This window comes from Methylobacterium longum, assembly GCF_022179385.1.
In the GTDB taxonomy this organism is placed as follows: Bacteria; Pseudomonadota; Alphaproteobacteria; order Rhizobiales; family Beijerinckiaceae; genus Methylobacterium; species Methylobacterium longum.
Genome location: NZ_BPQS01000019.1, coordinates 54,201 through 105,554 on the forward strand (window position 1 = coordinate 54,201; position 51,354 = coordinate 105,554).

Consider the following 51,354-nt stretch of genomic DNA (forward strand, 5'->3'; position numbering starts at 1 on the left):
TAGCGCGCGAAGTCGCGGTCGCCGTAATTGGTCAGGCCCCGGTCGAGCCCGTGCGGCTCCCCGTGTCCGGCGTCTTCGCTCATGACATCGATCCCTGAAACGTCTGCGCCACATGCGGTCAGCGCAGGTGGAAGGCGATCCACGCGACCCCGGCCAGCACTACGGCGGTCAGCAACCCCCGAGCGAGTACGCGATAGCGGATTCTCACGCGCGGAACAGCTCCGGATGGCGCGCCCGCAGTGCAAGGACGAGGGTGAGCGTCTTCAGGTCGGTGATCGCCGCCTCGTCGGCCCGGGCGGCGAGTTCCGCAAGCGGCATCTCGACAACGCGGATGTTCTCGTGCTCGCCCGCAGCGCCGCCGCCGTCCTCGATCCGGTCCGCCTGGCCGTAGGAGCCGAGGTAGAGGTGCAGCTTCTCGGTGGTCACGCCTGCGCAGGAATAGGTGGCACCGACGAATTCGAGATCGGTCAGGCGGAGGCCGACCTCCTCCAGCACCTCCCGGCGGGCATTCTGCTCCGGGCTCCCATCATCGATCAGGCCTGCCGGGGCCTCGAGCTGGACCTGCTCGCCGGCCGCGAACAGGGGCGGTACCCGAAGCTCGCGCACGAGCGCGGCGACCTTGCGCACGGGATCGTAGGGCAGGATCCCCACCGCGTTGCCGTGGTCCTCGATCTCCCGTTCGACGACGGCGCCGTTGGCGAGGCGCACCCGCGCAATGCCGAACCGGCTCCAGCCCTCGTGGATGAAGCGAATCTCGAGGATCTCGGCTTTCATAGGCATCCTCCCAACACTGATCGCCCTACACGGAAGCGTGTCCCGTTGTTCCGGGAACGCTGAAGCACGAGGCTAGGTTTGGTCGGACATGCGCATGGCCACGCTTCCGCGGGGCATGCCCCGGTCAGGATCGATGCGGGCAGAGAAGATCAGCGGGATTGTGGGGTGATCGATGCGGGACGCCGTCGCGATCTGGGCCGCGCTGGTTCTCACCTACATGGTCTTCGCCGGCGCCGTGAATGTGAGCGAGAGCGTGGCGGCCGTGGGCTGTGCCAGCCTGGGCACGCTGTGGTGGTGGGGCGTCGGTCGGCGCGGGGGCACGCGCTTTCACTTCGATCGCTTGACGCTCCGGCCGCTCGGCCCAGCCATCCTCGCTGTACCTCGCCAAGCCGTCCACGTCGGGCTCCGCCTGTCGAGGGTCGTGCTCGGGCGCGCCGGCGGCGGTACGACGCGCGAGCGCACCGCGAGTGAATTGTCCTGGGCCGCGGCGTCGGGCGACACGGTCTACGCCGCGCGGGCCGTCGGGCTGTTCGCCGCCTCGCTCACGCCGGACAGCTACGTTCTGATTCTCGACCGCGAGCACGGCACCGTGGCGACGCACGCCCTCGAGGACGACGCCCCATGAACATCTGGACGGCCGCCGTCCTGGCGCTGCTTCCGCCGCTCGGCCTCGCGGCGGCCCTGACATGGCGGGGACGGCCGGGCCAGCGCTTCGCAGCCTGTCAGCTCGTCGGCAGCATCACGGTCCTGATCCTGACCTTCATGGCCTTTGCCACCGACCAAGCCGCGACCACCGACCTCGCTCTCACCCTGGTCCTACTCAACCTGCCGGGCACGATGCTGCTCGCGGTGTTCCTGGAGCGTTGGATATGAGCATCCTCATCGGCCTGGCTGTCGGTCTGGCGGTGGCGGTGACGTGGCTCGTCGCCATCGCCCTGTGGCGCCTGCCTCGGGCGCTGGACCGGCTGCACGCGCTCGCCTTCCTGAACGTCGCCGCGGCGTTCCTGGTCACCGCGGCGGCGTTCCTCGCCGACGGCATCTCGGGACGATCTCTCAAGATCCTCGTGATGATGATCGTCTTCCTTGCCTGGGCGGCGGTGCTCTCGCACGTGTCCGGCCGGGCGCTGTTGATGCGCGAGGGCCGCTCGGCATGAGGATGCCGCGATGACGCTCATCCTGCCGCTGCTGTTTCTGCTCACCGCCGTGTCGGGCACCGCCGTGGTGCTGGTGCGCGACCCAGCCCGTCAGATCTTCGCCATCGCGGTCAACGGCCTCGTGCTGGCGATCCTGTTCGACGCCCTTCAGGCCCCCGACGTCGCCCTGTCGGAACTGGCCGTCGGAGCGGCGGCCGTACCGCTTCTCTTCCTCGTGGCGCTGATGGCGGTTCGGACCCGACCGCCCGAGGAGAAGTCGTGAGCCCCCGCGCCCGGATCGCGCTGCTGGTCCTGGCAGGGCTCGTCCTGCTTCCCGGCACGGGGGCGGTCATCGCCGGTTTGCCACCCTTCGGATCGACGATTGCCCAGTACGGCGAACGCATCAACGCGATCACCCCGCAGGTGCGGCACGTCGCCAACATGGTCAGCGCGATCAACTTCGACCTGCGCGGCCTCGATACCCTCGGCGAGGAGTTCATGCTGCTTGCCGCCATCACCGGCACGGTGGTGCTGCTGCGCGGCCGACGCGGCGAGGGCAACACCGAGCGCGCCATGCGCCGGCCTGGCCGCGCCGTGATCCCCCGCTCCGACACAGTGGTGCTCGTCTGCCGGATCGCCGGCCCGCTCACCGCCCTGTTCGGGCTGTATGTGGTGCTGCACGCCACCGTAACGCCCGGCGGCGGCTTCCAGGGCGGCGTGATCCTCGCGTCCGCAACCCTGCTGATCTACCTCGGCGAGGGCTATGCCGGCTGGCGCGATACCGTGCGCAGTCACTGGCTGGATGCCATGGAGGGCGGCGGCGCGCTGCTCTTCACCCTGTGCGGGCTGGCGCCGATGCTGACCGGCGCCGCCTTCATGCAGAACGTATTGCCGCTCGGCACCTTCCGGGACGTGTTCTCGGGCGGCCTGATGCTCGTCGAGAATCTCGGCGTCGCCCTGGCGGTGACGGGCGGCTTCACGCAGCTCTTCCTGGAATTCATGGAGGAGACCCGCGCGGCCGACGAGCCCGACGAGCCCGGGGAGGAATCGGCGTGAGCATGCTGCCCTACGCGGTCGCCGCGTGGCTCTTCGGGATCGGACTCTACGGCATCGCCACGAGTCGCAACTTCATCCATCTCGTCGGCTGCCTCGGCGTCTGCCAGTCGGCGACCTACGTGCTCCTGCTCGGCCTCGGCTATCGCTGGGGCAGCATCGCGCCGATCTTCTACGATCATCCGCCCGGCACGCCCGCCGTCGATCCGGTGATGCAGGCACTGGTGCTCACCGACATCGTAGTCGGCGCGACGCTCACAGCCCTCCTCCTCGTGCTGACGATTCAGGCCTACAAGCGCGGTGGCAGCCTCGATCCGGAGAAGCTCCGGCCGATGCGCGCGGGGGGCAAGTCCGGCCGCGATCCGGGACCGAGTCGGGTGAGCGATGCGGAGCGGAGCGTCTCGTGACCGCTTTCCCGGCCGCCCTGCTACCCCTGCCCGTCGCGATCCCGCTCGTCGTCTGCGCGGCGATGCTGGCGACCGCCCATCTGCTGCCCGGCCGTCTCCCCGACATACTGGCAACGCTCACGGCGCTCTCCGTCGCGATCCTGTGCGCCGTCATCGCCGCGCGAGCCGCCGATAGCCCCCTGGTCTATTGGTTCGGCGGCTGGGAGCCGAGGGACGGCGTCCATCTCGGGATCGGCTTCTCGGTGGACGAAGCCAGCGGGTGGATCGCGGCCTTCATCGGCCTTCTGTACGCGCTGACCTTCCTGTTCGCCTGGGGGTTCTTCGATCGCACCCACGGGCACTTCCACATCCTGATGCTGCTGTTCCTGGCCGCCATGGTCGGCTTTTGTTTCACCCGCGACATGTTCAACCTGTTCGTGTGGTTCGAAGTGATGAGCGTCGCCGCCTTCGCGCTCACGGCCTACCACTTGGAGGAGTCGGCCCTGGCGGGCGCCATCAACTTCACCGTGATCAACAGTCTCGCGGGCTTCCTGATGCTCGGCGGGATCGGATTGATCTACGCGCAGACCGGCACCCTCGATTTCGAAGGCATCGCGGCCGCTGTGGCGAGGGGGGGGCGCGACCCGGTGGTGGCCGGCGCCTTCTGCCTCGCGGCAACTGCCTTGATGATCAAGGGCGCGATCGTGCCGTTCCAGTTCTGGCTCGCCGATGCCCATTCGGTGGCGCCGAGCCCGGTATCAGTGATCTTCTCCGGCTCGATGGTCTCGCTCGGGCTGTTCGGCCTCGCGAAGGTGAGCGCCGTGGTCTTCGCGGGTTCCGATCAGGTTCAGCGCACGTTGCCCGTGCTCCTCATCGGGATGGGCAGCTTCACCGCCCTGCTCGGCGGCTGGATGGCTCTGCTGCAGCGCCACCTCAAGCGGATGCTGGCCTTCTCCACGATCTCGCATGCCGGGATCATGCTCACCGGAATCGGTGCCCTGTCGGCGGGCGGCACGGGCGGGATGCTGATCTACGTGGTCGGCCACGGGCTGGTGAAGGGGGCCCTGTTCATGATCGCAGGCATCCTGTTGGCCACGCGGGCCAGCATCGACGAGATCGCTTTGCGCGGCCTCGGACGGGGCCTCGGCCCGGCCGGGATTGCGATGGCGCTCGCCGGGCTGCTGCTCTGCGGCCTGCCGATCGGGGTGCTCGACCAGGGGACGCGACTCGTCCAGGGGGCATTGACGCAGCAGGGCCACGGCTTCGCGGTCGCGGCCGGCGCCATCGGCGCGGCATTGACCGGGGCCGCAGTCCTTCGGGCATCGGGCCGCATCTTCCTCGGGCTCGGGCCGGATCCAGGCGACGAAGCCGGAGCGCCGAGTCAGGACGAGCGCGAGAAGGCCAATCGACCGCTCTGGCTGATGCTCGCACCCTGCTGCGTGCTGCTTGCCCTCGATGCCGGACTGCCGGCGAGCCTGATCGAGCACGGCATCCCGCGGGCGGCATCGGCCTTCATGCACCGCCCGGCGGTCGGCGCCTTCGCCGAGGGACCGGCTTGGCTGCCCTGGGCGTCGGTAGCGGCGGCGCTGGTGGGCGCCGGCTACGGTCTTTTCCGCAAGAGGCTGCCGGCAGCAGTGGTCCGGCCAGTCAGCGTCACCCAATCGGCGCCGACGCGGGCCCTGGAACTCCTGCACAGCGGGCTCATCGGCGATTACGCGGCATGGCTGGCTGTCGGTGTGGCGGCGATCGCCGCTGTGCTGACGCTGGTTTGAGGCGCGAACGTCGGGCAGCCCCATGGATGCGTGCCGAGAGCGCGGTGCCGTGCCGTCAGATCGGCCGTCAGAGGCAATCTAAGATATCCCGTCATAGACGCACCAGTCCCGGGTCGTCGCGGATCGGGATGCAGGACGGGGAGATCGACCCGGATCGCGGCCGGCCCATCCCAGAGCACGATCGCGCGCTGGGTCAGGACCAACGGCTCTTCCACAGCTTGGGTCACGAACAGGGCTGTGAACCGTGTCGCCTGCCACAGGCGCAGGATCCCGGCCTGCATCGCCTGGCGGCTCAAGGCATCGAGCTTGCCGAGCCTGGGCTCGATCCGTGCCGCCCACCCGCGGCTAATCGGAGACGGTAGGGCCGGTGTCCAAGCTGCTTCCTCTGCGCTTGCCAGGCGGGTGCTCCGATCAGCGGGGTGGAGCAGAGCATTGCCCTACCCAATGATCACGATCGAGCCCGCGAGGCGTGGCGCTAGCCGTCCGCACCAGGCTAAGCGTACACGAGGCGGCGACGCGGGACCGCTGCATTAGTCGTAGGTCGATGGGAGGACCGATGAGCTGCCAGGCGGACTATTACGTCTCATTGAATTCGCCCTGGACCCACCTCGGCGGGGCGCGCCTGATGGGTGTCGCCAAGCGATACGGTGCGAGCGTACGGATCTATCCCATCGACACGGGCGAGGTTTTTCCGGCCTCCGGCGGGCTCCCCCTGCACAAACGCTCGCCCCAGCGGCAAGCCTATCGCCTTCAGGATCTGGCGCGCTGGCGCGATGTCCTTGGCATCCCGATCAACCTGAAGCCAAAGCATTTTCCCGCCAATGAGGCCACCGCCGCTCATTGTGTCCTCGTGGTGCGCGAGACGATCGGCGATCCTCGGGCCATCGACTTGGCGCATCGCATCCTGAAGGCGCTCTGGGAGGAGGAAGCCGACACCGGCGACCGGGAAACGCTCGTGCGCCTCATCAGCGAGATCGGGTTGGACGGGACGTCAATCCTTGAACGCGCGGGTGAGCCACGATGGGCTGCACTGCGCTCGAAGGAGACGCAGGCCGCAATCGACCGCGGGGTGTTCGGTGTCCCCACCTATGCGGTAGGCGAGACCATCTTCTGGGGCCAAGACCGGCTGGACTTCCTTGAGCGCCAAATGGCGGTCGACCGCTGAGATGGATCGGTGCGGAGCGCCGCCGTGACCACGGGGACGATGGAGGGAGACGCCTCTCCCACCCGGCGGCTCATCGCGCTCGCCTGTCGACGATGATCACGGCAGGACACCACTCGACGATTTGGTGGATGACTTCGGAGCCAACCGTCCTCGGTCCGGGGCCCGTGCCGGTTTCCGGGGCGGGACCGGCAGGTCACCACTCTACGGAAGGTCGTTCACGGGAGCATCGGTGGGAAAACGCCTTTATCGGTCGCCGGTGACTGTGGTCGGGGCGCGGTCTCGGGTGATTCTTCTCGGTCGCCGACGGGTCGGAACGACCGGCTATCTAATGCCGTGCGCAGGATCGGTGGTGAACGGCCGCTCGGGGTAGATCCATGCCGGTCTGCTTCAAAGCTCCACTTGCAGCACGCACCACGCAGCTGTTCGGCAGGAGCTGGCTGATAGGTCATTATCCACTTGCCGCCGAGTGGAGCGTGAATTCAGATGCACCGCCCATCTCTTAGAACGGGAGCAATCGGCGAAAGCGGGCGATGTTCACGAGCGAGACGAGGGACGAGGCGACGTAGGTGAGCGCTGCGGCGCGCAGTACGGTGCGGGCACCAAGCATATCGGCAGCGTCGAGGAAGCGACCCGCTTCCAGGATGGGCAGGGCCCGGCGGAAGCTCGCGTCGAGTTCCACGGGCAGCGTCACGAGGTGGAACGCGAAGCGAACACCGAGGAGCGCGATGCCGATACCCACCTGCAGGGCGAGCAGGACAGGCGACTTGACCACGGCGAGCATCAAGGGCGCGGTTGCCATCACGACCGCCGCTGCATACTCGAAGCCCTGTACAACTGGAGCGAATGTCACCCGCGCCGCCAGGAGCCGGTCCCCCGCCGCGTGCTGAAGCGCATGGGAGACCTCATGCGCCGCGACTGCGACCGCCGTGATCGAGCGGCCATTATGGTTCTCCGGCGACAGGCGCACGACGTCCGCGACTGGGTCGTAGTGGTCGGCTGGCGCGATCTCGACGGGAACGTGCTCGAGCTGCGCTAGGTCGAGCAGATGGCGGGCGAGCTCGCCTCCGGTTCCAGGCAGGTCTGGCCGCTCGGTGGCATGTTGCTGCATCGCCCGGCGCACCCACCACTGGGGGCCGAACACGAGGCCGAACAGGAGGGCGACGGCGAGCGCCAGGAGGACGGGCATGCCGGATATGTAGGCGCCCGGCCGAGTCGGTGAAAGCGTGGTGCTTTACTCTGCCTCCGGCACCTTTCCGAAAGGGCCGGGAGAAGGCTGACGTGCGGATTGGCGGGCGAATGAGGCGTTCGCGCAACGGCTATCGCAGCGTGTTACCGTTGTGATCCGGAGCCTGCCGGCACGACGTCAGGAGATGGCCGGTCCCGCATGGATCGGGGCCGAGCGGCACGGACAGTGCCGAGGCGACGCGCAAGGAGGAAACTATTCGCGCCGACACTGACGCGGCGACATCGTTACGCCGACGACCGATACGAGGTGTTGCGACATCCGCCGGGCCGCGCGGACGAGCCTCAGCTCGTTCTGGAGTGACAACGATCGTGCAAATGGCTTTGGGCGTCGACCCGCCTACGATAGGCCGACTTATTTCGACGCTCGAATCGAGCGAACTGCTGTCCGAGTACAGCCGGAAGGAACGTCGTCTGACAGTGACAGCGCAGATGTTCTCGTGCGGCAAAACTGGGTCGCTGGAGGACTGTCCGCTCCCAAATGTCAGTTGCATCGGACTGGACGTCGCCGCACCGTCAAACGATGAACCTTCGCATGCGTTCGACGATTTTGCGTGCCTGCAGCCTTAACACCAGAGAGCGGCCGCGCTCAGAACCGAGCGATGATCTGTGCTCTGATCGTCCGCGGAGCGCCCGGCGTGATGTTGTTGTTGTTGTCCGCTGTGGAGATGTAACGCCTGTCGAACAGGTTCTCGATGTTGATCTGCGCACGGACGGATTCGCTGATGTTGTAAAACAATCCGAGGTCGATCCGTGTGTATCCCGGTAGACGCACTGTATTGTCCGACGCTGCGAAAGTGTGTGAGTAGGTCAGGATGCCGACGCCGATGGCAAATTCGCGCGTCACGTCGAACTTGTTCCACAAAGTGAAGGCGTTGAACGGGACCAGGCCGACCGTGTTGCCGGCCACGATCACGGCTGAGGTCGCGCTCGCGATGCGCGCATCCGTGAAGGCGTAGCCGCCCGCGATCTGCCACCAATCCGTGAGGTACCCGTTCGCGCCGACCTCGAAGCCCTGCGTGTTGGTCTTGCCCGACAGGATGAAGAAGCCGGGGTTGTTCGGATCGGCCAAACGCTGGTTGTACCGATCCAGATTGTAGGCCGCAGCAGTGAGCTGAAAGCGCGGATTGACGTCGTACTTGATACCGACCTCGGTATTCTCAAATTGCTCCGGCTTGGCGATGACCAAGCCCGGCGTGAAGTTCCCGATCTGGTCGCCGGAGGAGGGCAGATAGGACACGCTGTAGCTGGTATAGAGCGCGAGATTAGGCAGCGGCTTCAACACCAGGCCGGCGCGCGGCGAAATCGGATCATCCACGCGGTTGTTGGTCAGCAGCGTGCGCCGGTCCGTGGACGCGAAATCGAAATGATCGTAGCGCAGGCCGCCGACGATCTGCAGCCAGTCGGTGATATCGATCTGGTCTTGGGCGTAGACAGCCGCGAGGCCGAGGCTGTAGCGCGCGTTGGAATCCGTCGTGCCGTTGTTGCGCAGAACTGTGGGCGCGAAGGTCAGCGGGCGAAGCGGGTTGACCACGACGCTAGTCGCGAGGGTGTTCCCGAAGGACAGGGACTGCCGATAGGCCAGCCCCTCCTGGTAGCCGAGCTCGAACCCGCCGAGAAGAGTGTGCTTGATGCCGCCGGTCAGGAATTTGTAAGTAAAGTCGTTCTGGTTGAAGTAGTTCGTCCGCGGCGTGTCGTTGCGGTACCCGGTGATCGTCACGGCGGTCCCCGTCGCGTTCACGGTGCTGCCCGGAAGCGTGTTGACGTAATACCGGTCGTAGTCGGCGAATCGCAGCTGGCTGTGCAGCTCGACCCCTGAGTCGAACTGGTGATCGAGCTGCACGCTGGCGATGTTGGCATCGACCTTGGTGAAATTCACATTCGGATTGCCAAAGAAGGTCCGGATGTTGTCACGGTACCGGTAAGGGCGGCCGAACTGAGAGGGAATGCCCCGATCGGGGAAGCGCTGATCGTGGAAGTACTCGTATGAGAGCTTCAGCGTCGTCTGCGGGCCAATGAGGAACGTGGCGGTCGGATTGACGCCGTAGCGGGTCAGGTCGCCGAACTGGCGGTAGGTCCCCGAATCCTCGAACACGCCGTTCAGGCGGAAGAAGACGCTGTCGCTGATCCGATCGCCGACATCGACGGCCACGCGCTTGTCGCCGAACTGGCCGCCGCCGGCCACGATCTCCCTGACACGGTAGCCGTCCGCCTCTTTGAGGACACGGTTGATGACGCCACCCCCGCCGCCGCGGCCGAAGATGAGGGAGTCCGGCCCCTTCAGGACCTCGATCCGCTGGATGTTGTACAAATCGCGGAAGTATTGAACGTCGTCACGGATGCCGTTGACGTAGAAATCCGCGCTGGTGTTCTGGCCACGGATCAGCACCTGATCGCGATTGCTCTCACCCTGCGCGGGGATCAGACCCGGCACGAACCGCAGCTGCTCGGTCAGGTTCTGATAATTCTGATCCAGGAATTGCTCCCGCGGGACGATAGTGATGGATTGCGGGATGTCGATGACCGGGGTGCTCGTCTTCGTCGCGCTGCGCGTCTGCTTGGTCAAATACCCGATGGTGACGCCGCCCTGCGGTTCCAAGCGCTCGCCTGTACTCTCGACGGTGAGTTGGTCCAGCGTTACGGCCTCGGCAAGTTCGGCCGGAGCGACGTCCCGCTGTGCATGCGCCACCGTGGCAGATACGGTGCTAGTCAGCAGAAGCCCGAGGAAACGACACTGGAGAATCCTGCCCATCATCCACTCCGCGGCTTCGCACGAAAGCCGAAATGTCCCGAAAATCTCATCGTCGTCAGATGCGGAGTTACTGGCGGGACACAATGTGGATCAAGGTTTAATCCCCTATTGCGGGGGGGGGTGTTTCTAAAATGGATCTTAGATGGATTCTTATCTTTCGCGTACCGCACTGAGGGACATCATGATCGCGGCGCCGTCTTGACTTAGATGAATTGCAATCTGGAAATATGCTGTGTGGAATGTGGCGGATCTGCAACGCTCTCTTCGAGCGGTTGCGCTCGTCGGACGCAACGGAATCCCCGCATTTGGTCAAATCATCGTCTCCCAATGCAGCGGTCCGCCCTTTGGTATGGCTTCCGAGCCTGGAGGACGGATCGATGTCGAAGAAACGGCCCAAGCCTGAAGAGATCGTCGCGAAGCTGCTGCAGGCGGATGGGCTGGTCGACCGAGGCCACAGCGTGGCAGTAGCGATCCGCGCGATCGGCATGAGCGAGGTGACTTACTGGCGCTGGCGACGTGGGTAAGTAACCTCAAGACCGCTCAGATCCGTCGGATGAAAGATCTGGAGACCGACAACCCGCGGCTCCGAAAGGCGATTACCGATCTCACGCTCGACAAGCTGATCCTTCAGGTTGCAGATCAGCATTGGGGCGGGGTACGGCGGTCATGAGCCAGCTGTGAACCCGCCCGGCCTGTTCTCCGACGTGGTGGTGTCGAGGAACAGGCGCGCCCTGACACCGGTATCGAACAGTCGCGACGTCACGATCCGCGGACTCTACCCGTCAGGCGGCGTGGCGGACCCGCTCAGAGGCGCGGTCGATCGCGGAGATGACCTCCGCCGGTGCCAGGTGCTGGATCATGTGGCCCATCCCGGGCACGATGATGAGGTCACTTTTGGGCAGCTCGCTGTGCAGGCGCTTCGACTGCCGGTCGACGTCGGCAATCTGATCGTCTCCGCCCACGATGATGACCACCGGGAGCTTCAGGTCGCGATAGTGCCTCTGAAGCTCGACAGTCACGGGTGTCATGAGCGCGGCGTCCTCCGCCGAGGCTCGTAGCTGCACCGGCCGCAGCATCATGGCTTTCGGGAACTGGCGGTCGAACCGTTCTGGTACGGCAGCCGGCGCGAACATGACCTTGATCAAGGCGGGTTGCAGGATCCGGCCAACCACGGGCGACACGGTGTGGCGCATTAGGTCGCCGATGCCGGGGATCGCCACCGGGGATGAGAGCAAGACGTCGGCGCGCAGCGTTGGGTAGTAATATCCGGAGGCCAGGACCAAGCTGCGGACGAGCTGCGGAGCCTGAAGCGCGAGGGCGACCGCGACCAGTGCACCCCAGGAATGCCCAAGCACGATGGCCTGCGTCACGCCGAGCTGCTGAAGCGCCTTCTGGAACAGCGTGGCGTGGGCGCGCGGCGTCCAGAGACCGCGCGGGCGGTCGCTGTAGCCGTAGCCGGGCCGGTCGATGATGATGACGCGGTAACGCTTGACGAGATCGTCGACGATGCCGCTGACCAGGAAATCCTGGATCATCATGCCGTTGCCGTGAATCAGCACCAGCGGCTCGCCGCGACCGCGTTCAACGTAGTGCAGCCTCACCCCATCGACGGTGAGGAACTGGCCGATCGGCGGGGTCTCACGCTCGGCCTCACGCGACTTCGAGGCAGCGTAGAGCGCAGAGGCGGCGAGCGCGGCCGCGGACCCGATCAGCGTCGGTCCGAGCCAACGCTCGGTGAAGGACTGGCGTGTCATGAGATCATCCAAGTGAATTGCGGGACATGCTCGTCGATCAATCGGATCGCGCTGAAGCCATGCAGTGGGGCCGGCGGGTTGAAGGCCGAACCGGAGGCGCCTGCGCCGCTCTACGGCAGCGCGCCGATCATGGACTTGGCACGGGTCATCGTCTCCTCACACGCCCGTTGATGACCGGCGCGATCTTCCTCGGCGGCTCGGTCGAGAAGTCGACGCGCGTCGGCGACGTGCGCCGATGTGGGGATCATCGCGGCGTCGCTGGGCGCGCTCGGCGGAGCTGCTGCGAGAGCTTTCGGCGAATGGCTGCTGCGGATCGTGTGGCCGTCCTGGAGGCCGGCCACGTGAACAGCACCGGCGCTGTCGAGACGGCGTTCGATCGTCCCGATCTGCTCGGCGCAGGAGCTGGCCTGCGCCGGGAGCGGCATGAGGCCGAGCAGAAGGGTTGAGCCGGCCAGGGAGAGTTCGAGGCGCATGAAGGGGTCCTTTGTACCGCGAGCCATCCATCCACGCGCTGCCAGGGGGCAGGCCGCACGATCTGAGCGGCCGCCAGATACGCGCGGCCGACGGATGATCGCAGGGATGGTTGCGGTGCAGCATGACAACCCTCGGATCTCCCGAACGATCCCACGCGATCACGGGACGCCGCGGATCACGGCGTGGGCGACCGGCGTCCGGGAAGCCAGCGCCGCGTCGCAGGACACCATTCGGGCTGAAATGACGGTCGCCGAAACGCACCGCCGCGGAACGTGGTGCGGACCATCTCGGGCACGGCCACGATGCCCATTGTGGCTGTCAGATCATCTGACCGTGGGATTTCCAAAAACCATTCGCCGAAGACGCAGCTGCGGCCCATCGGCAGAGACAAGATCCGGCCGATAGCCGGCTTGCGCTGTTCGGGGTGGCCGCCGGATATTCGTTCGGCGATGCTACCTGTTGGGGTGCCGCGGCGCTGTTCGCACGGGGGAGGCGCGGCGTGCCCCTGCAAGGCCCCGTCGATCACGGGTCCGCTGTGAGTCGGGCGAGGCTTGACGCCAGCTCGTCCTTGCGGAACGGCTTGGTCAGCCGCGGCAGGTCCGGATCCAGACCTTCGCGCTCAGCGTAGCCGGATACCAGCAGGACGGGCATCCCGGGTCTGGCTGTCCGCATCGTGCGCGCCAGTTCGGTCCCGCTGATGCCCGGCATCAGGTGATCGGTCACGAGAAGGTCGAAGTGCTCGCCTTTGTCGACGAGATTGAGAGCCGCCTCCGCCGAAGTGGCTTCGACCACCGCATAGCCCAGATCGCTCAGCATATCCGCCGTGCTCATCCGCACGAGTTCCTCGTCGTCGACGAGGAGCGCCGTTCCGCGCGTGGTGAGCAACTCGGACATCTTGACCGCTGGCCTGACGGCCCCCTGGCCGCCCGTGCTTCGGGGGAGCCACAGCTCGACGTTGGTGCCGAGCCCGGGTCGGCTCTGGATCGCCAGCGCGCCACCCAGTTGCGAGGCAAGCCCATGGACCATCGACAGTTTGAGACCCGTCCCCTTGCCGACCCCCTTGGTCGAAAAGAACGGCTCGACGGCGCGCGTGATCGTCGCCTCGTCCATGCCTGAACCCGTGTCGGCAACGGACAGGCAAAGGTACGTCCCAGGTCGTAGCTTGGTCCGATGGCCCGCTCTCACGTCTTCTACGCTGGTCGAGATGCGGAGCGTTCCACCGTCCTCCATAGCATCCCGCGCGTTCACGGCGAGGTTCAGAAGCGCCATCTCAAGCTGGTTCGGATCGGCCTTCGCCAGCGGCAGCCCGTCCGGAGCGTCGACCAGGACCTTGATCTGCGGACCCGTGGTGCTCGCGACCAGTTCGCCCATGCCGGTGACCAGCTTGGCAATGTCGACCGGCACCGGCTGAAGCGGCTGACGGCGCGCAAACGCCAGCAGCCGCTGGACCAGCGTCTTCGCCCGCTCGGCCGATTGCATCGCACCAGCGATCAGGCGCTGCTCGCGCTCACCGCCGAGCTGCCTTCGCTGAAGCATGTCGAGCGAGCCCACGATCGGGGTCAGCAGATTGTTGAAGTCTTGCGCGACTCCGCCGGTCAGCTGACCCATCGCCTCCATCTTTTGCGACTGGCGAAGCGCTTCCTGCGCCTCGGCGAGCTGCGCCTCGCGGCGGAGGCGGTCGCTGACGTCCGTTACAAACTGGTAGACACCCACCTGCTCGCCGGCCTCGTTGCGCAGGGGCCGGAAATTTACTTCGAAGTAGGGGCGGCCCCGGTCCGGATCGCCATAATTCTCGACGAACGTGACCGGCTCGCCGCGCATGCCCTGCACCCAGCCGGTCCGGACCTGTTCCTGGTGCTCCGGTTGGTCGGCGAGCAGCTCCAGCATGTTGTCGCCTGCCTTCGGGCGCACGCCGTAGATGCGCTCGAACTCCGTGGCGTTAGCGCCATTCAAGGCGAGGATGTTGTACTCAAGGTCGATCGCCATGATCATGACGTCGGTCATCTCGACGAGCTTCGCGAGCATGTTGCGCTCGGCGAGCGCCTCGGAGACCCGCCGCTCGAGCGTGTCGTTCAACTCGCGGAGTCGATCCTCAGCGCGGGCGCGCTCGATGGCGACTTTGATGCGTTCACCGACCTCTCGGAACAGACCCTCCTCGACGGATGTCCAGTTCCGGGCTGTGGCGCTCTGCAAGGCAAGCACGCTCACCCAACGCTCGCGCTCGAAGAGCACGACATCGAGGTAGGCGCCGACTTGCCTGGCGAGGAGCCCTGAGCGTGCGTCCTCGCTGAACCTCACGTCCGTGCGGACGTCGTCGACTTTGACGATCGGGCAATCGTGATACGCGCCCAGCAGGTCCGGTCCGAACGTCGCCAGATCGTGCTCACCCACGAGCGAATCGACGCCCCTGGTGTAGTCGCGCTCCACCCTCATCCGGGTGCCGAAGAACTCAGCGTAGAAGACCCGGCTCAGGTGGAAGCGTTCGGCCAGACGCTCCGCCGCAGTCGAGGCGATCTCCGCCGGCGTGCTGAGGAGGCGCAACGCATCCGAGAGCGCGAGCAGGAACACCTGCCTCGCCTCGCTTTCGCGCAGGTTTGCCTGAGCCGTCGTTCGTTCGATCGCGTCGGCCGCTTGGCGGGCGAGGACATCGAACAGCTTCAGATCGCGCTCCGGAGGGGTGTGCGGGTCTTTCCAGTGCGTCGAGAGCATGCCGATGGGCTTGCCCGAGCGTGACAGCAGCGGCGTCGTTTGGATCGCCCGCATACCCGTCCAGCGGTAGGACTGAAGATCGCCGCTGTCGTGGGCCAAGCCGCTGAGTTCCACGTCGGGCACGATCACGCGTTTGCCCGTGGTCATCGCGATGCCACACGTGCTCTCGGAATTCGCGTCGACCGTCTGCCAGTAAGCCGCCGAGCGTGGGTCGTAGCCGCGGTGTGCCAGGAGTTTGAGATCCCCGGCCTCGTCCAGTATCTGGATGCTGGCGCATTCGGACCCCATCAGTTCGGCGGCGGCGGTCAGGATGGCGTCGTATATGGCTTGCGGAGCCTCGTCGCCGACCAGCCGCGTGCTGATGTCCTGCAAGCGCCCGAGCGCCGCGACTTCGGCGGCCAGGGCCGCCTCGGTCTCGTGCTCGGCCGTTCGGTCGCGGAACATGTTGAGATAGCTGCCGCCGTCAGCGTCGAGACGCATCATGAGCCCGGAGGCCCAGAACCGGCTGCCGTCCTTGCGCATGTGCCAGCGCTCGTTCTGCGCTCGCCCGTGGCGCATCGCCCGGCTCAACTCCGCGTCGGCCCGGCCCAAGGCTCGGTCTTCGGGTGTGAACAGGATATTCCCCGGCTGCCCGATCGCATCGCGCTCGGTGAAACCCGTGAGGCGCTCCGCCCCCGTGTTCCACGTCGTGATGATCCCGCGATCGTTGAGGCGTACGATCGCGTAGTCTTCGGCGCCCTCGACAATCTGTCGGTAGCGCGTCTCACTTTCCCGCAGCGCGCGCTCGGCGCGGCGCTGATCTCGTGCGGCCGCCTGATTGCCGGTCACCTCGGAGAGCGGGTGAAAGACGCCCTTTACCCGTCCGGTCTCATCGCGCACGGGCTGGAAGCTGCCGGTGAAGAAGCGCTGCTCGACGAGCCCCAACGATTTCCGCAGCAGCACCGCGTGCTCGTCGATCCGGACCGTCTCGCCTTCGAACACACGATCGAGGAGGGGCCCGAGGAACGTTTCGTAAGCCTCGCTCCAGTTCCGGGCCGCCGACCGGCCGAGCGCGTCCGGGTGCCGCTCTGCCGCGATCGGGACGTACGCGTCGTTGTAGAGCTGGATGCGCTCAGGTCCCCAGAGGATCGACACCGGGCTCGACGAGGTGAGCATGATGTTGACCGCGGTCTTCAGGCTCGACGACCACTCCTCGATGGGGCCGAGCGGGGTCGCAGACCAATCCCGCGAGCCGACAAGCAGGCCGATCGCGCCGCCGCCGGCGAGGAAGGCATGCGTGGCAGGGGGGGCCAGAACAGAGGCCACGAACAGTCCTTTCCGCGGGCGATCCCTGCGCAACTGGCGAGGGACCGGCTCGACGCTTAGCGCAGGAGGGCCGTCCCGTCATGAGCGAACCGGTTCGGCCGGGCATGATCGGCCGGACTGAAGAGTGACATGACCAAGGCGTGTCGATCACCCCCCATGCGGAAACGTCGGCTACCGGGATCGCTGCCAAGTCAACTTACCGACCGCAATGGCCGTGAAACGGTCACGGGGACGGTTCCGGGAGCCGCCGGCCTACGTCCGGGCGGTTCGGGGCAAAGAGCGGATCCAGAACGTCCGGACCAATTCAGGATCAGCGCATTTTGCGATGATGGGCATGCCAGTTCGGCGGCATGAGAGGTCTCAGTACAGTCAGCGCGCGTCTCCTGTGTTCCATCGACCGTGTAGTGTCCGTTGAAAGCGGCGTTGATTGTCCAAAGAACGCTGACGCCGGTCCGGATCATGGATCTTCAGCGGGCCGACCTGCTCCACCTGGAAACGAAAACACCAGCTATGATGTCCTGACAAGATCGGAGAGCCAGTCCCGGGCCTTCTGAAGCTCGTCCCACGGTGTCTCTCCCAGGGGAAAATGCACGCCGAGAACCACGCTGAGCACCGCGTTCAGATGGGCGAGGTGCTGCCGGTCGTTCGCGCTGCGGACGCCGCCGCCGCGCTGCTCCGCGATGATCGCGTCGCGGAACTTCGTCAGCTCTGCCGTCGCTTCCGAGAGACGGTCGTCGTCGCGCTCAGGCTTGCGCGCCAGCACGATGTCGAGGGCGGCGAGCGCTCGGTGGCCGGACTCCCGGCCAGGGGCGGCGCTCACGTCCGGGCCTCGCTCTGCCCGAGCACGTCCGGCCGCGCCTTGCGGCCGGGCCGTATGTTGCAGGTGATCGCCTTGGTCGAGTGGATGCTGGTGTTGGCGTCGCCGGTGATCGCCAGCAGCACGTTGGCGACGTCGCCCCGCGCGTAGCCCTGCCAACCGTAGACCCAGGGCATGCCGATCTGGTGGACCTCCCGGCCGTCGATCCGGAATGGCTTGAGCCGCTCCGTGACCATGGCCCGAACCTCGACCTCGCCGCGCAGGGTCGAGATCACGGTCCAGCCGAGGTGCCGTATCCTGAGGCTCGCCGCGAGTTCCGGGGAGATTTCCACGAAGGCCTCCGGCTGGAGTTCCGCCGTGTGGGGCATGACTCGGGTGGCGATGCCGCCGCAATGCATCTCGGTCAGGCGGAAGGTGGTGAAGACGTAGGGGAATCGCGGGTCGGCGGCGTCGTGGAGTTCGTTGCCGGGCCGGCCCCAGAGCTTCGCGGTCGGGTTGCGCTGCTGCTTCGGGTAGAGCGGGTTGCGGACCGGACTCTCGATCGGCTCGTAATGCGTCGGCAGCGGCCCGTCCTTGAGCCCGGACGGCACGAACAGTGCGCACTTGCCGTCCGCCTCCATGATGAACGGGTCGTCGCCGCCCAGCGCGTCCATGCCGTGCGGCCGCTTCGACCAGTCCGGGCGGTAGTCCGGCCGCTTGTCGGCCAGGAAGTCTGGCACGTCGTTGCCGGTCCACTTGGCCTGCGCCTCGTCCCACCAGATCATCTTCTTGCGTTCGGACCAGGGCTTCCCGGCCGGATCCGCAGAGGCGCGGTTGTAGAGGGTCCGGCGGTTGAGCGGCCATGTCCAAGCCCAGCCGAGATGGGCGCCGGATTCCCCGGGCCCGTCCGGTCGGCGGGAGCGCGAGAGGTTCTTCCCCGTCTCCGGGAAGATGCCGCAATACATCCAGCCGCCGCAGGCTGTGGAGCCGTCGTCCTTGAGCTCGCGATAATCCGCGACCTGCTTCCCGTCCGCGACGGTCCGGCCGTTGATCTCGCGCAGCACCGCCTCGGCGTCGGGCTCCTGCTTCTCGCCCCGGAGCGCGTAGTCCCATGTCAGCGCCTGGATGGCCCGGTCCTTCGGCTCAATGGAGTCCCGGTAGAGCTCCTTCAGCCGCCGCCCGAGATGGACGATGAACCAGAGGTCCGAGCGGCTGTCGCCCGGCGGCTCGCAGACCACGTCGTGCCACTGCACCAGCCGGGAGGTGTTCGTGACCGAGCCGTCCTTCTCACCCGGCATGGCGGCGGGCAGGAAGAACATCTCGGTGCCGATCTCCTCCGGCCGGACCTCGCCCTTGCGGACCCGGTGGCCCTGCTGCCAGAAATTGGCGGTTTCCGTCATGGCGAAATCGCGCACGACCATCCATTCGAGATTGGCGAAGCCGCGTTCCACGAGTTCCGAATTCACCGCCCCCACGGCAGGGTTCTGGCCGAGGATGAACTGACCCTTCACGACCCGGTCCGACATGGCCATGGTCATCGGCTCCTGCGAGGCGTCGCCGGTGAGCTTGGGCAGGAACTGGTAGCCCCACCCGTTCTCCCGCGTCGCAGCCTCGCCGTACCAGGCCTTGAGCAGGCTGATCACGTATTTCGGCATGTTCGACCACCAGCCCGTGGGCGGCGTCTCGGTCGCGAGGTACCGGTCGACGGTGGCGTGGTCGTGGAAGACGTTCGGCTGCGGCAGGTAGGTCGGCAGCATGTTGTAGAGCGTCGGGATGTCGGTCGAGCCCTGGATGCTGACGTGGCCGCGCAGGGCCATGATGCCGCCGCCCGGCCGCCCGATATTGCCGAGCAGCCCCTGGATGATGCTCGCGGCCCGGATGATCTGGACGCCGGTGGAGTGATGCGTCCAACCCACCGCGTAGGTGAAGGCTCCGGTCTTCTCCCGCCCTGAGTTGTGCGCGAAGATCTCGGTGATCCGGACGAACAGGTCCTTCGGGCAGCTGGTCACCCGCTCGACCATCTCGGGCGTGTAGCGCGCGTAGTGGCGCCGCATGATCTGGTAGACGCAGTTCGGGTGCTGCAGGGTCGGGTCCTGCGGCGGCGGCGACTTGGTCATGCTCTCGAAGGCCGCGCCCTCATCGGAGGAATTCTCCTGGGATTGCACCCGGTGCTCGGCCACCGGCGACGGCACGGTCTTGCCGGCGTATTGCCACGTGTCCTGCGAATAGGTCCCAGCTACCGGGTCGTAGCCGGAGAACAGGCCTTCGTTCTGCTCGGGGTCGCCGTAGCCCTCCTCGATGATGTGGCTGATGTTCGTGTAGGCGAGGGCGAAGTCCCGGAACCAGAGGTCGTTCTCGAGGATGTGCCGGATCATCCCGCCGAGGAACGCGATGTCGGACCCGGAGCGGATCGGCGCGTAGATGTCGGCGAGCGCGCTCGTGCGGGTGTAGCGCGGGTCGATGTGGATCACGGTCGCGCCGCGGCGCTGGGCCTCCACGACGAAGCGGAATCCCACCGGGTGGTTCTCCGCGAGGTTGGACCCCATCTCGATGATGCAGTCGGAATTGGCCAAGTCCCACAGCGCCATGGTGGCGGCGCCGCGCCCGAAGGTGGTACCCAGACTGGGCACCGAGGACGAGTGTCAGATGCGCGCTTGGTTCTCGATGTTGATCATCCCGAGGCCGCCGCCGAACAGCTTCTTGATGAGGTAGTTCTCCTCGTTGTCCATGGTGGCGCCCCCGAGGGAGCCCAGGCCTAAGGTGTGATTGATGATCCGGCCGTCCGGTAGGGTTCCCGCGAAGGTCTCGTCGCGCACCTGTTTGGTCAGCTGGGCGATGCGCTCCATCGCCCAGGCCAGCGGCCTCTTCTCCCATCGGTCGGAATAGGGCGCCCGGTAGAGCACGTCGCTGATCCGCTCGGGTGAGAGCAGCATGCCGAGCGTGCCGGCGCCCTTGGGGCACAGGGTTCCCTGGTTGATCGGGCTGCGCGGATCACCCTCCACGTGGATCGGCCTGCCGTTCTTGGCGTAGATGAGCTGACCGCAGCCCACGGCGCAGAACGGGCATACGCTGGTGCCGATCCGGTCGGCCTCCTCCAGGCGGGGGCGCAGGTTTGCCGAGGTCGTGCTCCGGGCCGCCTCGGACATGACGCTCTGCCCGGCCATCTGGCGCGGGAGCGACCAGTCCCGCACGAAGCCCGCTACCCTCTCCGACAAGCGCCTGCGGATCTTCGTCATCGTGCCACCCGTTGCTCGGCCTTCGCAAGGTTAAGCCGGGCGGGCAGCCATTTTGTTCCCGGCCGAGCGGCGCCCGGCAGCACTCGCGGCGTTGCGCCAAGGTCAGGCCGGATCGGCTGAGAAACTTCGCCGGCGAGCGGCGGTTATCGGATCAGTTGTGATCTATTCCAGGCTTCGACTGCCACGCTCCGAGAGGACGAGACTTTGACGTATGTTAAAGAAGGCGTGGTCACCATCGTCCAGGAGAGCCGCTTTCAGCTCACGGACGACAACGGGGTCTCGCACCTGTTCCTGCTGGACCGCAACGCCGCGGCCGAGCCGGCGCAACTCGCGCCCCTTCAAGCCCGCCAGGCGCGGGTGCGCGTGACCTACGAGCCCGCTCGGAACCTGATCGGCCTCGTGGCCCGTTCGGTCCGCCTCCTCCCGCCGTCCCAGGCCCGCTGAGGAGCGCCGACCCATGAACATGCATCCCCGCGCCCTGGAGCACGCTTACTCCACCTTGGATCACGTGATCCCGAACGAGTCCGAACTCACCGCCGGGGTGCGGATCGAGGCGGGGCGGTCCTACGGCTTCTTCACCGACACCACGGTCTGCATCGGCTGCAAGGCCTGCGAAGTCGCCTGCAAGGAGTGGAACAATCTGCCGGCCGACAATATCGGGCTCACCGGCCAGAGCTTCGACAACACCGGCGCCCTGTCGGCCAACAGCTGGCGGCACGTCGCCTTCGTAGAGAAGTCCGGGGCAAACGGCCTCCGGGGCGGACAGGACCAGAAGTTCCAGTCCGGCTGGCTCATGATGAGCGACGTGTGCAAGCACTGCCACAACGCGCCCTGCCTCGAAGCCTGCCCGACCGGGGCCCTGTTCAAGACCGAGTTCGACACGGTCGTGGTCCAGCAGGATATCTGCAATGGCTGCGGCTACTGCGTGCCGGCCTGCCCGTTCGGCGTGATCGACGTCAGCACGGTGGACGGCAAGGCGCACAAGTGCACCCTCTGCTACGACCGCCTCAAGGGCGGGCTGGAGCCTGCCTGCGCCAAATCCTGCCCGACTGACTCGATCCAGTTCGGCGAGTTGTCCGACCTCCAGATCCGGGCGGCCGAGCGCGTCGAGCACCTGCACGGGATCGGCGTGGACAGCGCCTACCTGTACGGCACCCCCGGCGCCCCGGGGGCGACCGGCGATCTCGGGCACCTCAACGCCTTCTTCCTGCTGATCGACCGGCCGGAGGTCTACAACCTGCCGGCCGCCCCAACCCGGCCCGCCAACCGGGTCGCGCCGAGCCTCGCCACTGGCCTCGCCACGGTGGCGGCGCTGGCGCTCGCGAGCGCCTTCCTATTCGCGCCGCAGCGGGGTGAGCGACCGTGACCGCCACGATCAGCCCGGAAGCCGCTCCCGCCACGCGGGACGGCCCCGAGGACGCGCCGCGCGTCCCCCGGCAGGCCACCGAGCCGCCCTCGGTGCACGGACGGCCGAACCGGGCCGGCTGGACGGGGCCGACCTATTACGGCCGCCCGCAGCTCAAGGCGTCGCCGTTCGAGAACCCGGTGGTGGGCGGCTACATCTTTCTCGCCGGCCTGTCCGGTTCGGCCGCGGTGATCGCCGCCCTGGCGGACCTGCGTCAGGGCGCGGAGGCGGCGCCGCTCGTGCGCCGGGGGCGCTACCTCGCGCTGCTCGCCCCCATCCTCGGCGCGCCGCTCTTGGTTTATGACCTGCACACGCCCGAGCGCTTCTACAACATGCTGCGGGTGGCCAAGCACACCTCGCCCATGTCGATCGGCACCTGGATCCTGATGGGCTTCAGCGGGGCCGCCGGCCTCACCGCGGCGGCGCAATTCGGTGCAGATCTCCGGCCAGGGACGCGGGGCCTCAGGGGCCTTGCCCGCGCCGCCCAGGTGCCGGCGGCGCTCACGGGCCTCGGCCTCTCGACCTACACGGCGTCCCTGCTGTCGGCGACCTCGACGCCGCTCTGGGCCGCGGCCCCGCAGAGCCTCGCCATGCGTTTCGGCGCCTCGTCGATGGCTTCGGCGGCCGTGGCGCTGGCGATGACCGAGGCCGATCCGAGCCGGCGCCGCGCCCTTGAGGGAACCGCCGCGGCGGCGCTCGCCGCCGAACTCGCCGGCGCGGCGATCTCGCATGCCACCTACCGGCGCACGGGCGTCGCGGGCGCCCTCAGCGGGAAGGCCGGCAGGGTGGAGCATCTGGGGGCGACCCTCCTGGGCACCGCCCTCCCGCTGGGGATCTTGGCAGCCTCGCTCCTGACCCGCCGCGGCCTGCCGCGACCCGTGACGGCTCTCGCCGCCGTCGCGACGCTCGCGGGCGCCGCGGCCCTGCGGATATCAATCATGGCGGCGGGCGACCGTTCGGCCGAGGATCCGGACGTGAGCTTCCGGTTCAGCCAGCCCGAAAATCTGCCCGCACGGTGATCCATCCATGCCCCGGGGACCGCATCCGTCGGATCCGGTTGCGCGCTCAGCGAAGGGCCCCCTCCCGCCCCTCCAGTCGCGGCCGCATCATGTCCGGATTTTATAGGGAACCGCGGGCGGGGGCCGTCATTTGCTTGGATGAGGTCGGAGAATGACGGCGCGAACCTTTTTATCGGCAGCTGATCTCGATTTCTCGAAATAATCGTTGATCTGCCCACCAGTCTCATTTGAGGTGGACTGGAGAGATGCCGCTCAGGCGCCTGTCTAGGGACCTCCGTGCCGCCGGCTAGATGAGGCGGATTGTCTCGCGGAGATTTATCGTCGGACGGCACAAATAGCCCATATTTCCCGCGACCTTAGCATTGAAGATTGGTTTTTCGTTCGCCGAGGCCGGAATTTAACTTGCGTTGTTTCTCCGGTCCGGGATTCCCGCTCTACATAGCTGAAGGTCCTCGCAGGGGAATGTGACGCCTCGTGCCGGAATTCGTACTCATTACCGGAGGCGCCGGCTTCATCGGTCGCCACCTCTCCGCCGAACTTCTGCGCCGCGGCTACCGCGTGCGGGTGCTCGACAGCCTGATCGAGCAGGTCCATGGCGGCGGGACAAGCGGTGCCGGGATGCTGCCGCCAGAGGTCGAGTTCCAGGCGGGCGACGTCCGCGACGGCGCGGCGGTGGCCAGGGCCTTGCGCGGGATCGACCGGGTCGTGCACCTCGCGGCCGAAGTCGGCGTTGGCCAGAGCATGTACGCCGTCGAGCGCTACGTCTCGGTCAACGATTGCGGCACGGCCGTGCTGTTCCAGCAGCTCATCGAAGCGCCGGTGAGGCGCGTGGTCGTGGCCTCGTCCATGAGCATCTACGGCGAGGGGCTCTACCGCACCTCGGACGGTGGAACGGCCGAGGAGGTGGTGCGCCGCCCCCGCCGGCCCGGCGAGCCCTGGGACCCCCTCGACGCGCAGGGGCAGCCCATGCGGCCGATCCCGACGCCGGAATCGAAGCGCCCGGCCCTGGCCTCGGTCTACGCGTTGACCAAGTATACGCAGGAGCGCCTGACGCTCACGCTGGCCCCCGCCTACGGGATGGAGGGTGTGGCGCTCCGCCTGTGGAACGCCTACGGGCCGGGACAAGCCCTGTCGAACCCCTATACCGGCGTGCTGGCGATCTTCGCGGCTCGCCTGCATAACGGCCAGCCGCCGATGATCTTCGAGGACGGCGAGCAGCGGCGCGACTTCGTCCACGTGGAGGATGTCGCCCAGGCCTTTGCGCTGGCCCTGGAGCATCCGGCGGCCGCCGGTCAGGTCTACAACGTCGGCAGCGGCCAGGACCGGACTGTCCGGGAGGTCGCCCGCCTGCTGGCCCGCGCCATGGGCCGGGAGGGTATCGAGCCGGAGCTGGCTGGCCAGGCCCGGCTCGGCGACATCCGGCACTGCATCGCCGATATCGGCAAGATCCAGCGGGAGCTCGGCTACGCGCCGCGTCGTGATTTCGTCGAAGGGCTCGCCGAACTCGCCGCCTGGGTGGCCGAGCAGCAGGCCGTCGACCGCGTCGCCGAAGCGCGGCGCGAACTCGAAGCGCGGGGTCTCGTCGCGTGAACGGCCGGCCGATCCTCGTCACCGGCGGCGCCGGGTTCATCGGCGCCAACCTGTCCGACAGCCTCGCGGCCGACGGCCACGCCGTGATCGTCTACGACGCCCTGTCTCGCCCCGGCGTCGCAGGCAACCTCGACTGGCTGCGGCAGCGCCACGGCAGCCGGATCACCCCGGTCGTCGCCGACATTCGCGACGCGCCGGAACTCGCCCGGGCGGTGGCGGAGGCGGGCGCGGTGTTCCACTTCGCCGCCCAGGTCGCCGTGACCACGAGTCTCGTCGCGCCGCGCGCCGACCTGGAGATCAACCTCCTCGGCACCGTGAACCTCCTAGAGGCGTTACGCGCGCTCGAGCGGCCGGTGCCGGTGCTCTACGCCTCCACCAACAAAGTCTACGGCGACCTCCCCGACATCACCCTGGAGGCGGTCGGCGAGGCCTATCTCCCGGCCGATCCGGACCTGCGCGCCCGCGGCATCGGCGAGGCGAGACCCCTGGATTTCCACACGCCCTACGGCTGCTCCAAGGGTGCGGCCGACCAGTACGTCCTCGACTACGCCCGCAGCTTCGGCATCCCGGCGGCGGTGATGCGGATGAGCTGCGTCTACGGCCCGCGCCAGATGGGCAACGAGGACCAGGGCTGGGTCGCCCACTTCCTGATCCGGGCGCTCGCCGGCGAGGCGGTCACGCTCTACGGTGACGGCCGGCAGGTGCGTGACATCCTGCACGTGCGCGACGTGGTGGCGGTCTACCGGGCGGCCCTCGCCTGCATCGACACCGCGGCCGGTCGCGCCTTCAACATTGGCGGCGGCCCCGGCAACGCCGTGAGCCTGCTGCAGCTCCTCGACCATGTCGGCGCCCTGCTGGGCCGCCCGGTGGCGCGCAGCTTCCAGGACTGGCGCCCCGGCGACCAGCGCTACTACGTCTCCGACACGCGACGGGCCGTCGAGAGCCTCGGCCTTGAGCCCTTCACCGGCTGGCGCGATGGGGTTGCCGACCTGGCGCACTGGCTCACCACCGAGCGTGCGCAGGCGGGCGCCCCGCCGCTCGCGGGAGCGGCCGCATGAGGGTCGACCCATGAGAGACGCCCCATGAGAGTCGCGCTCGTCAACCCGCCCTGGGACTATCGCAACAGCATCTATTTTGGTTGCCGCGAGCCGCACCTGCCGCTCGAACTCGGCTATGCCGCGGCGCTCCTGGCGGCCGCCCGGCACGAGACGCTGCTGGTCGACGCCCACTTGGAGGGCCTGTCCGCCGAGGCCGCCGCCGACCGCGTGGCCGCCTTCGTGCCGGACATGACCGTGGTGGTGACGGCGCCGACCTACCTGTTCTGGCGCTGCGCCCCGCCGGAATTACGGGTGCCCCGCGCCTTCCTCGACACCCTGGCGGGCCGGGGCGGCGCCACCGTGGCGGTCGGTCCCCACGGCTCGGCGACCCCGCGGCCCGTCCTCGACAAGCTCGGCTGCGACATCGTCGTGCGCGGCGAGTGCGAGGAGGTCGTCGCCCGTCTCGCGGACCTCGCCGACCTGCGCCCGGCGACCCTGCGGGCCGTGCCCGGCCTCGCCTTCCGCGACGGCGAGGCAGCGGCAGTGACGGGTCCGCCCCAGGCCGGGCGGTTCACCGACCTGCCGGCCCTGCGCTGGCCGGAGGCCTGGATCGCCCGGCACCGGCACCACCATCATCGGTTCGACGCCGCACCGGACGGTCCGGGCGCCGAGGTCGAGGCCTCGCGCGGCTGCCCCTACACCTGCTCGTTCTGCGCCAAGATCGATTTCCGCGACGCCTACCGGCGGCGGGACCTGACCCGCGTCCTCGACGAGATCGACGGGTTGATCGCGCAGGGCGTCACCTACGTCTACTTCGTCGACGAGATCTTCCTGCCGCAGAAGCCTATGCTGGAGGCGCTGGTCGCCCGGGACCTCCGCTTCGGGATCCAGACCCGGATCGACCTGTGGAAGCCCGACATGCTCGACCTCCTCGGGGCGGCGGGATGCGTCTCCATCGAGGCTGGGATCGAGAGCCTTACCGAGGCCGGCCGGGCCGCCCTCGACAAGCGTTGCCGCGCCTCGACGGACGACCTCGCCGAGCGCCTGATCCATGCCCGCCGCACGGTGCCCTTCGTGCAGGCGAACCTCATCGCCGTGGCGGGGGACGACCCCGATCTCGTGGCGACGTGGCGCGACCGCCTGCGCGGCCAGGGCGTCTGGGCGAACGACCCGGTGCCGCTCTATCCCTATCCGAGCTCCCCCGATTACCGGCGCCTCTGGGGCGAGCCCGACGACCGGGCCTGGGAGCGGGCGCACCACCATTATCTCGGCCAGTTCGACCAGTTCAGCGACATCCAGGACGAGCGCCCCCTGCCGCTGTCCGAGCTGGAGGCCGCATGCGGGTGCTGTTGAACCCGTCCCGGACTATGGCGCCGCACGTCCTGATGAGCGCGGACGCGGTGGGCGGGGTCTGGCAGTACAGCCTCGACCTCGCGGCCGGCCTCGTGCGGCGGGGCCTGCCGGTGACCGTGGCGGTCCTGGGACCCGCGCCCTCCGACGCGCGGATCGCGGCGGCCGAAGATGCCACCGGCGCGCGCATCCTCGCCACCGGCCTGCCCCTCGACTGGACCGCCGAGACGTCCGACATCGTGCTGGATGCCGCGCGGGCGTTCGCGGAGCTTGCCCGAAGCCTCGAAGCCGATTGCGTCCACCTGCACAGCCCCGCCCTGGCGCTGGCGGATTATCCCATGCCGGTCGCCGCCGTGTGCCATTCCTGCGTGGCGACGTGGTGGGAGGCCGTCGAGACCGGGCCGCTGCCCCCCGACCTCGCTTGGCGCCACGACCTCACGGTGCGGGGCTGCCGCACCGCGGATGCCCTCCTCGCCCCCACGCGGGCCCACGCTCTGGCCACCGCCCGGGTCTGCGGACTCGCGCGGCCGCCCCGGGTGGTCCGCAACGGGCGCACCCCGAGCGGCTCGGCTCCCCGGGCCCTCGCGCGCCACGCCTTCACGGCCGGCCGGCTCTGGGATCGGGCCAAGAACGCCGCCGCCCTCGACGGCCTTGCCGCCCGCCTGTCCGCGCCGCTGCGCGCGGCCGGCTCCGTGGAGGGGCCGAACGGCGCGCAGGTCGGGACGCGCCACCTGCATCTCCTCGGGCGGCTCGACGACGTCGGCATTGCCGCGGAACTCGCCGCTCGGCCGGTCTTCGTCTCGCTCGCCCGCTACGAGCCCTTCGGCCTCGCCGTGCTGGAGGCGGCTACGGCCGGCTGCGCGCTGGTGCTCTCCGATATCCCGAGCTTCCGGGAATTGTGGGACGGCGCCGCCGCCTTCGTGCAGCCGGACGACGCGGCCGCCGCGGCCACCTCCGTGCAGGGCCTCCTCGACGATGCCGAACGGCGCGCCGCCGCCAGCGCGGCCGCGGCTGCCCGCGCCGCCCGCTACGGCGTCGAGCCGATGATCGATGGGGTGCTCGGCATCCTGCGCGGCCTCCTCGCCGGCACACCCGCGCGGCTCGGTGGAGCCGCCGCATGAGGATCGCTTACTTCACCCATTCCCTGGCCTCGTGCTGGAACCACGGCAACGCGCATTTCCTGCGCGGCGTCCTGCGGGCGCTGATGGCGCGCGGACACGCCGTCGCCGCTTACGAGCCGGAGGGCGCCTGGAGCCTCGAGAATCTCCTGCGCGACCACGGCGAGGCCGGCCTCGCCGCCTACCGTGCCGCGTATCCGGACCTCGCCTCGGAGCGCTATGCCGCCGTCGAGGACGTTGTCGAGCGCGTGGCCGGGAGCGACCTCGTCCTCGTCCACGAGTGGAGTGACCCGGCCCTGGTGGCGGCCCTGGGCGCCGCGCGGCGCTGCGGAGCGCGCTACACGCTCCTGTTCCATGACACGCACCACAGGGCGGTGAGCGCCCCCGAGGAGATGGCGCGCTTCGATCTCTCCGGCTACGACGGCGTCCTGGCCTTCGGCGAGACTCTCGCGGCCGTCTACCGGGCGCAGGGCTGGGGACGCCACGTCTTCGTCTGGCACGAGGCCGCCGACACCCGGCTGTTCCATCCCACGGCCGAAGAGCGGGCGGGTCGCGACGTCTTCGGATCCGGCGCGGGTCCCCTCCCCCATGCGGGAGACGGACCGGGTGAGGGAGAAGGGGTTTCCGCAACGACCTCCGATCTGCGGCAGGGCGGCGGCGCGCTCTTGACGGACGGATTTGACCCCTCAAACCAACCCACGCACGCCGGGAGAAGGGAACCGGTCGCCTCCGGTTCCGGCAGTCCGGAAGGCCCTCGCTCGGGCCTGATCTGGATCGGCAATTGGGGCGACGGGGAGCGCAGCGCCGAGCTGGAAACCTACCTGTTCCGCCCCGCCGAACAGGCCGGCCTGCCCCTCGACGTCTACGGCGTGCGCTACCCCGAGGCGGCACTCGCGACCCTGCGGCGCTACGGCGTCCGCTATCACGGCTGGGCGGCGAACGCCGCCGCGCCCGGCCTGTTCGCCCGCCACATCGCCACGGTCCACGTGCCGAGGCGCTTCTACGTCGAGCGCCTGCCGGGCATCCCTACGATCCGGGTGTTCGAGGCCCTGGCATGCGGCATCCCCCTGGTCTGCGCCCCCTGGGACGACGCGGAAGGGCTGTTCCGCCCAGGCCGGGACTACCTCGTGGCCCGCACCGGCGCCGAGATGGAGCGCCACCTGCGCGCCCTCCGCTCCGATGCCGGCCTGCGGGCCGCGCTCGCGGAATCCGGGCTCGCCACCATCCGGTCGCGCCACACCTGCGCGCACCGGGCCGAGGAACTGCTCGCCATCGCCGAGAGCCTGCGGGCGCCCGCCACCCTGGAGGCCACCGCGTGAGAATCGCCTTCTACGGCTCCTCCCTGCTGTCGTCCTACTGGAACGGCGCCGCAACCTACTACCGGGGCATGCTCGCCGCCCTGGCGCGGCACGGCCACACCATCATCTTCTACGAGCCGGACGCCTTCGACCGGCAGCAGCACCGGGACATCGAGGCGCCGCCCTACGCAGCCGTGAAGGTCTACCCGGCGACCATCGAAGCCGCCCGCGCGGTCATCGCGGAGGCCGCCGAGGCCGACGTGGTAATCAAGGCGAGCGGCGTCGGCGTGTTCGACGACGACTTGCTCCACGGCGTGATCGCCGCGTCCCGCCCCGAGGCGGTACGGATCTTCTGGGACGTGGACGCCCCGGCCACTCTCGCCGAGATGCGTGCCAGCCCCGACCACGCGCTCCGCCGCGCCCTCCCCGACCTCGACCTCGTGCTGACCTACGGGGGCGGCCCGCCGGTGGTCTCGGCCTACGGGGGCTTCGGCGCCCGCGCCTGCATCCCGATCTACAACGCCCTCGATCCGGAAACCCATTTCCCGGTGCCGCCGGAGCCGCGCTTCGCGGCCGACCTCGCCTTCCTGGGCAACCGCCTGCCGGACCGCGAGGCGCGGGTGGAGAAGTTCTTCCTCGCGGCGGCGGCCCGGCTGCCGGAACGGGCCTTCCTGATCGGCGGCAACGGCTGGGAGAGCCGCGGCCTACCGCTGAACGTCCGGCATCTCGGCCACGTCTACACGCGCGAGCACAACGCCTTCAACACGACGCCCCTGGCGGTCCTGAACATCGCCCGCGACAGCATGGCGGCGGTGGGCTTCTCCCCCGCCACCCGCGTGTTCGAGGCGGCGGGTGCCGGCGCCTGCCTGATCACCGACGCGTGGGAGGGCCTCGGCCTGTTCCTCGACGCGGGTACCGAGGTGCTGGTCGCGCGGGACGGGCGGGATGTCGCCGACCATGTCGCCGCCCTGACCCCGGAGCGCGCCCGCGCCATCGGCGAGGCCGCCCGCCGCCGCATCGTGGCCGAGCATACCTACGCGAGGCGGGCGGTCGAGGTCGACGCGATCCTGCGGGCCGAGGCGGCCCGCAAGGCGGAAGCCGGCGCGGTCCGGCGGAGTGTCGCGTGAGCGCGGCCCCGATGCGCCTCGTCGTTCTGGGCCTGAGCCTGTCCTCCTCCTGGGGGAACGGCCACGCCACCACCTACCGCGCCCTCCTCAAGGCCTTCGCGGCCCGCGGCCACGCCGTGCTGTTCCTGGAACGCGACGTGCCCTGGTACGCCGCCCACCGCGACTTGCCCGATCCGGGCTTCTGCGAGCTCGCCTTCTACGCCGACCTCGACGGGCTCGCGAAGCACCGCGCCGCCATCGCCGCGGCGGATGCCGTGATCGTCGGCTCCTACGTGCCCGAGGGGATCGCGGCCGGCGCGCGCGTGCTCGACTGGGCGCGTGGCGCGCGCGCCTTCTACGACATCGACACGCCGGTGACCCTGGCGGCCCTGGAGGCCGGCACCTGCGCCTACCTCGCGGCCGAGCAGATTCGCAATTACGACCTCTACCTGTCTTTCACGGGCGGCCCGACCCTGAGGCGCCTGGAGCAGGCCTACGGGTCTCCCGCGGCCCGCGCCCTCTACTGCTCGGTCGATCCGGACGCCTATCCGCCCCTCGACCGCCCGGCGCGCTACGACCTTGGCTATCTCGGGACTTACTCTCCGGACCGTCAGCCCACGCTGGAGCGCCTGCTGATCGAGCCAGCGCGGCGCGCGCCGGACCTGCGCTTCGCGGTCGCCGGCCCGCAATATCCGGCCGCCATCGACTGGCCCGCCAACGTCGAGCGGATCGAGCACCTGCCGCCGGACCGGCATCCGGATTTCTACACGGCGAGCCGCTACACCCTGAACGTGACCCGCGCCGACATGATCCGGGCCGGCTGGAGCCCGAGCGTGCGCCTGTTCGAGGCGGGCGCTTGCGGGACGCCGGTGATCTCCGACCGCTGGGACGGGCTCGACACGTTGCTCGTACCGGAGCGCGAGATACTCCTGCCCGACGGCCCGGACGACGTCCTCGCCATCCTGCGCGTTCGCTCCGAAGCGGAGCGGCGGCGCCTCGGCGCGGCGTCCCGCGCGGCAATCCTCGTCCGGCACACCGCCGCCGCCCGCGCCGCCGAACTTGAGCATGCCCTACGCGCGGCGCGTGACGACGTGCGTGCCTCCGATCTCGCGCTTACCGGTCACTAGGCACTCGGGAGAATGTTGGTGGGAACCAGGAGTGGTATCCGAGTCCTCGTTGCCGGCGGTGCCGGCTTCATCGGCTCGCATCTGATCGACGCGCTCATCGCCGACGGTGCGCGCGTCACCTGCGTCGACAGCCTGCTGACCGGCCGGCGGGCGAACCTCGCGCATCTGGCGAAGGAGCCGCGCTTCGACTTCGTCGAGGCGGACGTGACCGAGCCGCTGCCGCCGCTGCCGCGCGTGGACCAAGTGTTCAACCTCGCCTGCGCGGCCTCGCCGCCGCACTACCAGGCCGATCCGATCCACACGATGATGACCAGCGTGCTGGGCACCGGCCGGCTGCTGGAACTCGCCCGGGCCTGTGGGGCGCGCTTCCTCCAGGCCTCCACCAGCGAGGTCTACGGCGATCCCGAGCGGCATCCGCAGCAGGAATCCTACTGGGGCAACGTGAACCCCACGGGGCCGCGGGCCTGCTACGACGAGGGCAAGCGCTCCGCCGAGACCCTGACCTTCGACTTCGAGCGCCAGCACGGCCTCGACATCCGGGTGGCCCGGATCTTCAACACCTACGGGCCGCGGATGCGCGCCGATGACGGCCGGGTCGTCTCGAACGTGATCTGCCAGGCGCTCTCGGGCGACGACATCACCATCTACGGCAACGGCGAGCAGACCCGCTCCTTCTGCTACGCCAGCGACCTCGTGGACGGCCTGCTCCGGCTGATGCGGGTCGAGACGCCCCTCGAAGGGCCGGTCAACCTCGGCAACCCCCGCGAGATGACGGTGGGCGAACTGGTCGACCTCGTCGTGCGGATGACCGAGACCCCGTCCCGGATCGTCCGCCGGCCGCTGCCCGTGGACGATCCTCAGCGCCGCCGCCCCGACATCACGCGCGCCGAGACCCTGCTCGGCTGGTCGCCCAAGGTGCCGCTGGAAGAGGGGCTGGAGGCGACGATCGCGTGGTTCTCGCGCGAGATCGCCCCGCGCCCGTTGCGCGCGGCGATCGAGGAGCGCGCCGTTGTCGCCGGCTGACCTATCCCCCCAGCGGTCGAGGCGCTGATGGCCGTCTCCCCCATCCGCGTCGGCCTCGTCGGGATCGGCAACTGCGCCTCGTCCTTCGTGCAGGGGCTGCACCATTACCGCGACGCGGCTTCCGGCGAGTCCGTGCCGGGCCTGATGTCGCCGGATCTCGGCGGCTACCGGGTGCGCGACATCGCGGTGGTCGCGGCCTTCGACGTGAGCGCCGCAAAGGTCGGGCGCGACCTCGCCGAGGCGATCCTGGCCGAACCCAACAACACACAGGTCTTCGCCGCGGTGCCGCCGACCGGCGTCACCGTCCGCCGCGGCCCGACCCTCGACGGGATCGGCCACTACCTGAAGGGCGTGATCGCGGAATCGTCTGAGCCCGAGGCCGACGTGGTGGCGGAACTCACCCGCACCGGCACGCAGGTGCTGGTCTCCTACCTGCCGGTGGGTTCACAGGCTTCCACAGAGTTCTACGCCGAATGCGCGCTGCAGGCCGGCTGCGCCTTCGTGAACTGCATCCCGGTCTTCATCGCGTCGAATCCCGAATGGGCGGAGCGCTTCGCCGCCCGGGGGCTGCCGATCGTCGGCGACGACATCAAGAGCCAAGTCGGCGCCACCATCGTGCACAGGGTGTTGGCCAACCTGATGCGCGAGCGCGGGGTCCGGCTGGACCGGACCTACCAGCTCAATTTCGGCGGCAATGCCGACTTCCTCAACATGCTCGAACGGGAGCGGCTCGAGTCCAAGAAACTCTCGAAGACCCGGGCCGTGACGAGCCAGCTCGACGTAGCGCTGGCGCCGGCCGACGTCCATGTCGGCCCGAGCGACCACGTGCCGTGGCTGACCGACCGGAAATGGGCCCATATCCGATTGGAGGGGACCGCCTTCGGCGGCGTGCCGCTCAACATCGAATTGAAGCTCGAGGTCTGGGACTCGCCGAACTCCGCCGGGATCGTCATCGACGCGGTGCGCTGCGCCCGCCTCGCGCTCGACCGGGGCCTCGGCGGCGCCCTTGAAGGCCCGTCGAGCTACTTCATGAAGTCCCCGCCCCGGCAGTTCACCGACACGGAGGCGCGGGAGCGGACCCTGCGCTTCGCGGCGGGCGAAGGGGCGTGATCGCGCGTGCGGATGGTTGGGGCCGAGCCCCCACCTCCCGGCGCGTGGGGAGTCGCCCGCAGGCACCCCGTCACGCCTGCCGGACGCGCAGGCGCGGCCGGAGCGACGGTGAGAGGGCGATGCCGCCGGGAAACCGCCCGGTGCCGCCCCCGCTCCCCTGGCCGCCGCTTCTCGGCCGGCCCCGACAGGGGCGCGTGATGCCCGCTCCGCCCAGGCGGGGCGCGGGGATCCGCGCGCGGCCTCCAGCCCGCCCGAGCCTCGCATGAGGCGGGTCTTCCTCGTCCGCCACGGCAGCCATGACCGGCTTGGCCGGATCCTGTGTGGTCGCATGCGCGGCGTCTCCCTCGGCGAGTTCGGCCGCGCCGAGGCACGGGCCGTCGCGCGCCGTCTTGCCGGGACGGGCGCCGGCACGCTGCTGACGAGCCCCCGGGCGCGCACGGCGGAAACCGCGGCCCCGATCGCCGCCGCCCTCGGCCTCACCGCCACGACCGAGCCGGACCTCGACGAGGTCGCGTTCGGCGACTGGACGGGCCGCACCTTCGAGGCGCTGGCGGCCGATCCCCTCTGGGCCATCTGGAACACCGAGCGTGCCACTGCCCGCCCGCCGGGCGGCGAGGGCATGGCGGAGGCGCAGGCCCGCATCGGCCGGGTCCTCGATCGCTTCACCGAGGACGGCGCGCCGGTCATCCTGGTGAGCCACGCCGACGTGATCCGGGCGGCCCTCCTCAAGGTCCTCGGCCTCGGCCTCGACGCCTACGACCGGATCGTCGTCGATCCGGCCTCCTGCAGCGAACTCGCCCTCTGGCCCGGTGGCGGACGGGTGGTCTCCCTCAACGAACGGACCGCACCATGACGGCCTCCGACCTGCGCCGGCGGGCCGACGCCCTCGGCCCCTGGTTTCACAACCTCGACCTCGGCGACGGGGTCTGGACCGCCCCGGACCATTTCCTCGGCGATTACCCGGGGGTGAAGTGGCGTCGCTTCGCCCACGCGATCCCCGCCGACCTCACCGGCAAGAGCGTCCTCGACATCGGCTGCAACGGCGGCTTCTATGCCATTACGATGAAGCAGCGCGGCGCGGCGCGCGTGCTGGGCGTCGACTCGGATGAGCGATACCTCGCCCAGGCCCGCTTCGCCGCGGCCCATCTCGGCTACGACATCGAGTTCCGTAACCTCTCGGTCTACGACGTCGGCACCCTGGGCGAGCGGTTTGACGTCGTGCTGTTCATGGGGGTGCTCTACCACCTGCGCCACCCGCTGCTCGCCCTCGACCTGATCCGGGAGCATGTGGCCGGCGACCTCATGGTGTTCCAGTCGATGCTGCGCGGCAGCCGCGCCGTCGAGCCGGTAGCGGAGGATTACGACTTCTGGGACATGGACCAGTTCGAGCGGCCCGGATACCCGCGGATGCACTTCGTCGAACGCGCCTACGCGCATGACTGGACCAACTGGTGGATCCCCAACCGCGCCGGCATCGAGGCGATGCTGCGGGCGAGCGGCTTCTCCATCGCGGGCCAGCCCGAGGCTGAAGTCTACATCTGTCGCGCCGCGCCGGTCCCCTACGGATTGGGGGCCGAATATCCGGCGCGGGCGGATACTCAAGGACGCAGGTAGGCGCGATGATCGACTCGGTGATGCTCTGGAACGAGCCCAACAACAAGTCGCACTGGGACCCGGAGATCGACCCCGACTGGTTGCTCTTCGCCGAGATGGTCAAGGAGGCGGGCCACGCGATCCGGGCGGCGAACCCGGCCCTGACCCGCGTGCTCGGCGGCATCTCGCCGATCGATCCCCTCTTCATCCGCAACATGGAAGAGCGCGGCGTCCTCGACGCCGTCGACGCCGTGGCGGTTCACGGCTTCCCCCTGGACTGGAACCTGTGGTCGATCCACGACTGGCCAGCCAAGGTCGACGAGATCCGCGCGGTCACGACCCTTCCGGTCTGGGTCTCGGAGGTCGGCGTCTCGACCTTCGGCGCCGAGGAGGTTCAGGATTGGGGCCTGCGCCGGACCCTGGAGCTGCTCTCCGGCCGGGCCCCCAGGATCCACTGGTACAGCCTCTACGACCTGCCGCGGGAATGGGAGGCCACCACCCGCCACAAGGAGGCCGAGGGCTCCTCCTACTACCGGCACTTCCACATGGGCCTGCTGCGCCAGGACGGCACCCCGAAGATCGCCCTCGAGAGCTTCGCCCGCCACACCCCCGAGATCGGCCTGTGCCAGTGGTTCCACTTCGAGGATCACCGGCTCGACGAGGCCGTGGCGTGGATGCGGCGGCTCGGTGTCCGTCACCTGCGCACCGGCCTGTCCTGGGCCGACAGCTTTCGCCCCGGCGCCCTCGACTGGTTCGACCGTCAGATGGCCGCGCTGGACGAGTTCGACGTCACCGTCACCTTCTGCTTCACGCCCGAGCACCGGGGCATCTCGCCCCATCACACCAGCGCGCCGCTGGTCCGCGCCGAGTTCGCGGAGTTCTGCACCGCCATGGTCCAGCGCTACGCGCCGGGCGCGCCAACATAGATTGGCGATCGATCCGGGGACAGCGGCTATCCGTCAACGCGGAGCCGCGGCACGAAGGGTCGCCCGACGCTCCTGACGGTTCGACGCCGCGGGGAGGTGGACGCCCGGAATGGTGCAGATCTTCCGTCCGGGTGCCGACACGGTCGCGCGGGTCGTCCTCGCCGCGGTGGCGGTGGTCCCGGTCCTGTCCATGGGCCTCGCCTACGCGTTCTGGCGGTCGCCCTACGCCACCCAGCAGGACGTGACCCGCGAGCAGCCGGTCCCGTTCAGCCACGAGCACCATGTTGGGGGCCTCGGGATCGATTGCCGCTACTGCCACACGTCGGTGGAGAAGGCCGCTTTCCCGGGGATCCCGCCCACCGAGACCTGCATGAGCTGCCACTCGCAGATCTGGACCAACGCGCCGATGCTGGCGCCGGTGCGGACCAGCCTCGCCGAGGGACGTCCGCTCCTGTGGCGCAAGGTCCATACCCTGCCCCACTACGTCTACTTCAACCACTCCGTTCACGTGGCCAAGGGCGTCGGCTGCACCACCTGCCACGGCGAAGTGCAGACCATGAAGCTGATCCGGCAGGTCGCCCCGCTCACCATGGGCTGGTGCCTCGACTGCCACCGCGACCCGGCTCCGAACCTTCGCCCCCGCGAGGCGGTGTTCGACATGGACTGGACGCCCCCGCCGGACCAGAGAGCGGCCGGCGCGCAGCTGGTAAAGGCCTATCACATCAAGAGCCCCGAGCGGCTCAGCGAGTGCTCCATATGCCACCGCTGAGCGTCCCCTCCCGCCGCGAGGCCCTGGGCCTGCTCTCCGCGGGCATCGCTCTCGGCCTCGGCGCCTGTTCGAAGCCCTCGGAAGAACTCGTGCCCTACGTGGTCGCGCCGGAGCGTCTCCTGCCCGGTGTGCCGGTACGCTACGCCACTGCCCTGTCGCTCGGCGGCTGGGCGCGGGGCGTCCACGCCATCGCGGTGGACGGGCGGCCGATCAAGATCGAGGGCAACCCGCTGCACCCGGGCAGCCGGGGCGCCACCGACGTCTTCGCCGAGGCAGCGATCCTCGACCTCTACGATCCGGACCGCTCGCGCACCGTGACCGAGCGGGTGAACGGCATCGCCTCCTGGGACATGGTCGGGCGGGCCCTGGCCGTCCCCCTGGCGCAGGCGCGCCGGGCCAAGGGCGAGGGCTTCCGCCTGCTCACCGGGCACGTCACGTCGCCGACGCTCCTGCACCAGATCGCGTCTCTACTGCAGGCGATGCCGGAGGCGGTCTGGCACGTCCACGAGCCTCTGAACGACGCCGCCGCGTTGCGCGGCGCGGAGCTCGCCTTCGGCCGTCCCCTGCGGGCGCTGCCGGATCCCGGTCGGGCCGAGACGATTCTCTGCATCGGCGCCGATCCCCTCGGGCCAAGCCCGGACCAGATCCGGTTCAGCCGTGCCCTCATGGACCGCCGCCGCGACTCGGCGCGGTTCGGCCGGATCTACGTCGCCGAGACCGCGCTGACCCAGACCGGCATCAAGGCCGACGCCCGCTATGCCCTTCACCCCCACCACGCGGGCGCCCTCCTGGCCGCCCTGGCCAACCATCTGGGCGCCGCCCTCCCCGCCCCCGACTTGCCTCCGGAGGCGGCCCGGTTCGCCGCGGCCGCGGCGTCGGATCTGCGCGGAGCCGAGGGCCGCGCCCTGGTCCTCGTCGGCGATGCCCTGCCCCCGGAACTGCACGCCCTCGGGCACTGGATCAACGGGCGGCTCAAGGCGCCGATCACCTACACCGTCCCGCTCGACGTCGCCGGCGACCGTGCGCCCGCCGATCTCGCCACCCTGGCGGCGGATCTCGACGCGGGGGCGGTCTCCTGCCTGGCGATCCTCGATTGCAACCCGGCTCATACGGCGCCCGCCGACCTCGCCTTCGCGGAGAAGATCGGCCGAGCCGGCTTCTCGCTCCATGCCGGGCTGCACGGCGACGAGACCGCGGGCGCCACGCACTGGCACCTGCCGCTGGCCCACGCGCTCGAGAGCTGGTCGGACCTGCGCGCGCTGGACGGCACCGCGAGCCTCGTTCAGCCCCTGGTCCGGCCCCTCTACGGCGGCCGCTCGGCCCACGAGATCCTGTCCTTGCTGGCCGGCGAGCCTGCCACGGCCGGCTACGACATCGTCCGGGCGACGTGGCACGATCAGGGCGGCGGCAATTTCGAGGGCTGGTGGCGCCGGGCGCTCCACGATGGGGTGATCCCAGACAGCGCCGCTGCGCCGGTCGAGCCCGGCGCAGCGCGGCTGCCATCCCTGCCGGCGTCCCCGAATGCCGGCTTCGCGATCGAGCTGCGCGCCGATCCCTGCCTGTACGACGGCCGCTACGCCAACAATGCGTGGCTGCAGGAATGCCCGAAGCCGGTCTCCAAGCAGGTCTGGGGCAACGCCCTGGCGCTGTCTGAGGGCGAGGCGGCGCGCCGCGGGCTCAAGGCCGGCGACGTCGTCACGCTCGGGCTGGGAGGGCGGCAGGTCGAGGTGCTGGTGGCGGTGGAATCCGGCGTCGCCGAGGGGGCCGGCGCCCTGACCCTCGGCTACGGCCGCCCCCGGGCCGGGGCCATCGGCAACGGCGTCGGTGCGGACGGCTACAGCCTCGCCACCACGGCGGCCCCGCGGCTGCTGTCCGGCGTGAACCTCGCGAAGACCGATCGGCGGGGCAACGTGCTGCGCACCCAGACCTACACGCAGATCGAGGGCGAGACGAGGAAGCTCTTCCGGCAGATCGCCTTGGTTGATCTTGCCCAGGCAGCGCCCAAAGGCAGCGGCGCCGGCCAGCCGAGCCTGCTGGACCCCTGGAGGGGCGACGCCGACGGCCATGCCTGGGCCATGGTGATCGACACGCACGCCTGCATCGGCTGCAACGCCTGCGTCGTCGCCTGCCAGTCCGAGAACAACGTGCCGGTCGTCGGGCCGGAGGAGATCGCCCGGGGCCGGATGATGCACTGGCTGCGGGTCGACCTCTACGATTCCGGCACGCCCGACGCGGTGCGGGCGGGCTTCCAGCCGGTGCCGTGCATGCATTGCGAGCACGCGCCCTGCGAACCGGTCTGCCCGGTGGCGGCCTCGGTCCATGACGGCGAGGGGCTGAACCTCCAAGTCTACAATCGCTGTGTCGGGACGCGCTTCTGCGAGGCGAACTGCCCCTACAAGGTTCGGCGCTTCAACTTCTTCGGCTATGCCGACGGGCAGCCTTACGCCACCATGGGCGCCGAGAGCATCAAGGCGCAGCACAACCCGAACGTCACGGTCCGGGCCCGCGGCGTGATGGAGAAGTGCACCTACTGCATCCAGCGGATCGCCAACGAGCGCCAAGCCTCCGAGCGCGACGGGCGGCCCATGGATCCGGTCGTCACCGCCTGCCAGTCCGCCTGCCCGACCAGGGCGATCACCTTCGGCGACCTCGCGAAGTCGGGCGACCCGATCCTGGCCCTGCGCCGGGACCCCCGGCACTACGCGCTGATGGAGGAACTGAACACGCGGCCGCGCACCACCTACCTCGCCGACCTGCACGCCCCGAACCCCGACCTCGGGGGCCGGACATGACCGGAGGCGCGCAGGCCCCTCGCTGGATCGTTCCGGCGCAGCTCAGCCACGGCGCGATCTCGGCGGCGATCGCCGACCCGATCCAGAAGCGCGGCCCCGGCAGGCTCTGGTTCTACGCCCTGCTCGCCACCCTGCCCTTCGTGCTGGTGACCCTCGGGGCGATCGGCGCGGTGCTCACCGTCGGGATCGGGCTCTCGGGGGTGAACACCACCGTGGTCTGGGGCTTCTCCATCGCCAACTACGTCTGGTGGATCGGCATCGGCAATGCCGGCACGCTGATCTCATCGATGCTGCTGCTCACGCGCCAGCGCTGGCGCGCCTCGATCAACCGCTTCGCCGAGGCGATGACCCTGTTCGCCGCCGGGATCGCCGGGATCTTCCCGATCATCCATCTCGGGCGGCCGCTCTACGCCTACTGGCTGGCGCCCTACCCCAACACCATGGAGCTCTGGCCGCAATGGCGCTCGGCCCTGGTGTGGGATTTCTGGGCGATCCTCAGCTACATCCTGTTCTCGGCCCTGTTCTGGTTCACTGGCCTCCTGCCCGACCTCGCCACGATGCGCGACCGGGCCACCACCCGGGCCGGGCAGGTCATCTACGGCGCCCTCGCCCTCGGCTGGCGCAACTCCGCCCGGCACTGGCAGGTCTACGAGACCTATCACAAGACCATGGCGGCGCTCGCGGTGCCGCTGGTCTGCTCGGTCCACTCCATCGTCGGCCTCGACTTCGCGGCGAGCCTGATGCCCGGCTGGCAGGAGAGCATTTTCCCCCCCTACTTCGTCGTCGGCGCGATGTATTCCGGCTTCGCGATGGTTGTGGTGATCGCGATCTTCATCCGCTGGGGCCTGAACCTCCAGGCGGTGATCACGCCGGCCCATTTCGACGTCATGGGCAAGGTCATGCTGTTCGCCAGCGTGGTCATGACCCTGTCCTACGCCACCGAGTGGTTCATGGCCTGGTACGGCGGCGAGCCTGCCGACCGCGATGTCGTGCGCTACTTCTTCGTGGGCGATTATCGCTGGCTGTATTACGCCCTGATCGCCTGCAACTGCGTCGTGCCGCAGGCCCTGTGGTTCCCGTTCGCGCGGCGCAACCTCTGGGTGCTCGCCGGGATCTCGGTGGTCATCAACATCGGGATGTGGTTCGAGCGTATCCTGATCGTGTGGAACACGCTCTCGCACGGCCACGCCATGAGCCTGTGGCGGACCTATCACACGAGCCTCTACGACCTCGCGATCCTGTTCGGGCCGCTCGGCCTGTTCGTGCTCGGGTTCCTCGTGCTGGTGCGGATCCTACCCGTCATCTCGATGCACGAGGTCCGGCAGATCAGCCACGACGAGGGGGCTGCCGCATGAGCAGGCCGTCCACCAAGCCGCTGCTGGCCGAGTTCGAGACCCCCGACGCGCTGGTGCGGGCCCTGCGGCTCGCCCGGGCCGACGGCCACCGCCTGCTCGACGCCTTCACGCCCTTCCCGCTCGAGGAGCTGTCGGGCGCCCTCGAACCCGCGCGCAACCCGGTGCGGCCCGTCATGGCTCTGGCGGGCTTCGGGGCGGCGGCCGCGATGTACGGGCTGCAATGGTACAGCGCGGTCTACGCCTACCCGCTGAATTCCGGCGGCCGGCCGCTCCATTCCTGGCCGGTCTTCACCCTGGTGCCGTTCGAGTTCGGCGTGCTGGCGGCGGCCGTCGCGGGCTTCGCCGCGATGCTCTGGTCCTGCGGCCTGCCGCGGCTCAACCACCCGGTCCACGACATGCCGCAGTTCGAGCGGGCGAGCCAGGATCGCTTCCTGCTCCTCGTGGCGCCGAAGGACGCGCCTGCGCCCCTGCGCCGGCGTCTGGAGGAGGCCGGCGCGCTGCTCGTCTCGGAGATGCACGGATGAGGCGCGCGCTCCTCCTCGCCGCCCTCCCGGCCCTCTGCCTGACGGCCTGCGACGACCAATCGATGCGGGTACAGAACCGCTACGAGGTCTACGGCACGGCGCCGCTCTTCCCGGGCGGCGCCGAGACGCAGACGCCGCCGGCCGGAACCGTCGCGCAGGGCGATGCCGCCTATGATGCCGGCCTCGACACGCCGCCGCACCTCGACGCAGCCCTGCTCGCCCGCGGCAAGGAACGCTACGAGGCGATCTGCACCCCCTGCCACGGTTATTCAGGCCACGGCGACGGCATGGTCGTGCAGCGCGGCTTCCCGCCGCCGCCCTCCTACCACGAGGACCGCCTGCGGGCGGCGCCCGCCCGGTACTTCGTCGACGTGATCACCAGGGGCTACGGCGTGATGTACCCCTACGCGGCCCGGGTTGCCCCCCGGGACCGCTGGGCGATCGCCGCCTACATCCGGGCGCTTCAGCTCTCGCAAGGCGCGCGGGTCGCGGACGTCCCCGGTCTCGCAGAGCAGCTGCCATGATGGCGAATCTCGCCCGCGGCTGGCTCGTCGCTTGGCTGGTCTGGAGCGCGGTTCCCGTGGGCAGCCTCGTTCTGATGCTGATCCACCGGGTGACCGGTGGCCGCTGGGGCGAGGCCCTGGCGCCCGCCCTGCGTCCGGCCGCCGGCCTGATACCGCTGGCCGCCCTGGCCTTCCTCGGCGTGGCGCTCAGTCTCCCCGCCCTGTATCCCTGGGCCGCCGACCCCGGCACGGTGAAGCCGGGGGTCGCCGAACTCTACCTCGACCCGGCCCTGTTCGACCTGCGGGCCGCGGTGACGCTCGTCGGCTGGTCGGTCCTCGCGCTGCTGTGCCTCGCGGGCCGCTGTTCCCCCCTCGCGGCGGCATTGGGCCTGAGCTTCTACGGGCTCACCATCAGCCTCGTGGCGGTGGACTGGATCCTCTCGGTGGAGCCGCACTTCACCTCATCGGCCTTCGCGGCCAACGTCGCGTTCCACCAGATCCTGGCGGCGCTCGCCTGGGCGGCGCTCGCGAGCCCGCCGGGGCTCGACGCGGAGCGCGCCGCCGACCTGGCCGGTCTGATCCTCGCGACCCTTCTGGGCGTCCTCTACCTGAGCCTGATGTCCTACATCGTCGCGTGGTACGGCGACCTGCCTGAGAAGTCGGTCTGGTACCTGAGGCGCGGAACCGGCCCCTGGATCGCGGTGCTCCTCGCGGCGCTCGCCGCCGGCGGGCTCCTGCCCTTCGCGGCCCTGCTGTTCGGGCGGATCCGGCGGAGCGTCGCGTCCCTGCGGGTGGTCGGTCTCCTCACCCTGATCGGCGTGGCCCTGCACCTCGCGTGGTACGTGCTGCCCGCCTACGAGGCCGGCGCGGGTCCGGCTGCCGCCTGGGCTGCCCTGTGCGCCGCGCTGCTGGCCCTGCTGTCGGCGCCGGTGGGTCGCCAGATCACCCGCCGCCTCGCCCGGATCCGGGCCGCCGGGAGGCCGCGCCATACCTGATCAGCCCTCCCCCGTGGCCGATGGCCAGCTTCATACCGGCGTTCACGACGACGCCGTGGGCCACGCCCGTCCCGGCACGGAGGCGCCCGCCCTGGCGCTGCGCCCGGTGCTGCTCACCGGCCTGTTCATCGTCGTCTTCGTGGGCGCGACGCTCGCGGGCCTGCGCCTCTACTACACGCTGACCGTCGACCTGCCGCTGATGCGGCCACCCCGCACCTTCGCGCAGCCGCAGCTCCAGCGGGCGCCCGCGAGCGACCTCGCCGCCCTCCTCCGGGATCAGAAGGCGCGGCTCTCCGGCTACGCCTGGGTCGACCGGGACAAGGGCATCGCCCGGATTCCGGTCGCGGCGGCGATGGCCCGGCTGGCCGCGGAGGGCGATGCCGGGTTCGCTGCGCCCGCCCAGCCCGAGCAGGTGCCGCCCCTCGGCAGCCGCGGCGGCGCGTCGAGCACCGTGATGTCGCCGGACGGGCAACCCGGCACCGTGCAACGCGCCGCCTCCGAGGTGGGGCGCCGATGGGATCGCTGATGCCCGCCTGGCTGATGCCGGTCGCCGCCTCCACACACGCCGCCAAGGTCGACCGGATCTTCATCGGCCTCACTCTTGTCTCGGCGGCCATCGTGCTCCTCGTGGTCGGCCTCGTGGTCACCTTCGCGATCCGCTTCCGCCGGGGCTCGAACGCCGACCGGGGGCCGCTCCCCGAGGTGGTCTCCCGGGAATTCGAGATCGGTTGGACCGCCGCCACCCTGTTCGTCTTCGTCTTCATCTTCTGGTGGGCCGCCTCGGCCGAGATCGGCGCCTTCTCGCCGCCGAAGGACGCCCTGGAGGTCCACGTCGTCGGCAAGCAGTGGATGTGGAAGACGCAGGCCTCGAACGGCGCCCGCGAGATCAACGAGCTGCACGTGCCGGTGGGCGTGCCGGTGCGCCTGGTCCTGACCTCGCAGGACGTGATCCATTCCTTCTACATCCCGGCCTTCCGGCTGAAGCGCGACGCCGTGCCGGACCAGACCACCGAGGCGTGGTTCCAGGCGACGAAGACCGGCACCTTCCAGCTCATGTGCACCGAGTATTGCGGCACCGACCATGCCCGCATGCTCGGCCGGGTGATCGTCATGGAGCCGCAGGACTACGCGGCCTGGCTCTCGGCCCAGCCCGAGGGCGACGACCTCGCCCACCAGGGCGAACGTCTGTTCTCCGAGAAGGGCTGCTCGGGCTGCCACGCGCCGGGCTCGACGGTCCATGCCCCGAACCTCGCCGGCATCTGGGGGCAGGCCGTGCAGCTCGACGGCGGCAAACTCGCCACGGTCGATGCCGCTTACGTGCGCGACTCGATCCTCCAGCCGAAGCGCGACGTCGTGGCGGGCTACGCCCCGGTCATGCCGAGCTACGAGAGGCTGCTCTCGGACGGCGAGATCCAGGAACTGACCGCCTATATCCGCTCGCTGGGCGCGGGGCCGCGGGAGGTCCGCACGCCGGGCGTGCCGCCGCTGTCGTCGCGCGTGCCGGGTGCCCAGTCCGAGCGCAGCCCCGCCATGGTGCCGGGCGCCCCCGTCGCCGACACGCCCTCCCCCGCCGGCCCCGTGGTGCGGCCGTGACCTCCGCACCAGCATCCCGAACCGGAGTGCCCGCATGAGCACGCGCGTCGCCGAGAGCCCGGCGAGCCTCGCCGACCCGGACGAGTTGGCCCTCGGCCTGCCCGAGAGCTACCTGTCGGCCGGCGGCACCCTCGGATCGTGGCTGACCTCCACCGACCACAAGCGCATCGCGATCCTCTACGCGCTGTCGGTCACCCTGTTCTTCTTCATCGGCGGCGCGGCCGCCACGCTGGTGCGGCTGGAGCTGTTCACGCCGCAGGCCGACCTCGTCGGCGCCGATACCTACAACAAGCTGTTCACGCTCCACGGCGTGATCATGGTGTGGTTCTTCCTGATCCCGTCGATCCCCACCACCTTCGGCAACTTCCTGCTCCCCCTGATGATCGGGGCGCGGGACCTCGCCTTCCCGAAGCTCAACCTCGCGAGCTGGTACCTCAACGTCATTGGCGGCCTGATCACCGCGACCGCCGTGCTGGCTGGCGGCATCGACACCGGCTGGACCTTCTACGTCCCCTACTCGACCACCTTCTCCAACACGGCCGTGACCATCGGCGTGCTGGGGGTGTTCGTCTCGGGCTTCTCGACCATCGCCACGGGGGTGAACTTCATCGCCACCACGCACCTGCTGCGGGCGCCCGGGATGACGTGGTTCCGTCTGCCGCTGTTCGTATGGGCCATGTACACGACGAGCATCATCTTCGTGCTCGCGACCCCCGTCCTGGCGCTGACCATCATCCTGGTGGTGGCCGAGCGATCCCTGGGCCTGCCGATCTTCGATCCCGCGAAGGGCGGCGACCCGATCCTGTTCCAGCACCTGTTCTGGTTCTACTCGCATCCGGCCGTCTACATCATGCTCCTGCCCGGCATGGGCATCGTCTCGGAGGTGATCACCTGCTTCGCGCGGCGGCGGATCTTCGGCTACGACTTCATGGTCTACGCCCTGGTGGCGATCGCGGTGATCGGCTTCTTCACCTGGGGCCACCACATGTTCACCTCGGGCATGTCGCCCTACGCGGCGCTGATCTTCTCGTTCCTGTCCTTCGTGGTCGCCGTGCCCTCGGCCATCAAGGTGTTCAACTGGACCGCCACGCTCTACCGCGGGCAGGTCGGGTTCGAATCGCCGATGCTCTACGTGCTGGGCTATATCGGGCTGTTCACGGTCGGCGGCCTGACCGGGCTGTTCCTGGCCTCCATCCCGATCGACGTGCACGTGCAGGACACCTACTTCGTCGTCGCCCACTTCCACTACATCATGGTCGGCGCGACCGTGTCGGCCTACTTCGCCGGCCTGCACTTCTGGTGGCCGAAGTTCACCGGTCGCATGTATCCGGAGACCTGGGCGAAGTTCGCCGCAGTGCTGATGTTCTTCGGCTTCAACCTGACCTTCTTCCCGCAATTCATCGCTGGCTATCTCGGCATGCCGCGGCGCTACCACGTCTACCCGCCGGAGTTTCAGGTCTGGAACGTGCTCTCCTCCTCGGGTGCTGCGGTGCTGGCGGCCGCCTACCTGATGCCGCTCGGCTACCTGACGTGGTCGCTGTTCTTCGGCGCCCGGGCGGTGAACGACCCCTGGAACGCCTCGGGCCTCGAATGGCGAACCACCTCGCCGCCGCCGCGGGTCAACTTCTTCGGCCGCCCCGCCGTGCTCGCCAAGCCCTACAACTACCACCCGGAGGGCGCAGCCCCGCTGCACGACGAGCCGCGCATCCCCTCGCAGGGCTCGCTCACGTGACCGACCCCGCGATCGCCACCGAAGCGCCGCTGCACGCGGAGTTCCTGCGCGAACCCTGGGACGGGCTGGGGCTCCCGCAGGAGGAGGCGCTGTCCTACCAGCGCTTCGGCGCCACCTTCGGCATCTGGATCTTCATCGCCAGCGAGGTGCTGTTCTTCGGGGCGCTGTTCCTGTTCTACGCCGCCGTGCGGGCCGAGCACGCGGAGGCCTTCGCGACGGCCGCCCGCGAAACGAACATCGTCTACGGCACCCTCAACACCGCGATCCTGCTCACCAGCGGCCTGAGCGCCGCCGCCGCCTCGCTGGCCTCCGAGCACGTGCCGCTGCGCCGGCTCACTCAGTGGTGTCTCGTGGCGACGGCGACGCTCGGCCTCGCCTTCCTGGCGGTCAAGGGCATGGAGTACCGCGACGATATCGCCGAGCACCTCGTGCCGGGGCGGGGATTCAAGCTCCCCGAGCCCTCCGCGCAGCTGTTCTTCGGCTTCTATTGGCTCTCCACCGGCATCCACGGCGTCCATCTGACGGTCGGCATCGGGCTCGTTGCGCGGCTGATCTGGATCGGCTGGCGGCATCCGGAGCGCCTGCCTGGGAATCCGCAGGTGGAGGTGACGATGCTCTACTGGGGGTTCGTCGACATGGTTTGGCTGTTCCTCTACCCGGCCCTCTACCTCGTCGGGCGGCCGGGATGAGCGCGCCGGTTTCCGCAGGCGCGGTCTGGCGCCGGGTACTGCCAGTCTGGCTCGGTCTGATGGCGCTGCTGGCGGTCGCGTGCGCCCTGGCCTACGCGCCGCTCGGCCCCTGGACGGCGGCCGTGAGCTTCGGAATCGCCACGACGCAGGCGGCGCTGGTGGCGCTGCTGTTCATGCGCCTGATCGAGGCCTCCGCCCTCATCCGCCTCACGGCGGCCTGCGGCTTGTTCTGGTCGGCGATTCTGTTCACGCTGACCTTCGCCGACGTGCTGAGCCGTCTGACGCGGAGCTGAGGACACCTCGTCCCGCGTGCTTCATCGATCTTGCCGCGCCGCTCCAGGGTGATCGGCGCGGTCTCACCCGCATTGTCGAGCCTGCTGAGCCTCAGGGCCCCGTCGAGGTCCGCCGCGTTTCGCGACCGGTGCAGCCCTCTCGCCTGGCCGATCCTCCCGAACCCTCCGAATGAATGCTGGCCGGTCCGGTCAGCCCCCGTGAACGGCAGAGGGCGTTCCACATGCCACCTTCGCGATGGCCGCTTGCGAGCCTGAGCCTGCGGCTTCATGATCTGCTCACGCCGGTGTTTGGGAGGACGCCGAATGGCAGCGGCGGACAAAGCATTCACGGGTTCGATCCCGGATCTGTACGAGCGCCACCTCGTTCCCCTGATCTTCGAGCCTTATGCCCGCGATGCGGCCGTCCGGGTGAGGCAGCTCGTACCGAGGAGCGTCCTGGAGACTGCCGCCGGCACGGGTGTCGTCACCCGCAGGCTCGCCACGGCCTTGCCCGCGACGACGCGTTTGGTCGCCACCGATCTGAACGCGGCCATGCTCGCCGTCGCCCGGGATCGTGTGGGTCAGACCCGGCCCATCGAGTGGCTGCAGACCGACGCCCAAGCTCTGCCTTTCGCTGCTGAGACCTTCGACGTTGTGCTGTGCCAGTTCGGGATCATGTTCTTCCCCGAGCCGCTTCGGGCGTTTCGAGAGGCCCGGCGCGTCCTGAAGCGATCAGGACGGCTGATTTTCAGCGTCTGGGATTCCATCGGAGCGAATGACTTCGCCGACACGGTCACGCAATCGCTCGCCGAACTCTTCCCGGCCGATCCGCCTCGATTTCTCGTGCGCACGCCGTACGGCCACTGCGACACCGTCGGCATGGCCACGGCACTGAAACAGGCCGGCTTCTCCGATGTGAAGGCGGAGGTGGTCGAACACGTAAGTCGGAGTCCCTCGCCGCACGGGCCGGCCGTGGCCTACTGCCAGGGAACGCCCTTGCGAGGCGAGATCATGGCGCGAAATCCCACTGGTCTACCGGAGGCCACCCGGCGGGTGGCCGAGTCCCTGGCGACGCGCTTCGGTCAGGGGCCGATCGAAGGTCGCATGCGCGCCATCGTCTTCGACTCAGGCCGGTGATCGGCCGTTCAGCACAGCGCTCAGTGCGGCCGCAGATCAGTTTTCCCGTCTCGGCCCAGATCGCTTGCACGCATCCGGGTCATCGCCACAACCGAGGGTACGATCCAGCTCCTGTTACGTCCGTTGTGCGCGTCGGCGCCGGATCGGCCCATTGGCACCGCATGTCCGCGCCGGAGCAAGCCGGCGATCCAACGCAATGACTAACCGCGCCACGCGGAGCGGCCGGCCCTACCTGGCCGGAAGCCGTCGGTCTGCTTCGGAGGCGATGAGACGGTCGAACGGGCATGCGGCTGCCGACGCGGCTCTGTCGCGACGAACGATTTCCGCGCTGCCTCACAGCATCCACACCTGCCGAGTGTGATCGCCGAGGCTAACGGCTGGCACGCTGACGGCCGCGCGGTCCCACGGATGTCGGCGTGTTGTCCCGGTTCTCATCGAAGAGCTTGCGCCACCGGACCAAACGCTCCGGTTCGATCTTGCCTTCACTGATCGCGATGCTCACGGCACAGCCGGGTTCATGGGCGTGCGTACAGTCACGGTATCGGCACAAGGGCGCGAGCTCGACGATCTCAGCGAACAGCGTCTCGATCCCCTCCGCGGCGCCACTGAGGTGCAGCGTTCGCATTCCCGGCGTGTCGATGACCCAGCCGCCGCCGGCAATGGCATGCAGCGAACGCGACGTGGTCGTGTGGCGTCCCTTCGCATCGTGCTCCCGAATGCCTCCGGTCTGCTGAGCCGGCCCCTCACCTGCGCCGACCAGCGTGTTCACCAGAGTCGATTTGCCGACCCCGGAGGAGCCGACCAGCGCCACGGTCCGCCCCGAGCCGCACCATGGAGCGAGCATGTCCGCGGCTGCTGGGAGCCGGGGATTGACGGTGACGACGTCGAGCCCGCGCTGCAGCTGGGACGCTTGGCGCTGGTAGGCTCCCAGATCGTCCGTCGTGTCGGCCTTGGTGAGCAAGATCACCGGGGCCGTGCCGCCCTGATTGGCGAGGGCGAGATAGCGCTCCAGGCGTGCGGGATTGAAGTCGGCGTTGCAGGAGGTGACGATGAACAGCGTGTCGACATTGGCCGCAGCGGCCTGAAGAGTCCTGCTGCCCTCCGTGCGTCGCTCCATCACCGTCCTGCGGCCGAGACGGCGATGCAGTGTCTGGGTCACCGGGTCGACGAGTACCCAATCGCCGACCGTAAGGTCGCCCGCGTCGGCAGGAGCGGCCAAGGTCAACTCGACCGATCCGACTTCCGATAACGCGGTCAGGCGGGAGCGGTGGATCGCAGCGATCCGCATCGGGGCGAATACAGCCTCGTCGGGTTCTCGCTGGTCCTCGAAGAAGTCGGACCACCCCAGCTTTGAGAGCGGCACGGACTGGAGGGCGGTGAGATGATTGATCACCGCCCTGCCCATGGCATGGCACCACGCGCCTGGCCAGCCCTCTGCAGCCAGCCTCCTAATGAAGCCTCACTGAACGCGAGATCGTTCCACGGTGCCGATCCGGTTGACCATGTAGAATCCCGCGGAAAGGCGTGTCGGCGCGTTGGTCCCTCCCAGTCGCACCAAGAGCCCCCGACGGCGCAGCCAGTCTCAAGACTCCCGTATCCGATCATCGGCGGAGACGCGGCGTTCCAGTATCTGAAATTTACACGTCGGCCCCGAGAGAAGGGGTTAGCACTTCCACGTCGAGAGTGCTAAAGATGGGCCGATCGGGCGCCGATGATCTGCTTCGCCGCTGCCTTGTCCCGCGATAGCGCCAGCCATGTCGGCTGGATCTCGCTTGGGAACGATCAGGATTTCACAATGAACTTCCGGCCGCTGCACGACCGCGTGGTGCTCCGTCGCATCGAAGGCGAGGAGAAGACCAAGGGCGGCATCATCATCCCCGATACGGTCAAGGAGAAGCCGCAGGAGGGTGAGGTGGTCGCCGTCGGCCCGGGTGCGCGCGACGAGGCGGGCAAGATCAACCCGCTCGACGTCAAGGCCGGCGACCGCGTCCTGTTCGGAAAGTGGTCCGGCACCGAGGTCAAGATCGACGGTCAGGACCTGCTGATCATGAAGGAATCCGACATCCTGGGCATCGTCGCCTAGCGCCGATCCGGCCTCACTGGCCTTGATCCTCGACCTGCCCTTCGAGGCGCCCGCTGTGGCGTGCCTCGGGGCTAAAACGACAGATGATGAGCCCTCAACATGTCCGCTAAAGACGTTCGCTTTTCGGTCGATGCCCGCGAGAAGATGCTGCGCGGCGTCGAGCTGCTCGCCAGTGCGGTGAAGGTGACGCTCGGTCCGAAGGGCCGCAACGTCGTGATCGAGAAGAGCTTCGGCGCCCCGCGCATCACCAAGGACGGTGTGACGGTCGCCAAGGAGATCGAACTCGTCGACAAGTTCGAGAACATGGGCGCCCAGATGGTGCGCGAAGTGGCCTCGAAATCGAGCGACACGGCCGGTGACGGCACCACCACCGCGACCGTGCTGGCGGCCTCCATCGTCCGGGAGGGCGTGAAGTACGTCGCCGCCGGAATGAACCCGATGGACCTGAAGCGCGGCATCGACCTGGCGGTGGCCGCGGTCGTGAAGGATATCGGCGAGCGCTCCCGCAAGGTCGCCTCGTCCGAAGAGATCGCCCAGGTGGGCACGATCTCGTCGAACGGCGACACCGAGATCGGCCAGATGATTGCCCACGCCATGCAGAAGGTGGGCAACGAGGGCGTCATCACCGTCGAGGAGGCCAAGACCGCCGAGACCGAA

At 69.0% G+C, this 51,354-nt stretch carries 47 protein-coding genes and 1 pseudogene (1 of these 48 cut by a window edge); 38 read left to right on the top strand and 10 right to left on the bottom strand.

What is annotated here, in order from left to right:
• Positions 1-83: the 5' end (the start) of an IlvD/Edd family dehydratase gene (locus MFF58_RS17250; RefSeq protein ID WP_238289998.1), read on the bottom strand. It extends 1,639 nt beyond the left edge of the window; 83 of the gene's 1,722 nt are visible here — the first part of the coding sequence; the start codon lies at positions 81-83; its stop codon lies off the left edge, out of view.
• 121 nt (positions 84-204) lie between these two features.
• Positions 205-774 (bottom strand): NUDIX domain-containing protein, encoded by a 570-nt coding sequence (locus MFF58_RS17255; protein ID WP_238290000.1) that lies wholly within the window; start codon positions 772-774, stop codon positions 205-207.
• Positions 775-946: 172 nt separating this feature from the next.
• On the opposite strand from MFF58_RS17255, the gene MFF58_RS17260 reads away from it, so the two are divergent.
• The 8 genes from MFF58_RS17260 (at position 947) to MFF58_RS17295 (ending at position 6,283) form a co-directional block, all read left to right on the top strand.
• A complete protein-coding gene (locus tag MFF58_RS17260; protein ID WP_238290001.1) occupies positions 947-1,399 on the top strand; it encodes a hypothetical protein in 453 nt (150 codons plus the stop codon).
• The gene (locus tag MFF58_RS17265; RefSeq protein ID WP_238290003.1) at positions 1,396-1,647 is read left to right on the top strand and encodes a monovalent cation/H+ antiporter complex subunit F; all 252 of its coding nucleotides are present in this window, start codon (positions 1,396-1,398) and stop codon (positions 1,645-1,647) included. Before MFF58_RS17260 ends, MFF58_RS17265 begins: the two co-directional genes overlap by 4 nt.
• Positions 1,644-1,928: a monovalent cation/H(+) antiporter subunit G gene (locus MFF58_RS17270; protein ID WP_238290004.1), complete on the top strand. Its 285-nt coding sequence runs from the start codon at positions 1,644-1,646 to the stop codon at positions 1,926-1,928. The genes MFF58_RS17265 and MFF58_RS17270 overlap by 4 nt, the downstream gene beginning before the upstream one ends.
• Before the next feature lie 10 nt (positions 1,929-1,938).
• A complete protein-coding gene (locus tag MFF58_RS17275) occupies positions 1,939-2,190 on the top strand; it encodes a Na(+)/H(+) antiporter subunit B (protein ID WP_238290005.1) in 252 nt (83 codons plus the stop codon).
• A complete protein-coding gene (locus tag MFF58_RS17280; RefSeq protein ID WP_238290006.1) occupies positions 2,187-2,963 on the top strand; it encodes an MnhB domain-containing protein in 777 nt (258 codons plus the stop codon). The genes MFF58_RS17275 and MFF58_RS17280 overlap by 4 nt, the downstream gene beginning before the upstream one ends.
• 2 nt (positions 2,964-2,965) lie before the next feature.
• On the top strand, positions 2,966-3,367 hold the full coding sequence (locus tag MFF58_RS17285) for a sodium:proton antiporter (protein WP_238290057.1): 402 nt from the start codon (positions 2,966-2,968) through the stop codon (positions 3,365-3,367).
• Positions 3,364-5,118: a complex I subunit 5 family protein gene (locus MFF58_RS17290; protein ID WP_238290007.1), complete on the top strand. Its 1,755-nt coding sequence runs from the start codon at positions 3,364-3,366 to the stop codon at positions 5,116-5,118. Before MFF58_RS17285 ends, MFF58_RS17290 begins: the two co-directional genes overlap by 4 nt.
• Before the next feature lie 556 nt (positions 5,119-5,674).
• Positions 5,675-6,283: a 2-hydroxychromene-2-carboxylate isomerase gene (locus MFF58_RS17295; protein ID WP_238290008.1), complete on the top strand. Its 609-nt coding sequence runs from the start codon at positions 5,675-5,677 to the stop codon at positions 6,281-6,283.
• Between the two features lie 499 nt (positions 6,284-6,782).
• Here MFF58_RS17295 and MFF58_RS17300 read toward each other — a convergent pair whose 3' ends face one another.
• Together MFF58_RS17300 and MFF58_RS17305 are read right to left on the bottom strand one after the other, a co-directional pair.
• Positions 6,783-7,469 carry a zinc metallopeptidase gene (locus MFF58_RS17300; protein WP_238290009.1) on the bottom strand — a complete coding sequence of 229 codons (687 nt, stop codon included), beginning with the start codon at positions 7,467-7,469 and terminating at the stop codon, positions 6,783-6,785.
• Positions 7,470-8,114: 645 nt separating this feature from the next.
• On the bottom strand, positions 8,115-10,277 hold the full coding sequence (locus MFF58_RS17305) for a TonB-dependent receptor (protein WP_238290010.1): 2,163 nt from the start codon (positions 10,275-10,277) through the stop codon (positions 8,115-8,117).
• A gap of 377 nt (positions 10,278-10,654) precedes the next feature.
• On the opposite strand from MFF58_RS17305, the pseudogene MFF58_RS17310 reads away from it, so the two are divergent.
• Positions 10,655-10,914: pseudogene (locus MFF58_RS17310) on the top strand (IS3 family transposase); the annotation flags it as partial.
• Positions 10,915-11,059: 145 nt separating this feature from the next.
• On the opposite strand, the gene MFF58_RS17315 reads toward MFF58_RS17310, so the two are convergent.
• The 5 genes from MFF58_RS17315 to fdh form a co-directional block, all read right to left on the bottom strand.
• A complete protein-coding gene (locus MFF58_RS17315; RefSeq protein WP_238290011.1) occupies positions 11,060-12,031 on the bottom strand; it encodes an alpha/beta fold hydrolase in 972 nt (323 codons plus the stop codon).
• 110 nt (positions 12,032-12,141) lie between these two features.
• Positions 12,142-12,504, bottom strand: a complete 363-nt coding sequence (locus MFF58_RS17320) for a hypothetical protein (protein ID WP_238290012.1) — start codon at positions 12,502-12,504, stop codon at positions 12,142-12,144.
• 523 nt (positions 12,505-13,027) lie between these two features.
• Complete coding sequence (locus MFF58_RS17325) at positions 13,028-16,519, bottom strand: PAS domain S-box protein (RefSeq protein WP_238290013.1); 3,492 nt, start codon at positions 16,517-16,519, stop codon at positions 13,028-13,030.
• Between the two features lie 508 nt (positions 16,520-17,027).
• Positions 17,028-17,339, bottom strand: coding sequence for a hypothetical protein (locus MFF58_RS17330; RefSeq protein ID WP_238290014.1), 312 nt, complete (start codon positions 17,337-17,339; stop codon positions 17,028-17,030).
• The gene (gene fdh / locus MFF58_RS17335) at positions 17,336-20,551 is read right to left on the bottom strand and encodes a formate dehydrogenase (RefSeq protein WP_283206446.1); all 3,216 of its coding nucleotides are present in this window, start codon (positions 20,549-20,551) and stop codon (positions 17,336-17,338) included. The genes MFF58_RS17330 and fdh overlap by 4 nt, the downstream gene beginning before the upstream one ends.
• A gap of 204 nt (positions 20,552-20,755) precedes the next feature.
• Between fdh and MFF58_RS17345 the strand changes: the two genes are divergently transcribed.
• The 27 genes from MFF58_RS17345 to MFF58_RS17475 all read left to right on the top strand — a co-directional run bounded on the left by MFF58_RS17345 (position 20,756) and on the right by MFF58_RS17475 (position 48,614).
• Positions 20,756-20,995, top strand: a complete 240-nt coding sequence (locus MFF58_RS17345) for a hypothetical protein (RefSeq protein ID WP_238290018.1) — start codon at positions 20,756-20,758, stop codon at positions 20,993-20,995.
• 13 nt (positions 20,996-21,008) lie between these two features.
• A complete protein-coding gene (locus MFF58_RS17350) occupies positions 21,009-21,917 on the top strand; it encodes a 4Fe-4S dicluster domain-containing protein (protein ID WP_238290019.1) in 909 nt (302 codons plus the stop codon).
• Positions 21,914-22,975: an NrfD/PsrC family molybdoenzyme membrane anchor subunit gene (gene nrfD, locus MFF58_RS17355; protein ID WP_238290020.1), complete on the top strand. Its 1,062-nt coding sequence runs from the start codon at positions 21,914-21,916 to the stop codon at positions 22,973-22,975. The genes MFF58_RS17350 and nrfD (MFF58_RS17355) overlap by 4 nt, the downstream gene beginning before the upstream one ends.
• Before the next feature lie 474 nt (positions 22,976-23,449).
• Positions 23,450-24,565, top strand: coding sequence for an NAD-dependent epimerase/dehydratase family protein (locus tag MFF58_RS17360; RefSeq protein WP_238290021.1), 1,116 nt, complete (start codon positions 23,450-23,452; stop codon positions 24,563-24,565).
• A complete protein-coding gene (locus MFF58_RS17365) occupies positions 24,562-25,623 on the top strand; it encodes an NAD-dependent epimerase/dehydratase family protein (RefSeq protein WP_238290022.1) in 1,062 nt (353 codons plus the stop codon). The genes MFF58_RS17360 and MFF58_RS17365 overlap by 4 nt, the downstream gene beginning before the upstream one ends.
• 24 nt (positions 25,624-25,647) lie before the next feature.
• Positions 25,648-26,955, top strand: coding sequence for a TIGR04295 family B12-binding domain-containing radical SAM protein (locus MFF58_RS17370; RefSeq protein ID WP_238290023.1), 1,308 nt, complete (start codon positions 25,648-25,650; stop codon positions 26,953-26,955).
• Positions 26,940-28,073: a glycosyltransferase family 4 protein gene (locus MFF58_RS17375; RefSeq protein WP_238290025.1), complete on the top strand. Its 1,134-nt coding sequence runs from the start codon at positions 26,940-26,942 to the stop codon at positions 28,071-28,073. Before MFF58_RS17370 ends, MFF58_RS17375 begins: the two co-directional genes overlap by 16 nt.
• Complete coding sequence (locus tag MFF58_RS17380) at positions 28,070-29,389, top strand: CgeB family protein (RefSeq protein ID WP_238290026.1); 1,320 nt, start codon at positions 28,070-28,072, stop codon at positions 29,387-29,389. Before MFF58_RS17375 ends, MFF58_RS17380 begins: the two co-directional genes overlap by 4 nt.
• Positions 29,386-30,495, top strand: a complete 1,110-nt coding sequence (locus tag MFF58_RS17385) for a CgeB family protein (RefSeq protein ID WP_238290027.1) — start codon at positions 29,386-29,388, stop codon at positions 30,493-30,495. The genes MFF58_RS17380 and MFF58_RS17385 overlap by 4 nt, the downstream gene beginning before the upstream one ends.
• An 11-nt stretch (positions 30,496-30,506) precedes the next feature.
• Positions 30,507-31,601: a CgeB family protein gene (locus MFF58_RS17390; protein ID WP_279603352.1), complete on the top strand. Its 1,095-nt coding sequence runs from the start codon at positions 30,507-30,509 to the stop codon at positions 31,599-31,601.
• Positions 31,602-31,613: 12 nt separating this feature from the next.
• Complete coding sequence (locus tag MFF58_RS17395; protein WP_238290029.1) at positions 31,614-32,624, top strand: UDP-glucuronic acid decarboxylase family protein; 1,011 nt, start codon at positions 31,614-31,616, stop codon at positions 32,622-32,624.
• 27 nt (positions 32,625-32,651) lie between these two features.
• The gene (locus MFF58_RS17400) at positions 32,652-33,734 is read left to right on the top strand and encodes an inositol-3-phosphate synthase (RefSeq protein ID WP_238290030.1); all 1,083 of its coding nucleotides are present in this window, start codon (positions 32,652-32,654) and stop codon (positions 33,732-33,734) included.
• Between the two features lie 262 nt (positions 33,735-33,996).
• Positions 33,997-34,587, top strand: coding sequence for a histidine phosphatase family protein (locus tag MFF58_RS17405; RefSeq protein ID WP_238290031.1), 591 nt, complete (start codon positions 33,997-33,999; stop codon positions 34,585-34,587).
• Complete coding sequence (locus MFF58_RS17410; RefSeq protein WP_238290032.1) at positions 34,584-35,348, top strand: TIGR04290 family methyltransferase; 765 nt, start codon at positions 34,584-34,586, stop codon at positions 35,346-35,348. Before MFF58_RS17405 ends, MFF58_RS17410 begins: the two co-directional genes overlap by 4 nt.
• Positions 35,349-35,353: 5 nt before the next feature.
• Complete coding sequence (locus MFF58_RS17415; RefSeq protein ID WP_238290033.1) at positions 35,354-36,253, top strand: glycoside hydrolase 5 family protein; 900 nt, start codon at positions 35,354-35,356, stop codon at positions 36,251-36,253.
• Positions 36,254-36,362: 109 nt separating this feature from the next.
• Entirely contained in the window at positions 36,363-37,022 is a 660-nt protein-coding gene (locus tag MFF58_RS17420) for a cytochrome c3 family protein (protein WP_238290035.1), read from the top strand.
• On the top strand, positions 37,010-39,814 hold the full coding sequence (locus tag MFF58_RS17425) for a 4Fe-4S dicluster domain-containing protein (RefSeq protein WP_238290036.1): 2,805 nt from the start codon (positions 37,010-37,012) through the stop codon (positions 39,812-39,814). The genes MFF58_RS17420 and MFF58_RS17425 overlap by 13 nt, the downstream gene beginning before the upstream one ends.
• A complete protein-coding gene (gene nrfD, locus MFF58_RS17430; protein ID WP_238290037.1) occupies positions 39,811-41,169 on the top strand; it encodes an NrfD/PsrC family molybdoenzyme membrane anchor subunit in 1,359 nt (452 codons plus the stop codon). The genes MFF58_RS17425 and nrfD (MFF58_RS17430) overlap by 4 nt, the downstream gene beginning before the upstream one ends.
• Positions 41,166-41,693, top strand: coding sequence for a DUF3341 domain-containing protein (locus tag MFF58_RS17435; RefSeq protein WP_238290038.1), 528 nt, complete (start codon positions 41,166-41,168; stop codon positions 41,691-41,693). The genes nrfD (MFF58_RS17430) and MFF58_RS17435 overlap by 4 nt, the downstream gene beginning before the upstream one ends.
• Positions 41,690-42,217, top strand: a complete 528-nt coding sequence (locus MFF58_RS17440; protein WP_238290039.1) for a c-type cytochrome — start codon at positions 41,690-41,692, stop codon at positions 42,215-42,217. Before MFF58_RS17435 ends, MFF58_RS17440 begins: the two co-directional genes overlap by 4 nt.
• The gene (locus MFF58_RS17445; RefSeq protein ID WP_238290040.1) at positions 42,214-43,191 is read left to right on the top strand and encodes a hypothetical protein; all 978 of its coding nucleotides are present in this window, start codon (positions 42,214-42,216) and stop codon (positions 43,189-43,191) included. Before MFF58_RS17440 ends, MFF58_RS17445 begins: the two co-directional genes overlap by 4 nt.
• Positions 43,192-43,204: 13 nt before the next feature.
• On the top strand, positions 43,205-43,717 hold the full coding sequence (locus MFF58_RS17450) for a hypothetical protein (protein WP_238290041.1): 513 nt from the start codon (positions 43,205-43,207) through the stop codon (positions 43,715-43,717).
• On the top strand, positions 43,705-44,784 hold the full coding sequence (gene coxB, locus MFF58_RS17455) for a cytochrome c oxidase subunit II (RefSeq protein ID WP_238290042.1): 1,080 nt from the start codon (positions 43,705-43,707) through the stop codon (positions 44,782-44,784). The genes MFF58_RS17450 and coxB overlap by 13 nt, the downstream gene beginning before the upstream one ends.
• A 34-nt stretch (positions 44,785-44,818) precedes the next feature.
• Positions 44,819-46,516, top strand: coding sequence for a cytochrome c oxidase subunit I (gene ctaD / locus MFF58_RS17460; RefSeq protein ID WP_238290043.1), 1,698 nt, complete (start codon positions 44,819-44,821; stop codon positions 46,514-46,516).
• Positions 46,513-47,205, top strand: coding sequence for a cytochrome c oxidase subunit 3 (locus MFF58_RS17465; RefSeq protein WP_238290045.1), 693 nt, complete (start codon positions 46,513-46,515; stop codon positions 47,203-47,205). The genes ctaD and MFF58_RS17465 overlap by 4 nt, the downstream gene beginning before the upstream one ends.
• Positions 47,202-47,498 (top strand): cytochrome C oxidase subunit IV family protein, encoded by a 297-nt coding sequence (locus tag MFF58_RS17470; RefSeq protein ID WP_238290046.1) that lies wholly within the window; start codon positions 47,202-47,204, stop codon positions 47,496-47,498. Before MFF58_RS17465 ends, MFF58_RS17470 begins: the two co-directional genes overlap by 4 nt.
• A 303-nt stretch (positions 47,499-47,801) precedes the next feature.
• Entirely contained in the window at positions 47,802-48,614 is an 813-nt protein-coding gene (locus MFF58_RS17475) for a class I SAM-dependent methyltransferase (RefSeq protein ID WP_238290047.1), read from the top strand.
• Between the two features lie 370 nt (positions 48,615-48,984).
• Here MFF58_RS17475 and rsgA read toward each other — a convergent pair whose 3' ends face one another.
• Positions 48,985-50,019: a ribosome small subunit-dependent GTPase A gene (rsgA, locus tag MFF58_RS17480; RefSeq protein ID WP_238290048.1), complete on the bottom strand. Its 1,035-nt coding sequence runs from the start codon at positions 50,017-50,019 to the stop codon at positions 48,985-48,987.
• A 390-nt stretch (positions 50,020-50,409) separates the two neighbouring features.
• Here rsgA and groES point away from each other — a divergent pair, with 390 nt between their 5' ends.
• The gene (groES, locus tag MFF58_RS17485) at positions 50,410-50,697 is read left to right on the top strand and encodes a co-chaperone GroES (RefSeq protein WP_238290049.1); all 288 of its coding nucleotides are present in this window, start codon (positions 50,410-50,412) and stop codon (positions 50,695-50,697) included.
• A 99-nt stretch (positions 50,698-50,796) separates the two neighbouring features.
• A partial coding sequence (locus tag MFF58_RS17490) for a TCP-1/cpn60 chaperonin family protein (RefSeq protein WP_283206447.1) occupies positions 50,797-51,354 on the top strand: 558 nt, incomplete at its 3' end.

Excerpts from the sequence above, each read along its gene's own strand:
- MFF58_RS17255 (WP_238290000.1), bottom strand. The coding sequence starts at position 774 with ATGAAAGCCGAGATCCTCGAGATTCGCTTCATCCACGAGGGCTGGAGC.
- MFF58_RS17260 (WP_238290001.1), top strand. The coding sequence starts at position 947 with ATGCGGGACGCCGTCGCGATCTGGGCCGCGCTGGTTCTCACCTACATG.
- MFF58_RS17265 (WP_238290003.1), top strand. The coding sequence starts at position 1,396 with ATGAACATCTGGACGGCCGCCGTCCTGGCGCTGCTTCCGCCGCTCGGC.
- MFF58_RS17270 (WP_238290004.1), top strand. The coding sequence starts at position 1,644 with ATGAGCATCCTCATCGGCCTGGCTGTCGGTCTGGCGGTGGCGGTGACG.
- MFF58_RS17275 (WP_238290005.1), top strand. The coding sequence starts at position 1,939 with ATGACGCTCATCCTGCCGCTGCTGTTTCTGCTCACCGCCGTGTCGGGC.
- MFF58_RS17285 (WP_238290057.1), top strand. The coding sequence starts at position 2,966 with ATGCTGCCCTACGCGGTCGCCGCGTGGCTCTTCGGGATCGGACTCTAC.
- MFF58_RS17295 (WP_238290008.1), top strand. The coding sequence starts at position 5,675 with ATGAGCTGCCAGGCGGACTATTACGTCTCATTGAATTCGCCCTGGACC.
- MFF58_RS17300 (WP_238290009.1), bottom strand. The coding sequence starts at position 7,469 with ATGCCCGTCCTCCTGGCGCTCGCCGTCGCCCTCCTGTTCGGCCTCGTG.
- MFF58_RS17305 (WP_238290010.1), bottom strand. The coding sequence starts at position 10,277 with ATGGGCAGGATTCTCCAGTGTCGTTTCCTCGGGCTTCTGCTGACTAGC.
- MFF58_RS17315 (WP_238290011.1), bottom strand. The coding sequence starts at position 12,031 with ATGACACGCCAGTCCTTCACCGAGCGTTGGCTCGGACCGACGCTGATC.
- MFF58_RS17320 (WP_238290012.1), bottom strand. The coding sequence starts at position 12,504 with ATGCGCCTCGAACTCTCCCTGGCCGGCTCAACCCTTCTGCTCGGCCTC.
- MFF58_RS17350 (WP_238290019.1), top strand. The coding sequence starts at position 21,009 with ATGAACATGCATCCCCGCGCCCTGGAGCACGCTTACTCCACCTTGGAT.
- MFF58_RS17370 (WP_238290023.1), top strand. The coding sequence starts at position 25,648 with ATGAGAGTCGCGCTCGTCAACCCGCCCTGGGACTATCGCAACAGCATC.
- MFF58_RS17375 (WP_238290025.1), top strand. The coding sequence starts at position 26,940 with ATGCGGGTGCTGTTGAACCCGTCCCGGACTATGGCGCCGCACGTCCTG.
- MFF58_RS17380 (WP_238290026.1), top strand. The coding sequence starts at position 28,070 with ATGAGGATCGCTTACTTCACCCATTCCCTGGCCTCGTGCTGGAACCAC.
- MFF58_RS17390 (WP_279603352.1), top strand. The coding sequence starts at position 30,507 with ATGCGCCTCGTCGTTCTGGGCCTGAGCCTGTCCTCCTCCTGGGGGAAC.
- MFF58_RS17395 (WP_238290029.1), top strand. The coding sequence starts at position 31,614 with ATGTTGGTGGGAACCAGGAGTGGTATCCGAGTCCTCGTTGCCGGCGGT.
- MFF58_RS17400 (WP_238290030.1), top strand. The coding sequence starts at position 32,652 with ATGGCCGTCTCCCCCATCCGCGTCGGCCTCGTCGGGATCGGCAACTGC.
- MFF58_RS17405 (WP_238290031.1), top strand. The coding sequence starts at position 33,997 with ATGAGGCGGGTCTTCCTCGTCCGCCACGGCAGCCATGACCGGCTTGGC.
- MFF58_RS17410 (WP_238290032.1), top strand. The coding sequence starts at position 34,584 with ATGACGGCCTCCGACCTGCGCCGGCGGGCCGACGCCCTCGGCCCCTGG.
- MFF58_RS17415 (WP_238290033.1), top strand. The coding sequence starts at position 35,354 with ATGATCGACTCGGTGATGCTCTGGAACGAGCCCAACAACAAGTCGCAC.
- MFF58_RS17420 (WP_238290035.1), top strand. The coding sequence starts at position 36,363 with ATGGTGCAGATCTTCCGTCCGGGTGCCGACACGGTCGCGCGGGTCGTC.
- MFF58_RS17425 (WP_238290036.1), top strand. The coding sequence starts at position 37,010 with ATGCCACCGCTGAGCGTCCCCTCCCGCCGCGAGGCCCTGGGCCTGCTC.
- nrfD (WP_238290037.1), top strand. The coding sequence starts at position 39,811 with ATGACCGGAGGCGCGCAGGCCCCTCGCTGGATCGTTCCGGCGCAGCTC.
- MFF58_RS17435 (WP_238290038.1), top strand. The coding sequence starts at position 41,166 with ATGAGCAGGCCGTCCACCAAGCCGCTGCTGGCCGAGTTCGAGACCCCC.
- MFF58_RS17440 (WP_238290039.1), top strand. The coding sequence starts at position 41,690 with ATGAGGCGCGCGCTCCTCCTCGCCGCCCTCCCGGCCCTCTGCCTGACG.
- MFF58_RS17445 (WP_238290040.1), top strand. The coding sequence starts at position 42,214 with ATGATGGCGAATCTCGCCCGCGGCTGGCTCGTCGCTTGGCTGGTCTGG.
- coxB (WP_238290042.1), top strand. The coding sequence starts at position 43,705 with ATGGGATCGCTGATGCCCGCCTGGCTGATGCCGGTCGCCGCCTCCACA.
- ctaD (WP_238290043.1), top strand. The coding sequence starts at position 44,819 with ATGAGCACGCGCGTCGCCGAGAGCCCGGCGAGCCTCGCCGACCCGGAC.
- MFF58_RS17470 (WP_238290046.1), top strand. The coding sequence starts at position 47,202 with ATGAGCGCGCCGGTTTCCGCAGGCGCGGTCTGGCGCCGGGTACTGCCA.
- MFF58_RS17475 (WP_238290047.1), top strand. The coding sequence starts at position 47,802 with ATGGCAGCGGCGGACAAAGCATTCACGGGTTCGATCCCGGATCTGTAC.
- rsgA (WP_238290048.1), bottom strand. The coding sequence starts at position 50,019 with ATGGGCAGGGCGGTGATCAATCATCTCACCGCCCTCCAGTCCGTGCCG.
- groES (WP_238290049.1), top strand. The coding sequence starts at position 50,410 with ATGAACTTCCGGCCGCTGCACGACCGCGTGGTGCTCCGTCGCATCGAA.